Source organism: Micromonospora profundi (assembly GCF_011927785.1).
Classification (GTDB): domain Bacteria; phylum Actinomycetota; class Actinomycetes; order Mycobacteriales; family Micromonosporaceae; genus Micromonospora; species Micromonospora profundi.
The window spans coordinates 4,362,668-4,420,338 of record NZ_JAATJK010000001.1 but is presented as its reverse complement, the minus strand read 5'-3'; the positions used below and the strand labels follow the sequence as shown (position 1 = coordinate 4,420,338).

Here is a 57,671-nt window from a genome sequence, read left to right as displayed (position 1 = left end):
CGGCCAGCCAGCGGGGCTCGGTGAGTTCGACAGCGGCAGTCACCCCGCCGAGCGCGGCGGCGGCGTCCGGCAGCAGCCCGTTGTCCGGGCCGACAAGCAGCCCGCCCGGCGTGGCCAACGCGACGCCCCGCCGGGTGGTCCCCACCCCCGGGTCGACAACCGCCACGTGTACGCCCACAGGCAGGTACGGCACCGTCTGCGCCAGCACGGCGGCACCCCGCCGGACGTCGGCGGGCGGCACCAGGTGGGTCACGTCGATGACCCGGGCGGACGGCGCGATCCGGGCGATCACCCCGTGGCAGGCGGCCACGAAGCCGTCGGTGAGGCCGTAATCGGTGGTCAGCGAGATCCAGGGCGTGGCTGCCATCCCCGCAGGTTAACGCCCGGCACAGGTACGCGGCCCTGCGGTGCACCCGCCCGCGCGGACGACCGACGATTGCCGGAAATGGGACAGAGTGCAGTGACCGACCGGCCCTCCCGTCGGCGGGCACCGACCCGGCAGACTGCCCTGGTGACACATCGGAGCCTGCCCGCCGTCGGTGTTCTTCTGCTCGCCGTCGCTCTCACCGCCGGCTGCGGCAGTGACGACGCTGACCGACCGAACGCCGCGCCGCCCGCCTCCTCCCTTCCGAGCCAGGACGCCACCGGCCTGCCGAGCGCCCCGCCGCCCCCGTCCGGCCCCGGCGGCAGCGCCACCACCCCGGCCACACCGGCCCAGCCCGCGCCGGCCCAGCCCGCGCCGCCGCAGCAGGGGACGACCGAGCGTCGGCCAGCGAGCCCGCCGCCTGTGGTGCTGCCTCCGCGCCCGGCCGGCGCGCCCGCCGCCCAGCAGGTCGTCGACGCGTTCCGGGCCGCTGGCCTGAAGGTGCCCCGCCCGAAGGACCGGTCCGTCGACTGCGGCCCGGACGGCCTCGGCCTGGGTTGTTCCGAGATCGTCGCCACCGATGCCGTCACGATCTACGTGTTCCCCGACGAGGTCAGCGCCAGCGACATCGCCGAGACCTGGAGCGGCCAGTCGTACCAGCGTGGCGCCGTGGTGCTCAACTACCTCGAGGCGAAGACTCCGGCCGCCGACCGCCCGCGCTACGAGAAGGCACTCAACAACCTCCGCTGAGCCAGATCCAATGCTGGCTGCTGGCTGCTGGCGTGGGCGTGGTGCGTGGTGCGTGGGCGTGGGCGTGGTGCGTGGCCGTGGTGCGCGGGCGTGGTGCGTGGGCGTGGGCTTCGAACTGGAGCGGCCGGTCGGCCACTCCCCCGCCACGTCCTGGCGCCGAGGTGCGGGCGTTGAGCTGTGGTTGGTGGCCTTGGCGACCAGGTAGCCCTTTGGAGCTTGATACCTGTGAGTCATCAATATGACTCACAGGTATCAAGCTCAATTGAGTGAGGTCGGTGGTGTGTTGCGGTGCTGTGCCATCCGCACCTCCCACTGGCTGCGACGGGTCGGGCGTCCGCGATCGGGGCCCACGGCGCGGGGCGCGTGAGTGGGGCCGACGGGTCAGGCGTCCGCGATCAGGGCCCACGGCGCGGGGTGCGTGCGTGCGGTCGCGGGTCGGGCAGGTGCGTGCGGTCGCGGGGGAGTGGAGGTCAGCCGCGCAGGCGTAGGCCGCGCGGGGTGACCCGGAAACCGGCAGCGGTAAGCGCGTCCCGCAGCGGTGCGGAGTGCACGGCCTCACCGTCGGCCCGCTCCACCGATATCGCGCCCAACGCTCCGGAGTGGACGGCGTCGGCGAGCGCCTTGCCGGCCGCGGCGAGGGTGTCGGCGTCGTCGGTGAACGACAGCAGTGTCCGGCCGCCGCGTTCCACGTACAGCACCAGGTCGCCGCCGACCGTCACCACCAACGCACCCGCCTTGCGGCCGGCCCGGTGCCCGGTCGTCGGAGCGGACCCGTCGCCTGCGTCGACAACGCGTTCCGGCCAGGGCAGCGCCGCACCGTACGGGTTGGCGGGGTCGGTGGCGGCGAGCACCATCGTCGGGCCGTTCCGACCCCGGGCACCGTCGGCGGGTTCCGCGAGCGCGCGCAGCCGGTCGACCGCGCCGGGTACGGCGAACTGTGCCGCCCCGAGACCTTCGACGAAGTAGCCTCGGCGGGCCACGCCGCGCTCCTCCAGCGCCGACAGCACCGGGTAGACAGCGGCGAACCCACCGACCACCTGCTCGGCAAGCACCGCGCCACGGGTGACCACCCCGTGTCGTTCCAGCAGCACGTCGGCGAGGGCTGCGGCCCGGCGGGTCGGGTCGAGATCCCGCTCCGGCAGCCGTGACCACCGACCCGCGACTGTGGGCGGGCCGCCCCGGGTGGGCAGCGCCACCCGGCCGGGTCGCCGGTAGCGGGTGCGTGGCGCGGACGGCCGGGATCGGTGCGCCCCACCCGCGCCCAGCACCGCGCGCAGCGGGGCGAGGGTGTCGTTGGTGAGGTGGCCCGCCCAGACCAGATCCCAGATCACCCCGGTCAGTACGGCGTCGTCGGTCGAACCGACCCGATCGGCCAGCGGGCGGAAGAACAGCGCCTGCCCGTCGGCGAGCGCGTCGAGCACCGCGTCATGCAGCGGTGTGCGGGTCAGCGCCTCGTCGGGGGGCGCAAGCAGCAGCGGGGCGGCGTCGGCGTACGCCAGGGTGACCCAGCCGTCGCCGCCGGAGATGGCCCCCGAACCCGCCCAGAGCACCTCCCCGCTGGCACACAGCTCGTCGAGGTGGGCGGGGGAGTAGTCCGCGACGCGGCCGGGCAGCACGAGCCGCTCCAACGCGGACGCCGGCACCGCCGCGCCCTGCAACTGCTCCACTGTCGCGGCGAGCGCCTCCACACCCCGGGCCGACGCGCCGACCTGCTGCCAGCGGGGTAGGAAGGTGGCCAGAGCCCGGGGCGGCACCGGCTCGATCTCCCGGCGCAGCGCCGCGAGTGAGCGGCGGCGCAGCATGCGCAGCACCTCGGCGTCGCACCACTGGGCGCCTGCCGAATCCGGGGTGAACTCGCCGGAGACGACCCGACCGGTGGCGGCGAGCTGGCGTAGGACCTGCTCGACGACGAACACCCCGAGCCCGAAGCGGGCCGCGCAGCTCGCAGCGGCGAACGGCCCGTGGGTGCGGGCGTAGCGGGCCACCAGATCGCCGAGCGGGTCGGCCACCGGTGTGAGGTACGCCTCGGCCACGCCGACCGGCAACGCCACGCCGAGCGCGTCGCGCAGACGCGCGGCGTCCTCGACGCCCACCCAGCGCTGCTCACCGGCGATCCGGACGCGCAGCACCCTGCGGGCGGCCTCCAACTCGGTCAGCCACGTCTCCGGTGCGCCGCGCTCGGTCAACTCGGCGTCACTCAGGTCGCCGAGCACCCGCAGCAGCTCGACCACGTCCTCCGCGTCTCGGGGGCGGCGCTGCTCGGTGAGCCAGCGCAGCTGCCTGTCGGTTTCGGCGAGCACGGCGGGGTCCAACAGCTCACGCAGGTCGACCCGGCCGAGCAACTCGCCGAGCAGCGTGGAGTCGAGGGCGAGCGCGGCGGCACGGCGCTCGGCCAGCGGCGCGTCACCCTCGTAGAGGAACGCGCCGACGTAGCCGAAGAGCAGCGACCGTGCGAACGGGGACGGAGCGCTGGTCTCCACCTCGACAAGCCGGACCTTGCGGGCGGCCAGGTCACGCATCAGCCCGGCCAGCGCCGGCTGGTCGAAGACGTCCTGGAGGCATTCCCGGGCAGCCTCCAGGGTGACCGGGAAGTCGGCGTACTCGCGGGCGACGTCGAGGAGCTGCGCGGAACGTTGCCGCTGCTGCCAGAGCGGCTGGCGGCGGCGTGGGTCGCGGCGCGGCAGCAGCAGTGACCGGGCGGCGCACTCCCGGAAACGGGCGGCGAAGAGCGCCGAGGTGCCCACCGACTCCTCGACCAGTTGGGTGATCTCGTCGGGCTCGAACACCACCACGTCGGCGCCGGGTGGCTCGTCGGCGGTGTCCGGCAGGCGCACCACGATGCCGTCGTCGGAGGGCATCACCTGGGCGTCCACGCCGTACCGCTCGGCGAGCCGCCGGCCCACGGCGAGGGCCCACGGCCCGTTGACCCGCGCGCCGAGGACGCTGTGCACGGCCAGCCGCCAATCGCCCAGCTCGTCGCGGAACCGCTCGACGACGATGGTGCGGTCGTCGGGCAGGGAACGGGTGGCGTCCCGCTGCTCGTGCAGGTACGCCATGAGGTTGCCGGCGGCCCACTCGTCCAGCCCACCGGCGCGCAGCGCGGCCAGTGCCGCCTCGTCGCTCTGCCGGAGCAAGGTGCGCACCCGGGCGCCGATGGCCCGACCCAGCTCCACCGGCCGGCCCAGCTGGTCGCCCTTCCAGAACGGCATCCGGGCGGCCTGACCGGGGGCCGGCGAGACCAGCACCCGGTCGGGGGTGATCTCCTCGATGCGCCAGGACGACGAGCCGAGCAGGAAGACGTCGCCGACGCGCGACTCGTAGACCATCTCCTCGTCGAGCTCACCGACCCGGGCGGCCCGCTCGGCGCCCGCCAGGAAGACCCCGAACAGACCACGGTCGGGGATGGTGCCCCCGCTGGTCACGGCGAGCCGCTGCGCGCCGGGACGGCCGGTGAGCAGGTCGGCGGCGCGATCCCAGACCAGGCGGGGGCGCAGCTCGGCGAACGCGGTCGACGGGTAGCGCCCGGAGAGCATGTCCAACACGGCGTGCAGCGCGGAGTCCGGCAGCTCGGCGAAGGGCGCGGCCCGGCGGACCAGCACGGCCAGGTCGCCGACCCGCCACGGCTCCAGTGCCACCATCGCGACGATCTGCTGGGCCAGCACGTCGAGGGGATTGCGCGGGTAGTGCAGCTCCTCGATCGCACCGTCGGTCATCCGCTCGGCGACGACCGCGCAGGAGAGCAGGTCGCCGCGGTGCTTGGGAAAGACCACCCCGCGCGAGACCGCGCCCACCTGGTGCCCGGCCCGACCGACCCGTTGCAGGCCGGCGGCCACGCTGGGCGGAGCCTCGATCTGCACCACCAGGTCGACGGCACCCATGTCGATGCCCAGCTCCAGGCTGGAGGTGGCCACGACCGCCGGCAGCTGGCCGGATTTGAGGGCCTCCTCGATGTGCTTGCGTTCCTCGCGCGAGACGCTGCCGTGGTGGGCGCGGGCGATCACCGGCGACGCGCCGGTGGCCGCGCCGGATTGTGCCATCACCTCGGCCGGCAGGCGGTGCCGCAACGGGCTGGCGGGACCGCCCGACGGGGTGGCCAGCTCTTCGGCGGCCAGCTCGTTGAGCCGTGCGCAGAGGCGCTCGGCGCTGCGTCGGGAGTTGGTGAACACGATTGTGGAGCGGTGCTGCCCGATCAGGGTGAAGACCCGCTCCTCGACGGCCGGCCAGATCGAGGCGCGTCGCGGGCCGGGACCGCCGAGGTCGTCCTCGGGTGGCTGCTCCTGCTCGTCGAGGCGGGTCATGTCCTCCACCGGGACCTGCACGCTGACCTCGATGGTCTTCGGTGTGGCGGGCTGCACGACGTCGACAGGTCGGGCGCCGCCGAGGAACCGGGCGCACGCGTCGATCGGCCGGACGGTGGCTGACAGGCCGATCCGCTGTGCCGGCGCGGGCAGCAGCTCGTCGAGACGTTCCAGCGACAGGGCCAGGTGAGCGCCGCGCTTGCTGCCGGCCACCGCGTGCACCTCGTCGACGATCACCGTCTGGATGCCGCGCAGCGAATCCCGAGCAGCGGAGGTGAGCAGCAGGAACAGCGACTCGGGGGTGGTGATGAGGATGTCGGGAGGGGTGCGGGCGAACGCGCGTCGTTCGTCGGCAGGGGTGTCGCCGGTGCGCATGCCGACGGTGATGTCGGGTGGGGTGACGCCGAGGCGGGTGGCCGCCTGCCGGATGCCTGCCAGCGGGGCGCGCAGGTTGCGTTCGACGTCGACGGCGAGGGCCTTGAGCGGGCTGACGTAGAGCACCCGGCACCGCTGTCGCGCCTCGGCCGGTGCGGGCTCGCGGGCCAGCCGGTCCAGTGACCAGAGGAACGCCGCGAGCGTCTTACCGGAGCCGGTGGGTGCCACGACGAGGGCGTTGCGGCCGGCGGCGACCGACCGCCAGGCGCCGGCCTGGGCGGCGGTGGGCGCGGCGAAGGCGGCGTCGAACCAGGCGCGGGTGGCGGGACCGAACCCGTCGAGCGCCCCGCCCGTATCCACATCTGCCCCGGTCACCGATCCATCGTGCCCCGCCGGTACGACATCCACGACCGGCCCCGACGGAACGCTCCTGAGTGAGCGGTAAAAGAACCTGTTGCGCAGTTAGTACGTTAAGTCTCACTTAACTGCTTGCTTCTGAGGAGCAACATAAAGTAACTTCACCCGCAACGCGAACGGGTGGAGGCGATGGGATGGCCGGCGAGCCGCGACACGTCGAACCCAGCACTGACGTACTGATCCGCAAGGTCGACAGTCACCTCGCCACGCTGCGCGGCGGTCTGCACGGGCCCGAGCTGGCGCTCGCCGAGCGACTCGCCCGGTGCCTGCGGGAGTTGGTCGTCTCGACTGCCCAGGCCAGCGCCGCCGATCGCGGCCAGGTCCGCGTCGCCGTCCACTATTTCGTGCTGCGCCGTGAAAGCCGGGGCCGGCTGCTCTCGATGCGGTCGCTGGCCGTCGCCGAGCGGGTGGTCGGCAAGGTCGCCCGACAGCTCGGCCGAGCCGACCTCGTGGCCGAACTGCGCCCAGGTGGCACCGACCTGGACGACGCGCAACCCATCAGTAACGCCCTGATAAACTGATCTCCGGCGGCCTGCTGGTCTGTCGGTCACCGAGGGCGTCCTGGCGCGCTTCGCTGGCTGCTGACTGCCGCCGTGAGCCCGCCCGATAGGGGACGAATTATGGCAAAGGCGCGCGGGCGTCGACGGATTGGCGTCTGATCGCTGCTAGGCGCCACAGATGTACGGCGTCGGCCACCACGATCGGGAGTGCGAGTGCTGTTACTGCTCATCCTCCACCTGGTGGCTGCCCTGGCCGCGCCGGCGCTCGTCAAGTGGTGGGGTCCACGCGCCTTCTATCCGCTGGCGCTGGCACCGGCCGCCGCGTTCTGCTGGGCACTGGCCCGTACGCCCGCCGTCGCCGACGGTGGCGCGGTCGTCGAGACGTACCCGTGGATCCGGGAGCTGAAGCTCGACATCGCGCTGCGGGTCACCACCCTGTCGTGGCTGATGACGCTGCTGATCGGCGGCGTCGGCGCGCTGGTGATGGTCTACTGTGCCCGCTACTTCAAACCCGGCTCGACCGGCCTGGCGCAGTTCGCCGGGGTCCTTGTCGCCTTCGCCGGCGCGATGCTCCTGCTTGTCTTCTCCGACGACCTGCTGCTGCTCTATGTCGGCTGGGAGCTGACCACGATCTTCTCGTACCTGATGATCGGGCACAGCACCGAACGGCGGTCGAGCCGGTGGGCGGCGGCGCAGGCGCTGATCGTGACCACGCTGGGCGGCCTGGCCATGCTGGTCGGGTTCATCATGCTGGGCGAGCACGCCGGCACCTACCGCTGGTCGGAGATCTCGGCTCAACCGCTGCCCGGCGGCGCGTACCTGATCACCGCGGTGTTGCTGATCCTTGCCGGCGCACTGTCCAAGTCGGCTGTGCTGCCGTTCAGTTCCTGGCTGCCGGCGGCGATGGCGGCACCCACTCCGGTCAGCGCGTACCTGCATGCCGCCGCCATGGTCAAGGCCGGCGTCTACCTTGTCGGGCTGCTCGCGCCGATCCTCGCCATTGTCGGCCCGTGGCGGCCCGTGGCGCAGGTCGCCGGCGTGGTCACAATGCTCGTCAGCGGGTGGGCGGCCCTGCGGCAGACCGACCTGAAGTTGCTGCTGGCGTACGGAACAGTCAGTCAGCTCGGCCTGCTCATCGCGGTGACCGGCGCGGGCACCCCGGCCGCCGCGCTGGCCGGCACAGCGATGCTGCTGGCGCATGCGCTGTTCAAGGCGACGCTGTTCCTGGTCGTCGGCATCATCGACCACGGCGCCGGCACCCGCGACCTGCGGCAGTTGTCCGGGCTGCGGCGCTGGTCCCGGCCGCTGTTCGTGGTGTCGGTGCTGGCGGCGGCGTCGATGGCCGGCGTACCGCCGCTCGTCGGCTTCGTGGCCAAGGAGGCGGTGTTCGCGGCGTTCATCGACCAGCCGCTGGTCCTCGCCGGCCTGGTCGTGGGGACGATTCTCACCGTCGCGTACAGCGCCCGGTTCCTGTGGGGCGCGTTCGCCGACCGGCCGGGTGTGGAACCGGTGTCGCCGGGCCCGATCGCCGCGGCGATGCTCGTCCCGCCGACTGTGCTCGCCGGTCTCGGGTTGCTCGCCGGCCCGGCCGCCGCCGTGCTGGACGGCCTGCTGAGCCCGTACGCCGAACTGCTCGGTGAGGTCGATGCGCACCTGGTGCTCTGGCCTGGACTGACCCCGGCGCTCGGCCTGTCCGTGCTGGCGCTCGTCGGCGGCGGCCTGCTCTTCGCGGTGCGGGGGCCGCTCGCCCCGGTACTGGCCCGGCTCCGTTCGCCGATCGGCGGCAACCAGGGGTACGAGTGGGTGGTGGGCCGCTTCGACAGGCTCGCCATCGAGGTGACGGGTGCGACCCAGCGGGGTTCCCTTCCGCAGTACCTGGGCATCATCCTGGTCACCCTCGTGGTGCTGCCTGGTGGCGCGATGCTCGCAGCCGGCCCGTGGCAGACCCGGATCCCCCTCTGGGGCAACCCGCTGCAACCGGTGGTCGTGCTGGTGATCGCGGTGGCCGCGCTGCTCGCGGTCGGCGCCCGCCGGCGGCTGACCGCGATGCTGCTGGTCGGGGTGACCGGCTACGGCGCCGCGATGCTCTTCATCCTGCACGGCGCTCCCGATCTGGCTCTCACGCAGTTCCTGGTGGAGACCGCGACCATCGCTGTCTTCGTGCTGGTGCTGCGTCGCCTGCCGCCACGGTTCTCGGCCCGTCCGCTGCGCCGCAGCCGCTGGGCCCGCCGGGTGATCGGCGTGGCAGTGGGCCTGGTGGCGGGTGGGCTCGCCCTCGTCGCGGCCGGCGCCCGCCGGGCGCCGGACATCGCCGTGGCCTTCCCGGATCTGGCAGTGGCCGAGGGGTACGGCCGCAACGTGGTGAACGTGACGCTTGTCGACATCCGGGCCTGGGACACGATGGGCGAGGTGTCGGTGCTTGTGGTGGCCGCGACCGGGGTGGCCAGCCTGATCTTCGAGAAGTCCCGGACCGGGCCGCGCCCGCGTCGGCCGGGTCCGCCGGGCCGGTCGGTCCTGCCCGGGCGGCCGGTGTGGCTGCGCGGCGGCCCCACCCTGTACGCGGAGCGGCGCTCCATCGTGATGGAGGTGGTCACCCGGCTGATCTTCCACACGGTGGTGTTGTTCTCCCTGTTCCTGCTCTTCTCCGGTCACAACGCGCCGGGCGGCGGCTTCGCCGGTGGCCTGGTGGCGGGCCTCGCGCTGGTGGTCCGCTATCTGGCCGGCGGACGGTACGAGTTGACCGAGGCGGCGCCGGTGGGCGCGGGCCTGATCCTTGGCGCCGGCCTGGCAGTGGTGGTGGGCAGCGGCGTGGTGTCGATGCTCGCCGGCGGGACGTTGCTGCAGAGCGCCAAGATCGACGCCTCGCTACCGCTGATCGGCGACATCCATCTGGTGACCACGCTGTTCTTCGACATCGGCGTGTACCTCATCGTGATCGGGCTGGTGTTGGACATCCTGCGCAGCCTCGGTGCCGAGGTGGACCGGCACATCGAGGCGACCGGTACGGAAGCGGGCGGACTGGCCGTCGACAAGGGAGACCGGCCGTGAGCGCGAGGAGTGAGCCGGGTTTGCGAGCCCCGCAGTCGCGAACATCTGGTGGGTCCGTGAGCGCGAGGAGTGAGCCGGGTTTGCGAGCCCCGCAGTCGCGATCTGAGGGCGTGTCATGACGGCCGGTCAGCCTGGCCCGACGTTGGTGTTGGTGCTTGCTGTCGCGGTGCTGGTCGGCTGCGGTGTGGTCCTGCTGCTGGAGCGCAGCATGACCCGGATCCTGCTGGGCGTGATCCTGACCGGTAACGGAGTCAACCTGCTGATCCTGCTGGGCGGTCGGTCCGGTGGGGCGCCGGTGGTGGGCACGGGGCCGGTGGACGAGATGGCTGATCCACTGTCGCAGGCCATGGTGCTGACGGCGATCGTGATCACGTTCGGGCTGACGGCGTTCCTGCTCGCTGTGGCGTACCGAAGTTGGTATCTCACCGGCGACGACGAGGTGCCCGACGATCTGGAGGACCAGCAGATCATCCGCCAGGCCGAGCGCAACGAGGCGGGTGCCATCGATCACGGCGGGGAGGGTCCGGACGACGATCCGGAGCAGGTCGATCCAGAGCCGGCACGACGTCGGCTACGGCACGGGGACGAGGCGTGATGAGCAGGCTGTTGCCGCTGCCGGTGGTGGTGCCGTTGTTGGGTGCGGCGCTGACCCTCTTGCTGGCGACGCGACCCCGGATCCAGCGTGCGGTCAGTGTGCTCTGCCTGTCCGGCACGTTCCTCGTCGCGGTGGTGCTGCTGGTCGAGGCGTACCGGCACGGGCCGGTGGTGTTGGCGGTCGGCGGGTGGCCGGCGCCGGTCGGCATCGTGCTGGTCGCCGATCAGCTCGCCGCGCTGATGGTGGTGGTGTCGTCGGCGGTGACGCTGTGCGTGCTGCTGTACTCGATCGGTCAGGGCCGCAGCGAGACCGCCGAGACCACTCCCGTGGTGATCTTCCACCCGACGTACCTGGTCCTCACGGCGGGCGTGACGAACGCGTTCCTCGCCGGCGACCTGTTCAACCTGTTCGTCGGCTTCGAGATCCTGCTGGCGGCGAGCTTCGTGCTGATCACGCTGGGCGGCACCGAGACCCGGATCCGCACGGGGTCGACGTACGTTGTGGTGAGCATCCTCTCTTCGATGATCTTCCTGGCCGCTGTGGGTCTGGTCTACTCGGCCACCGGCACGCTCAACCTGGCGCAGCTCGCGCAGCGGCTCGACGATCTGCCCGACAACGTACGGCTGACGTTGCAGTTGATGTTGCTGCTCGCGTTCGCGATCAAGGCGGCGGTCTTTCCGTTGTCGGCCTGGCTGCCGGACAGCTATCCCACGGCGCCGGCTCCGGTGACAGCGGTGTTCGCGGGGTTGCTCACCAAGGTGGGCGTCTACGCGATCATCCGCACCGAGACGTTGCTCTTCCCGGACGGGCAGGTCGACAACCTGCTCATGATCGTCGCCGGGTTGACGATGGTGATCGGCATCCTGGGCGCGGTGGCGCAGTCCGACATGAAGCGGCTCCTGTCGTTCACACTGGTCAGCCACATCGGCTACATGATCTTCGGGGTGGCGTTGAGCACCACCGCCGCGCTCTCCGGTGCGATCTTCTACGTCGTGCACCACATCACGATCCAGACCACGCTGTTCCTTGTCGCCGGGCTGGTCGAGGAGCGGGCCGGCAGCACCGACCTGCGCCGGCTCGGCGGGCTGGCCCGGATGGCGCCCCTGCTCGGCGTGCTGTTCTTCGTACCGGCGATGAACCTGGCCGGTGTGCCACCATTCTCGGGCTTCCTGGGCAAACTCGGTCTGCTCCAGGCCGGGGCGGCGGCCGGTGGGGCGCTGCCCTGGACGCTTGTGGCGGCCGGGACGCTGACGAGCCTGCTCACCCTCTATGTCGCCTCGCGGGTGTGGAACATCGCGTTCTGGCGGGCGCCGCAGTTGGACACCACTGACCCTGTCGTCCGGCTGCCCACGCTGATGGTCGGTGCCACAGTCGGCCTGGTCGTGTTCGGCCTGGTGCTGACGGTGCTGGCCGGTCCGCTCTTCGACGTGACCGCCGCCTCGGCAGCCGATCTGCTCTCGCGCACTCCGTACGTGCGGGCTGTGTTCCCAGGAGGTGTGCCGTGACCGAACCGACCATGACGTCCTCGGGGTCCGCGGCGGCCGAGCCCCGGGGGCGGTTCGGGCGCTGGCGGGACCAGGCGGTGGCCCTGGGCTGGCTGGTGGTCGTCTGGTGTCTGCTGTGGGGCGAGATCAGCTGGGCCAACGTGGTCGGTGGCCTGCTGGTGGGCGGCGCGGTGCTCCTGTTCTTCCCGCTGCCGCCGGTCACCTTCGGCGGCCGGCTGCGGCCCTGGGCGTTGCTGGTGTTCGTGGGCAAGTTCGTCGTGGAGCTTGTCGTCGCGAGTATCCACGTCGCCCGGATCGCCATGCAGCCCGGCTACCGGCCTCGGGGGGCGATCATCGCCGTGCAGCTACGGGTGCCGACGGACCTCAACATCGCTCTCACCGCCGAGGCGGTCACCCTGGTGCCCGGCACTCTGGTCCTGGAGGTGGACCGGGCGGCCGCCACGCTGTACCTGCACGTGCTGGACACCCACGGCCCGGCGGACCTGGAACTCGCGCGGGAGCGCACCCTCGCTGTCGAGCAGCGGATCGTCCGGGCGGTGGGCAGCGCGGCCGAGCTGCGCCTCGTCGAGTCCGATCCCGCCGAGAAGGGAACGACCCAGTGATCCTGCTTCTGGCCGCCGTCCTCACCGCCCTGCTGTCGGTGACCGCGCTGCTCGCGCTGATCCGGCTCTACCGGGGCCCGACGTTGCTGGACCGGGTGATCGCCGCCGACATGCTGCTCGCCACAATGGTCGGCGCGGTGGGCGCGGAGGCGGCGGTCAACCGGCACGCCACCACGCTGCCCGTACTCGTGGTGCTGTCCCTGCTGGGCTTCGTCGGCTCGGTGGCGCTGGTCCGCTTCGCCGTCCGGGAGCGGGCGTGATCGGGGTGATCGCCGACTGGCTCGGCGCCGCCTGCCTGGTGGCCGGTGCGGTACTCGCGCTCGCCGCCGGGATCGGCGTGCTGCGCTTCCCGGACGCCCTGTCCCGGATGCACGCCGCCACCAAACCCCAGGTGCTCGGGGTGCTCCTGCTGCTACTCGGCATTGCGCTGCGGCTGCGGACCATGCCGGACCTCGGGATGGTCCTGCTGGTGGCGATCTTCCAGCTGGCCACCGCGCCTGTCGCGGCGCAGATGATCGGACGGGCCGCCTACCGGTCGGGGCGGCTCGACCGGAGCCTGCTCGACGCCGACGAGCTGGCTGAGCGCGGGCAGGGCGGCGGCCAGGTGGGGTGACGCCCGGCGAACCGGACGATCGGACGCCTTCGGCCCTCCCTCAGCGGAGTCCCAGCGAACGCCGATAAAATAGTCAGATGATCGACTCGTCTGCCCAGGAGGGCAGTAGTAGCCAGCCGGGTTGTGCCCGGCTTATCCCCGACCCGACGACCCCGGGAGCCCTGAGCGACCCGTGTTGATCGTCGTCGGTCTTCTTCTGATCATCGTGCTCACCGCCGCGACAGGCTATTTCGTAGCCCAGGAATTCGGCTACGTCGCCGTGGACCGCGGCAAGTTGCGCCAGCTCGCCGATGACGGCGACCAGGCTGCCGCCCGCGCTCTGACCGTCACCAGCCGGCTCTCCTTCATGCTCTCCGGCGCCCAGCTCGGCATCACCGTCACCGCCCTGCTCGTCGGTTACGTCGCCGAGCCGTACCTCGGCGGTGGCCTCGCCGAGCTGCTCGGCGTGGCCGGTGTCAGCAGGTCGGTGAGCCTGCCGCTGTCGGTGGCGCTGGCACTGGTCATCGCCACCGTCGTGCAGATGGTCCTCGGTGAGCTGGCCCCGAAGAACCTGGCCATCGCCCGGCCCGAGGTGCTGGCCCGGGCGCTGAGCCGGTCCACCCTCATCTACCTGGCCGTCGCCGGGCCGCTGATCCGGCTCTTCGACAGGGCTTCGATCCGTCTGCTCCGCAGGCTCGGCATCGAGCCGATCGAGGAGTTGCCCAGCGGCGCCACACCTGCCGATCTGGAACAGATCATCGCCGAGTCCCGGCAGGAGGGCAGCCTGGACGCCGAGATGTCCACGCTGCTCGACCGGGGGCTCGACTTCCGCGAGCTGACTGCGGGCGAGGCCATGGTGCCGCGGGTCGACGTGCACACCGTACGCGCGCACGAACCGGTGAGCCGTATCGTCGAGTTGCTGGACACCGGCCACTCCCGGTTCCCGGTGCGCGGCGCGGAGGGCGTCGACGACCTGATCGGTGTCGTCGGCATCGCCGACGTGCTCGGCGTACCCCCGGGGGAGCGGGCGACCACGCCGGTGAGCGCGGTCGCCGGTCCGCCGCTGCTGGTGCCCGAGACGTTGCCGCTGCCCACGGTGCTCGACCGGCTGCGGTCCGGGCACCGGCAGATGGCCTGTGTGGTCGACGAGTACGGCGGCTTCGCCGGCGTGATCACCTTGGAGGACATCGCCGAGGAGCTCGTCGGCCCGATCAGGGACGAGGACGACCCACCGGATCGGGCACCCGCCCGGCAGGACGACGGGTCCTGGGTGGTGCCGGCCCGCTGGCGGATCGACGAGGTCGCCGACAGCACCGGCATCGCGCTGCCCGAGGCACCGGAGTACGACACCCTGTCCGGGTTGGTGATGCGGGAGTTGGGCCGGGTGCCGGAGGTCGGTGACCGGCTGGAGATCAGCCTGGTGCCCGACGGCGCGGACGGCGAGGATCACGCCGGGGAGCCGCGGGCTCTGGTCGAGGTGCTGGCAGTGGACCGGCACGTTGCCGATTCGGTGCGGTTGCAGCTGACCGAGCCGGAGGTGACCGCGTGAGCCCCGGCATCGCGCTGCTCACCTCGGTGGTGCTGCTGGCGTTGAACGGGTTCTTCGTCGCCGCCGAGTTCGCCCTGGTGGCAAGCAAGCGGTACCGCCTGGAGCAGGCGGCGGCAAGCGGTGGCCGTGCGGCCCGAGCCGCGCTTGACGGTGTCCGCGAGTTGTCGCTGATGCTGGCCGGGGCGCAGCTGGGCATCACGCTGTGCACCCTGGGGCTTGGCGCGCTGGCCGAGCCGGCCATCGAGCACCTGGTCAGCCCGCTGCTGCACGCTGTGGGTCTGCCGGACGCCGCCAGTCACGTGATCGCCCTGGTCTTCGCGCTCGGGTTGGTCACCTTCCTGCACCTGGTGGTGGGGGAGATGGCGCCGAAGTCGTGGGCCATCACCGACGCGGAGCGTTCGGCGACGCTGCTCGCGTTGCCGTTCCGCGCGTTCGCCCGGGTGTCCCGGCCGGTGCTGTCGGTGCTGAACGCGATGGCCAACGCGATCCTGCGCCTGTTCGGGGTCGAGCAGCAGGATCAGCTTGCCCAGGTGCACGGCCCGGACGAGCTGCGGATCCTGCTGGAGCAGTCCCGCGAACACGGGCTGCTCGGCGCCGAGCAGCACGAGCTGCTCACGAGCATGCTGGAGTTGCAGGGCACGACCGTGGCGCAGGTGATGGAGTCGTTCTCGACAATGGTCACCGTCGGGCGGGAGGACCCGGCCGAGCGGATCGAGCAGGTCAGCCGCGACAGCGGCAGGTCCCGAATGGCGGTGGTGGACGCCGACGGCGACGTCTGCGGCCTGGTGCACGTCCGGGAGGCGGTGCGGGTGGTGACGAACGGCCGTGTCGCCACCGCAGGGGAGTTGATGACGCCCGCGTTCACCCTGCCCGCGACGTCCTCGGTCACCGAGGCGGTGGCTGCCATGCGCGCCCGGCAGTCCCAGCTCGCGCTGGTACGCAACGGTGGTGGGCCGTCCCGCCCGATCGGTTTCGTCGCACTTGAGGACCTGCTGGAGGAGGTCATCGGGGAGTTCGACGACGAGACCGACACGGTGCCGAGGGGACGCCGCCTGCGGTGAAACCGGAGGGGTGGTCCCTCTTCGCCGAAGTCGAGGTGACCACCCTCCGGGTCCGCGACCCTTGAGGTGACCTCGCCGTCGGCGGGGCGTACGGGGGCGTGGCCTGGTGGGGGCGCGGTGCGGCTGACGGGGGTGTCTCGGGAGTCCGGCTGGACCGGGCTGTCCGTGCAGACCACGCTGCCCAATCCGAGCACCCGTCCGGGGCTGCGCCTGCCCGGACGGGTGACACTCGCCGCCGGTCCTGACGACGTGCTGGTGCGGCACATCCGCCTCGGCCTTGTCGCCACGGTGGAGCCGAACGACCCGGAGGCCGCCCGGCGCCTGGTGCAGTTCCATCAGGCGCCGATCGCCGGGCGGTTCGTCGTACCGGCCGGCCGGCGTCGAGCTGTGGACTTCGCGTTGCCGCTGCCGTGGGAGACGCCGGTGACCACCTTCGGCGGGGTGCCGCTGCTGAGCCTGCGGATGGGGCTGCGGACCGAGGTGTCCGTCGACCCGGACCTCGACCAGGGCGCAATGGTGCCGGTGTTCGTGCATCCGGTGCCCACGCAGCAGCATGTGTTCGCGGCGATGGACACGCTTGGTTTCTCGATCCGCCAGGCCGGGTTGCAGGAGGGCGGGCTGCCCGGTGTGGAGTTCACACTGCCGCTGCACCAGCGGTGGGGTTTCTGGGTGGCTCCGCTCTACGCCGGCCCGATCACCGAGATGGAGGTGATCTTCGTGACCAACTCGGCGGGTCTGGAGGTGATCCTCTGGATGGACCGCCGGCTGGCCCTGGCGGGGATCACCCACCAGAGCATCAGCCGGTTCCGGATCTGGCACGCCGACGCCGGGCAGCGCGACTGGGTGGCGACAGTGGACGGCTGGCTGCGCCAGGCCCTCAACCGGCACGCCGCCGCGGCCGCCCACGCCGACTGGTCGGCCCGGATCGCCGGGTCACCGCATGTCAGCCGCCACCCCGACGAGCCGATCCGTCCCGGCTACGGCCTGGGCGGCACCGCCGGTGGCGCCGGCATCGGCGGCGGCGGTAGCGGTGGGGGCGACGGCACCTGACGACAGGTGCGCGGCGACGTCAGCCGGCGCTGGCGGTGGCCAGCTTGAGGCTGAAGGCGAGGAACAGCGTGGCGATCGCGGTGGTGCCGCCGGCGGCCAGTCGACGCCGCTGGCGGAACTGCGTGGCCAGGAAGGTGCCCGCGAAGATCAACGCGGTCAGGTAGAGCACGCTCGCCGCCTGGGCGATCAGCCCGAGCAGCAGGAACGACAGCGCCGGCCAGGCGTAGGTCGGGTCGACGAACTGGATGAAGAACGAGACGAAGAACAGGATCGCCTTCGGGTTCAGCAGGCTGATCACCAGCGCCTTGCGGAACGGGCTGCGCATCGCCTCCGGCTCGGCGGCGTCGATGAGCCGCGGCGTGGTCGGGTCGTTGCGGTCGCGCCAGCGCCGCCAGGCGCCGCGCAGCATCGTCAACCCGACATAGGCGAGGTACGCGGCACCGGCGTACTTGATCACCAGGAACACCGGTGGGTACGCCTTGAGCAGCGACGCCACCCCGGCGGCGGCGAGGACCATCAGCACCGTGTCGCCGACGAACACCCCTGCCGCGGCCCGGTAACCGGTGCTGACGCCCCGCTTGGCGGCGGTGGACAGCACGAAGAGGGAGTTCGGCCCGGGCAGCAGAACGATTGCCACGGTGCCCAGTACGTACGTCCAGATGTCGGTGATCCCCAGCACGCCCGTCATCATCACGCCACCGGTGCTGTTCGGCGAAGTTTTTCTCGCAGGCTGGCCTGTGCGTTCGGCCACTCGTCGATTGTCATCGCGTACTGCACGGTGTCCCGCCAGGAGCCGTCCGCGCGCTGGCGGTGCATGCGCAGCACTCCCTCGCGGGTGGCGCCGAGCCGCTCGATGGCGGCCTGCGAGCGGACGTTGCGGATGTCGGTGTGCCACGCGACCCGCACCGCGCCCAACTCGTCGAAGGCCCGGCTCAGCAGCAACAGCTTCGCCTCCGTGTTGATCCCGGTACGCCACCACGGCCGGCCGAGGAACGTGTACCCGATCGCCACAGACCGCCGTTCCGGGTCGATCTCGTAGTACGACGTGGTGCCGACCACCGCCCCGGTCACGGCGCAGCGTTGCACCCAGGGCACCCGCTCGCCCCGCTGCTGGGCGAGCAGGGCGGCGGTGACCACCTCGGCCGTACCGGCCACCGAGGTGGGCCGGGCCACGCCGAGGTGCCGCCAGACGTCGTCGTCGGCGGTGGCGGTGTGCAGCTCCTCGGCGTGCGCCAGGTCCAGCGGCTCCAGTCGGACGTGCTCACCGTGCAGCGGCACCGGGTCGTGCCAGGGTGTGCGGGCCGTCCGCAGGTACGCCGGCAGCGGGGCCGTGACCCCGACGTCCGGCTCGGGCGGGCCGGCGGTCAGCCGCAGCGGCAGCACACCGGCCCAGTGCGGCAGGTGCAGGTCGGCCTCCTCGTCGCGGACCCCGCCGGTGCGGGCGCGTACGGAGACCTCCCGCAGCGGCAACGCCAGCACGGCGGTCTCGGCCAGCTCGCGGCGGCTCGGCGGCCGGCTGTCGTTGCTACGGCCCGTACCGACCTTCTCCACAAGGGCGGTGAGCATCGCGGTCTTCTCCTGCTCGTCGGTGACGAGCCGGGCGGTGCCGTGCGCCACGACGGAGCGGTAGTTGGCACTGTGGTGGAACTGGGAGCGGCCGTAGATCAGCCCGTCGAGCACTGTCACCGCGACGCAGACGGGCAGCCCGTCGCCCCGGGCGGCGAGCAGCGGCCGACTGCCGGTCGAGCCGTGCAGGTAGAGCGTGTCGCCGATGCGGACGTGCAGGGTGGGCAGCACGCGCGGCTGGCCGTCGACGGTGAACCCGAGCGCACAGTCGTACGCCTCGTCGAGCACGGCGTGCGCGGCCGCGCTGTCGTAGCTCATGCGGTCGCGCGCACGGCTGGCGGTGGTGCGGGGGGTGGGTGCGTACATGCTCGCCCCTTTGTTCTAGTACAATCTCTTATTTGTGTCAGCACGCTATCAGTTCACCGGGGCGACAGCCGTCGCGATTTCGGCCAGCATTGAGTCGGGCATCCGTACGGGAGCGCTGCCGCCGGGTGCCGCCCTGCCGCCGGTCCGGGTGCTCGCCGCCGAACTCGGTGTCAGCCCTGCCACCGTCGCCCGCGCCTACCAGGAGCTGCGGCAGCGCGGCGTGCTCGTCACCGCCGGGCGACACGGCACCCGGGTCCGCCCCCGCCCGCCGGTCGCCGCCAGCCGCTCCGCGCTGCGCCCTACGCCGCTGCCCGGCGCCCGTGACCTGTCCCGAGGTGAACCCGACCCCCGACTGCTGCCCACTCTCGGGCCGCACCTCGCGGCACTCGCCGCCGACGCCGGCCCGCCGGTCGGCTACTCCCACTCCGGAGTGCTCCCCGAGCTGGCCGAGGCCGCCCGCGCCCGGCTGAACGCCGACGGCGTGCCGGCCTCGGAGATCACCCTCACCGGTGGCGCGCTGGACGGCATCGAACGGCTGCTCGGCGCCCACCTGCGCCCCGGTGACGCGGTGGCGGTGGAGGATCCGGGCTGGGCCAACCTGCTCGACCTGATCGCCGCCCTGGGGATGCGTCCGATCGGCGTACCGGTCGACGACGAGGGGCCACTGGCGGCCGGGGTGGCAGCCGCGCTGGCCGCCGGTGCCCGGGCGCTCGTGGTGACCAGCCGGGCGCAGAACCCGACCGGCGCCGCAGTCTCCGCCGTCCGGGCAGCGGAGCTGCGGACGCTGCTCGCCGGTCGACGGGACCTGCTGCTCATCGAGGACGACCACGCCGCCGAGCTGGCGCGCGTACCCCTGCACTCTCTTGCGGGTGCGGCAGCGAGTTGGGCGTTCGTGCGCTCGGTGAGCAAGCCCTTCGGCCCGGACCTGCGGCTGGCGGTGCTTGCCGGTGACGCGACCACAGTGGCCCGGGTGGCCGGCCGGACGCGCGTCGGCGCCGGCTGGGTGTCCACAGTGCTGCAACGGCTGGTTCTGGCGCTCTGGCGGGACCCGGCGGTCACCGAGCTGGTGCACCGGGCGGCGCAGAGCTACGAGCTGCGGCGCGACGGGCTGGTGGCCGCACTGGCGGAGCACGGCCTGACCGCGTACGGCCGCAGCGGCATCAACGTCTGGCTGCCGGTGGCGGACGAGACAAGCGCGGTGACAGTGCTGCGCGACGCCGGCTGGGTGGTGGCCCCCGGGGCCCTCTACCGGATCGCCGCCTCACCAGCAGTACGCATAACGGTGAGCCCTCTGACGACAGACGACCTGATCCCCCTGGCCGAAGCCCTGACCCAAGCCACAAACCCCACCCCACCCCCGAACTTCCCCACCTGACCCTGGCCCCACCCCATCTCTCCCGCGATCTTGCCTTTGGGTCGCTGAGATGCCCTTTATGAGGGCTTCGCCCGGGCAGGAAGTGCAAGATCGCGGGGGTTCGAGGTGGGCGGCGTGGGTATGCGGGCGCCGGAGGTGGGGGTCTTGGCTTCGAATGGGGCGCGTAAGGGAGTCTGGATCGCGGTGGCGGTGGTGGTCGTCATCATCGTCATCGTGCTGATCGCGATGGCCTCGGGTGGGGATGGCGGTGGCGGCGGGTACTGACGCGGGAGGCACGGCCAGGGCGTACCCGGCAGTCGGCGTCCAAGGGGTATATAACAGTCGCCATGGCCGAGCAGACCGGGAGCGCTCCGGGCGCCCAGCGGTTCATCCCGACCGGCGCCGACACCATCGACGAGCTGCGCACCGCTGCCGGCGGCTGTCAGGGCTGTGAGCTGTACCGGGACGCCTCGCAGACGGTCTTCGGCCGAGGTGACGAGAGCGCCCGGGTGGTGCTTGTCGGCGAGCAACCCGGCGACATGGAAGATCAGAAGGGTCTGCCCTTCGTCGGCCCCGCAGGCCGGCTGCTGCGACGCGCGGTGGACGACGCCGCGCTCGATCCCAAGCAGCTCTACCTCACCAATGCCGTGAAGCACTTCCGGTTCCAGCTGCGCGGCAAGCGGCGGATCCACCAGACGCCCGACCAGGTGCACATCACCGCCTGCCGGCCCTGGTTGGTCGCCGAGTTCGCCCGGCTGCGTCCGGAGATCGTGGTGGTGCTCGGCGCGACCGCCGCCAAGGCGCTGCTCGGGCCGTCCTTCCGGGTCACCCGGCAGCGGGGCGAACTGCTGCCCTGGCCCGAATCGGCCCAGCGCCCGGAGGACTTCCAGCGCGTGCCGGTGGACAACGCTGGAAAGCGGGCCGACGCGCCCTCGGCCCGGCTGCTGGCCACCATCCACCCGTCGGCGGTGTTGCGGGCCGACGACCAGGACAAGGCGTACGAAGGGCTTGTCGCCGACCTGACCGTCGCAGCCCGCGCCCTGCGCGGCTGACGAGGGCCGTACGGTCGGCGAAGCGACAGTGTGCTGTGGGCCAACGCCGTTGGTGAGAAGGGGACCGCGTAGCCGACCCGGCATCCGCCGGCGGATGCCGGTCGGTGTGGCCCGATACGACGAGCACCGGATCGGTCGCCGGCGAAACCGGTTTCCGCCGGTCGGCGCGGGTGCGCGAGGATGGGTCACCCGTCCCGAGGAGCGTCGATGGCCACCGACCTGACCGCGCCGCGTACCGCCCGGCCTGACGTCGCGTCGATCCAGCGGCGGACCCTGCGCCTGCTCTTCGGCACCCAGATCATCGGCGGGGTCGGGGTGACCATCGGCATCGCCGTCGGCGCGCTGCTCGCCGCCCGGATCGCCGGCACCGCCGTGGCCGGCATCGCGCAGAGCGCCGGCGTGGTCGGTGCGGCGCTGCTCGCCATCCCGGTCACCCGGATCATGGCCCGGCACGGCCGCCGACCGGGTCTGGTCGTGGCGTACGCGGTCGGTGCCGTCGGCGGTGTGCTCGTGGTGCTGGCGGCGGCCACCCGCTGGGTGCCGCTGCTGTTTCTCGGCATGCTGCTCTTCGGTGGTGGCACCGCCGCGAACCTGCAGGCCCGCTACACGGCGGTGGACCTCGCCGAGCCGACCCGGCGGGGCCGGCAGCTGTCGGTGATCATCTGGGCCACCACGATCGGCGCGGTAGCCGCCCCGAACTTCGCCGCGCTTGCCGACCGGGTCACCACAGGCTGGGGGCTGCCGCCGCTGGCCGGCCCGTTCGCGTTCAGCGCGGCGGCGTTCGTGTTGGCTGGCGGCGTACTCCTCGTGTTGCTCCGGCCCGACCCGCTGCTCACCGCGCGCCGAATCGCGGCGACCGCCGCACCGGCCGTCGCTGCGCCGACCACCACCGTGCCGACCACCGACGCACCGGCCGCCGCCGTGGTGGCGGAGGCACCGGCTGTGGGCGGCCAGGTGGGCGGTGATGCGACGCCGGCCGCCGCGCCGGTCGGGGCGCGCGTGCCGCGCGGCGCCGGGATGCGGGCGGCCTGGTCGGTGGTACGCGGGCAGCCCGCCGCCCGGCTCGGCATCGCCGCCGTGGCGGTCGGTCACCTGGTGATGGTGGCGGTGATGGCGATGACCCCGGTCCGGCTCGGTGAGTCGCACGCCGACGCGGACGTGCTGCGACTGGTCGGCATCGTGCTGAGCCTGCACATCGCGGGCATGTACGCGTTCTCGCCGATTGTGGGCTGGCTCACCGACCGGCTCGGACGGCGGGCGGTGATCCTCGGCGGGGTGGGGTTGCTGCTGGCCGCCTGCGCGGTCGCCGGAACCGCCGGGCACCACACGCCCCGGCTCTCGGTCGGGCTGGTCCTGCTCGGGCTGGGCTGGTCGGGAACGATGGTGGCCGGCTCGACGTTGCTGTCCGAGTCGGTGCCGGCCGGCGTGCGGCCGAGCGTGCAGGGGCTGTCCGACCTGACCATGGGGCTTGCCGGTGCGGGTGCGGCAGTGGCCGCCGGGTTTGTGATGCAGGTGGCCGGCTATCCGGTGCTGACCCTGCTCGCGGCGGTCGCGACAGTGCCCCTTGTGGCGCTAGCGTTGCGCCCGGTGCCGACCGGGGCATCGGACGAGGAGGGTTGATCACGTGCGGCTGACCGACTTCTGGACGCGCTTGGAAGAGGCGTTCGGGCCCGGCTACGCGGCGAGCATCGCCCGCGACCAGGTGCTGACGCAGCTCGATGGAAGGACCATCGAGCAGGCGTTGGCGTCGGGGGAACAAACGCATGTGGTGTGGCGGGCGGTCTGCGCCGCGTACCCCGACAGAGTGCCCGCGCGACTACGCTGAGCAGCCTTTTCTTCGCTTCCGCGTGTCGCTTGTCGAGTCGTACACCTGTTCGGCTATTGTCCACAGCGGGGTGCTCGTCCACAGCTCGCGGCCCGTCGGCTGGTTTTCTGTCGGACCTAGCGCCTAGCGTGTCCGCGTGACGCGAAGCTCAGCAAAGACGCCGGCGAAGGCAGGGGTGGCAACCATGGCAGCAGGGCCTGACCGGGAGAAGGCACTCGACCTTGCTCTCGCTCAGATTGACAAGCAATTCGGCAAGGGCTCGGTGATGCGGCTGGGTGACCGGCCGGTCGTCCAGACCGCAATCATTCCGACCGGCTCCATCGCGCTCGACGTTGCCCTCGGCATCGGCGGCCTGCCCCGGGGCCGGGTGGTCGAGATCTATGGTCCTGAGTCCAGCGGTAAGACCACGGTGGCGCTGCACTCGGTGGCCAGCGCGCAGCGGCTCGGCGGCATCGCCGCCTTCATCGACGCCGAGCACGCGCTCGACCCGGAGTACGCGAAGGCCCTCGGGGTCGACACCGACGCGATGCTCGTCTCCCAGCCGGACACCGGTGAGCAGGCGTTGGAAATCGCGGACATGCTGATCCGCTCCGGCGCGATCGACATCATCGTGATCGACTCGGTGGCGGCCCTGGTGCCGCGCGCCGAGATCGAGGGCGAGATGGGCGACAGCCACGTGGGCCTCCAGGCCCGGCTGATGAGCCAGGCACTGCGCAAGATCACCGGTGTGCTCAGCAACACCGGCACCACGGCGATCTTCATCAACCAGCTGCGGGAAAAGATCGGCGTCATGTTCGGCAGCCCGGAGACCACCACCGGTGGTCGGGCGCTGAAGTTCTACGCCTCGGTCCGGCTCGACGTGCGACGCATCGAGAGCCTCAAGGACGGCACCGACGTGGTCGGCAACCGTACCCGGGTCAAGGTCGTCAAGAACAAGGTGGCGGCCCCGTTCAAGCAGGCCGAGTTCGACATCATGTACGGCAAGGGCATCTCGCGCGAGGGCTCGCTGATCGACGTCGGCGTGGAGCAGGCGATCATCCGCAAGTCCGGTGCGTGGTACACGTACGACGGTGACCAGCTCGGCCAGGGCAAGGAGAAGGCCCGGGAGTTCCTGAAGGAAAACCCGGACGTCGCGGCCGAGATCGAGAAGAAGATCCTGGAGAAGCTCGGCGTCGGTGTCGGCGCGGGTGACGCCGCCGGTGGCCCGGAGCTGCCGCCGGTCGACTTCTGACCGGTCGCTGACCCATGGCAGGACGACGCGCCCGTACGGGGCGGGGCTGGGATGCCAGTCCACCCCGTACGGGCGACGCCGCCGATTCGCCGCGCCCCCGCCGGGGGCGCCGGGCGGCCGAACAGCAGGCGGACGAGCCTGCGCCCACACCGCGCGACGAGTCCGAGGTGGCCCGGGAGATTTGCCTGCGCCAGCTCGCCGTCCGGCCCCGCACCCGTGCCGAGCTGGCCGGGGCACTGGCCAAGGGGGGCATCTCCGAGCAGGTGTCGGCCGAGGTGCTCGACCGGTACGACGAGGTCGGCATCATCGACGACGCCGCCTTCGCCCGTGCCTGGGTGTCGAGCCGACACACCGGGCGTGGCCTGGCCCGGCGGGCGCTCGCCAACGAGCTGCGCCAGAAGGGCGTGGACGGCGAGGTGGCCACCGAAGCGTTGGGTGAGCTGGACGAGGAGACCGAGGCGGCGACCGCCCGCGCCCTGGTGGACCGCAAGCTGCGTACCGCCCGTGGTGAGCCCGACGCGGTCTTCCGCCGGCTGGTGGGAATGTTGGCCCGCAAGGGCTACCCGCCCGGTGTGGCGATCCGCGCGGTGAAGGACGCGCTTGCCGCGCAGAGCGCCGAGGCTGCCGAGTTCGCCGAGCAGATAGACGCCGACGCGCTCGCCGACGCCGAAGGTGAACTGGACCGCGACAACCGACCGGTCGAGTGAGCGACGCGAGATGGTGCCGAAAGGTGTGGCACGGATGTTGAAGGCGTGTCTGAACGGCGGGCGCAGCCGGGACGACCACCCGGCCGTGCCGGTCACCCCGGCGGAGCTGGCGGCCGACGCGGCCCGCTGCGCGGCGCTCGGCGTCGCGGCCGTGCACGTCCATCCCCGTGACGCCTCCGGCGCCGAGTCGCTGCGTCCCGCGGTGATCGCCGATGCGCTCACCGCGATCCGCGCCGCCCAGCCGGGGTTGCCTGTGGGGGTGAGCACCGGCGCCTGGATCGAACCCGATCCGGCCGACCGGGTGGCCGCTGTCCGGGCCTGGTCGGTGCTGCCCGACTTCGCCTCGGTCAACGCCCACGAGCCGGGTGCCGAGGCGGTCGCAGCCGCCCTGCACGAGCGTGGCGTGCTCGTCGAGGTGGGGCTCTGGACGCTGGACGCGGTGACGGCCTACCAGGGCTGGCGGGTGCCGGTCGGGCGGATCCTCGTCGAGTGCATGGCCGAGGAGGTGCCGGTGGCGCTGGCCGACGCCGGGCGGATCCTCGCCGCGACGGCCGTCGGAGAGGCGACCTCCGCTGCCGGCCCTCCTGTGCTTCTGCACGCCGAGGGGCCGGCCACCTGGGCGGTGCTCGCCGAGGCGGTCAGCCGCGGCCTGCACACAAGGATCGGGATGGAGGACACGTTCCTGTTGCCCGACGGTGCCCGGGCGTCGGGCAACGCCGCGCTCGTCACGGCCGCGCTGGGTCACGTCCGCGCTGGTGGTGTAGGAGACGGCCATCGCGGGATCCGGTTTGATGTTAGGCGGCGATTGGGCTGGGATCGGTCTGGTCGGTGTCGTGTTGGTCTGGCTCGACGATGACGAGGCGGGCTTTGGCGAGGAGTTCCAGGCCCATGTAGCGGCGTCCTTCGGTCCATTCGTCGGTTTGTTCGGCGAGGACGGCGCCGACGAGGCGGATGATCGCCGCCCGGTTTGGGAAGATCCCGACGACGTCGGTGCGCCGGCGGATCTCCTTGTTCAGCCGTTCCTGCGGATTGTTCGACCAGATTTGGCGCCAGATCTCGCGAGGGAAGCCGGTGAACGCGAGGAGGTCGTCGCGGGCGTGGTCGAGGTGTTCGGCGGCGGCGGGGAACTTCGCCTCGATCGTGGCGACGACCCGGTCGAACTGGGCTCGGACAGCGTCGGCGTCGGGCTGGTCGAAGATCGTCCGAACAAGGGTGGCGATCCATGGCTGGGCCGACTTCGGAACCTTCGTGAGCAGGTTGCGCAGGTAGTGGGTGCGGCAGCGTTGCCAGGCGGCGCCGGGCAGGGCGGCGCCGATCGCGCCAACAAGACCGCGGTGGGCGTCGGAGATGACCAGCTGAACGCCGGACAGGCCGCGGGCGGTCAACGACCGTAGGAACGCCAACCAGCCGGCGCCGTCCTCATCCGAGGCGACATCCACGCCGAGGACTTCGCGTTGACCGTCGGCGTTGACTCCGACCGCGACAAGCGCGTGGACGTTGACCGTCCGTCCGTGTTCGCGGACCTTCATCGTCAACGCGTCCATCCACACGAACGGGTAATGCGCGGCGTCCAGCGGCCGGTTACGAAACGCCTCGACCTGGGCGTCGAGGTGCGTGGCCATCTCCGACACCTGCGACTTCGACAACTGTTTGACGCCGAGTTGCTCCACCAGCTTCTCCACCCGGCGGGTCGACACCCCGAGCAGGTAACTCGTGGCCACCACGGAGACCAACGCCTGTTCGGCCCGACGGCGGTGCGTCAGCAACCAGTCCGGAAAGTAGCTGCCTTGCCGCAGCTTCGGGATGGCCAGGTCGATCGTGCCGGCCCTGGTGTCCCACTCTCTCGGCCGATAACCGTTGCGGGAGTTGACCCGCTCGTCGCTGCGCTGCCCATAGCCGGCGCCGCAGATCGCGTCCGCTTCCGCGGACATCACCGCCTGCACGAACGTCTTGATCATCGCCTGCAACACGTCCGGCGACGCGCCCTCGATCTGCTCGCGCAGCAGGTCAACAGGGTTCACACTCTCAGATGCGGCCATCGCGTTCTCTCTTCCTTCTCTGACTTGGTCGTCTTGAAGGATCGACGCGATGGCCGTCTCTCATCTACGCAACACGCCCATCACGGGCAAGTCGTACACCACTTCCCTGGACGCAACCCCGCGCTGGCGGCCGGCGCACGCTGACCACCGGACTCCCGGCCAGTTCCGCGCTCAGGGGCGGCGGCAGTGTCGCAAAGTCGGCTCAACGCACGGCGTCGCCCTCGCTGAACAGGCACGACACGTCGATCGGAGCCGTCGGCTCGCCGAGTTTGTCCCGGCGTATCCGACACCACATCAGCTTTGGGTGACGCCGCAACTTCTCTCCGTTTGGGGGGTTTGATCATGAGTCCTTGACCGGAGTGCCCCCGGAGACCTAGCCTCGCCATACAGGCTCACATTGCCCGACCAGCGCAGGCTAAGCGCACAACATAGATCGCGTAACAGAACAGCATCACTTTGGCCGCCTCCGCGGCCTTTGGCGGCAGTACCGGACTGGCCGGTCCGGCACGCCGCGACAACTGCACCCGGTCGCCGACGATGCCCGAGGGCACCGCCGGCGGAGAGAGCTACCCACGGCCAGCCGCTCCGGTCGGGCGTCCACAGCCGCAGGAGTGTGCCTTTGGCACAGTCGCTGCGGTCTTGACGTTCAGGGGAGGCGGCCATGACGGGGCGGCGGCACAGGTTCACCGGTAGACCCAGCGGGGTCCCGGCATGAACGCCCTCGACGTCGTGCTCCTCGCGGCCGTCCTGATCCTCGCCGTGGTGGTGGTCGCGGCGGTGCTGTTCGGCGTCCGGGCGCTGCGCCGGATGAGCGCGGCGCCGGCCCCCGAGGATCCCGCGTTCATCGCCGAGAAGGACCGTCAGGAGCAGTCCCTGGCCGCTCTGCGCAATGCTGCGGACCAGGCGAACAGCACGATCGACGTGGCGAAGTCGGCGGCTGCCGCCGCGCGTACCGAGGCGGCGGCGGCGAATGCCGAGGCGAAGGCGGCACGGGCCGAGGCCCGGCGGATGCTCGACGACGCCCGCGCCGAGGCCGACACGGTGCTGGAACGGGCGCACAAGCAGGCCGAGATCGACGCCGAACAGCTGCGGACAGCAGCCCGCCGCAGCGGCGAACGGGAGGTAGCGGTTCTCGCCGCCACGACCCGGGAGCAGGCCGCGGAGGTGGAGCGCCGGGCAGCCCGCATGGACGAGCGGGAGCGGCTGCACACCGAGGAGGTGGAGCGGTTCGCCGAGCGGGAACGGCAGCTCACCGCGGCGAGCGCTGCGCTCGCGGCCCGGGAGTCGGCTCTCACCCAGCGCGAGGCCGAGCTGGCCGAGTCGGAGGAGCGGCGCCGACGGGAGCTGGAGCGGGTGGCCGGCCTCACCGCCGACGCGGCCCGTCTGGAGCTGGTCGAGGCGATCGAGACGTCCGCCAAGCGGGAGGCGGCGCTGCTGGTGCGCGACATCGAGGCCGACGCCCGCAACACCGCCGAGCAGCGGGCCCGGCACATCGTCGTGGACGCGATCCAGCGGGTGGCCAGCGAACAGACCGCCGAGAGCGTGGTCAGTGTCCTGCACCTGCCGGGCGACGAGATGAAGGGCCGGATCATCGGCCGGGAGGGCCGCAACATCCGCGCCTTCGAGTCGGTGACCGGGGTCAACCTGATCATCGACGACACTCCGGAGGCGGTGCTGCTGTCCTGCTTCGACCCGGTACGCCGGGAGGTCGGCCGGCTCACCCTGGAGAAGCTGGTGCTGGACGGGCGGATCCACCCGCACCGGATCGAGGAGGTCTACGACCTGGCACGCCAGGAGGTCGAGGCGCTCTGTCTCCGGGCCGCCGAGGACGCGCTGGTCGAGGTCGGCATCACCGAGATCCACCCGGAGCTGGTGACCCTGCTGGGCCGGTTGCGCTACCGCACGTCGTACGGGCAGAACGTACTCAAGCACCTGGTCGAGACGGCGCACATCGCCGGCATCATGGCGGCCGAGCTGCGCCTGGACGTGCCCACCATCAAGCGGTCGGCGTTCCTGCACGACATCGGCAAGGCGCTCACGCACGAGGTGGAGGGCAGCCACGCCATCATCGGCGCGGACCTGGCCCGCAAGTACGGCGAGCACGAGGACGTGGTGCACGCCATCGAGGCGCATCACAACGAGGTGCCGCCGCAGACCATCGAGGCCGTGCTCACCCAGGCGTCCGACGCCTGCTCGGGTGGGCGGCCGGGCGCTCGGCGGGAGAGCCTGGAGGCGTACGTCAAGCGGCTGGAGCGGATCGAGGAGATCGCTGCCGGCAAGCTCGGCGTGGACAAGGTCTTCGCCATGCAGGCGGGTCGGGAGATCCGGGTCATGGTCAAGCCGGACGACGTGGACGACATCGGGGCGGCCGTGCTGGCCCGCGATGTGGCCAAGCAGATCGAGGAGGAGCTGACCTATCCGGGTCAGATCCGGGTGACGGTGGTCCGCGAGTCCCGGGTCACCGAGATCGCCCGCTGATCCGGGTCCTCGACACCTGTCGAGCCGAAGCGAAAGGGCCAGCCCGGATGCCGGGCTGGCCCTTCTGCTTTGTGTGCGGGGGTGGTCAGACGCCGCCGGCGCCCTCGGCCTGGGACATCAGGGCCGCGGGCGGCGGGGCCTGCGCCGGGGTGTTCGCGGTCTTGCGTCCCCGGGCGAGCCGGCGCTGGACGTACTGCGCGAGCTTCGACAGCGAGTAGTTGACAGCGATGAAGAGGACGGCGATCACGACGTACACCTGGATGGGGTTCTCCAGGGCGCCGATGATCTGCTTGCCGATGTTCAGGGTCTCCTCGTAGCTGATGATGAAGCCGAGCGAGGTGTCCTTGAGTACTACCACGAGCTGGCTGATCAGCGCCGGCAGCATGATCCGGAACGCCTGGGGCAGGAGGATCATCCGGGTCGACTGGAACGGCGAGAGACCGATCGCGGATGCGGCCTCGGCCTGCCCGCCGGGCAGGCCCTCCATGCCGGAGCGCAGGATCTCGCCGATCACCACCGAGTTGTAGATCGTGAGGCCGATGACCAGATACCACAGGTTGTCGAAGGTGACGCCGAACTCGGGAAAGCCGCGGGCCACGAAGAAGATGGTGATGACGACAGGCAGGCCGCGGAACACTTCGACGCAGACCCGGGTGATCGCCGACAGCAGGCGGCTCAGACCGCGCAGCAGGTACGACAGTGGCGTGGCGAACCCGGTGAACTTGCGGCTGGTCAGGCTCTTGAGCTGGATCCGCAGCAGCGCCAACAGCGTGCCGACGACAAGCGAGGCCACGATGGCCAGCGCCGCCGCGATCAGGGTGTTCTTGAAGCCGATGCCGATCCGCTCCCACACGAGGGTGAAGTTCTCGTTGGAGGGGTCGATCAGCGGACCCCACAGCTCCATCGAGAACTGCCCCTTCTCGTCTAGGGGCCGGTAGATCAGGAAGTACGCACCGACGAGGAGGGCCAGCCCGGCGATGACGCTGCTGATGAGTGTGACCCGCCGCTGCCGGGGCCCGGGAACGTCGTAGAGGACGCTTGTCTGCTGACTCATCGGGCCACCGCCTGTCGCTTCTCGATCCGGTCCAGCAGGGTGCCGAGCGGCACGGTCATGATCAGGTAGCCGACCGAGATGCCGATGGCCACCGGGATGAAGGCGTAGCCTTCGGCGCCGGTGAGCTGGTCGGCTGTCGCCGACAGATCGCCGACCACACCGAAGAAGCCGGCAAGCGCCGAGTTCTTGATCATCGCGATGATCACGGAGCCGAGTGGCACCACCGAGGCCTGCCAGGACTGCGGCAGCACCACGTAGCGCAGGTTCTGCCCGAAGGTCAGGCCCAGCGACCGCGCGGCTTCCGCCTGGCCGGCGGGCACCGCGTTGACCCCGGACCGCAGCGCCTCGCAGACGAACGCGGCGGTGTAGAGCACCAGGGCGATCAGCGCGAACCGGAAGTACGGCAGGTCGGTGCCGAGCCGGGTGAACAGCGAGTCGATCACCGGGATGCGGAGGAAGTCCGCGTTGGAGCCGAGCGCCGGCAGACCGAAGGCGGCGAAGAACATCACCACTGTCAGCGGCAGATTACGGAAGACGTTCACGTAGGTGGTGCCGACCGCGCGCAACGGCGGCACCGGAGAGATGCGGAGCACCGCCACGATGGCGCCCAGGATGAGGGCGCCGATCGCGGCGAGTAAGCAGATCTGGAGGGTGAGCCAGAAACCACCCGCAAAGACGTCGAACTTGTCGATGAGCACGTTCACGGGTCGGTGTTCCTCCCCACCCTCCAGATCGAAGGATCAGTAGCGGTTGATGGTGGGCGCGGAGCCCAGCTCGGCGCCGAACTTGCCGGCGGTGTCGTCCCAGGCCTTCTTCCAGCTACCGTCGGCGACAGCCTTGTCCAGCGTGTCGTTGATGAAGCTGCGGAAGTCGTTGTCTTCCTTCTTCACACCGATGCCGTACGGCTCCTTGGTGAAGTTGGGGCCGGCCAGCTTGAAGGACGCCTCGTCCTTGGCGATGTAGCCGAGCAGGATGACGTTGTCAGTGGTCACGGCGTCGACCTGGCCGCCCTTGAGGGCGTCGCGGCACTTGTCGTAGGTGTCGAAGAGCACCAGCTGCGAGCCGACGTCCTTGACGTACTTCTTGATCTCCTCGGCCGGGGTGGAGCCGGTGACCGAGCAGACCTTCTTGGTGCCGTCCTTGAAGGAGTCCGGCCCGGTGATCGCGGCGTCGTCCTTCTTGACCATGATGTTCTGGCCGGCCTCGTAGTACGGGCCTGCGAAGGCGATGCGCTCCTTGCGCTTGTCGTTGATCGTGTAGGTCGCGGCGACCAGGTCGACGGTGCCGTTGACGATCACGTCCTCGCGGACCTTCGACGGGGCTTCCACCCACTCGATCTTGTCGTCGGAGATGCCGAGCTCCTTGGCGATGATCTTGGCGATCTCGACGTCGAAGCCCTCCGGCTTGCCCGACAGGCCCTTCTGGCCGAAGCCGGGCTGGTCGAACTTGGTGCCGATCTTGATCTTCTGGGCCTTGTTCAGCTTCTCCATGGTGCTGCCGGCCGCGAAGGACTTGCTGCCGGAGCCGGTGCCCTCCGCGTCGTCGTCGCCACCGCAAGCGGTGAGGCCGAGCGCCAGAGCGGCGACAGCGGCGATTGCCGCAACGCGCTTGATACGCATATTTTTCTCCTTCATCAACGGAGCCCACCGGGGGGCGGCGCGCTCCAACTACGGACGCCTAGTGCGTGAGGATCTTGGAGAGGAAGTCCTTGGCCCGCTCGCTGCGCGGGTTGGCGAAGAACTCCGCTGGCGGGGCGTCCTCGACCAGCTGCCCGTCGGCCATGAAGATGACCCGGTTCGCGGCGTGCCGGGCGAAGCCCATCTCGTGGGTGACCACGACCATCGTCATGCCGTCGCTTGCCAGTGAGGTCATGACGTCGAGCACCTCACCGACCATCTCCGGGTCCAGGGCGCTTGTCGGCTCGTCGAAGAGCATCGCCTTGGGCTGCATGGCCAGTGCCCGGGCGATTGCCACCCGCTGCTGCTGGCCACCGGAGAGCTGGGCCGGGAACTTGTCCGCCTGGTTGGCGATGCCGACCCGGTCGAGCAGAGCCAGGCCGCGCTCGCGGGCGGCCGCCGGCTTCTCCTTGCGGACCTTGACCGGGCCGAGCGTGACGTTTTCGAGGATCGTCTTGTGGGCGAAGAGGTTGAAGGACTGGAAGACCATGCCCACTTCGCTGCGGAGCTTCGCAAGCGGCTTGCCCTCGGCCGGCAACGGCTGGCCGTCGAAGGTGATGGTGCCGGAGTTGATCGGTTCCAGTCGGTTGATGGTGCGGCACAGCGTCGACTTGCCGGAGCCGGACGGGCCGATCACCACGACCACCTCGCCCCGACCCACCGACAGTGAGACGTCGTCCAGCACGTGCAGCGGTCCGAACCACTTGTTGACCGCGTCCAGCACGATGAGCGGTTCGCCCGTGGTCACGTCGTCCACCGTCCCTGTCGTCTCCCAAAGCGGGGGCCGGATGGCCCCTGGTTGGGGCAACTGTAGGCGGCGTGACGTGGCGAAATGCAACTCGGTTGGTCACGGAGCGGTAACACCGCTGCCGCTCGCTGCCCGGCGTCCAATTTCGGTCAGCGGCAGCGGCGGTGGTGGTGGCAGCAAAGAGTAGCCGAGATCATAGGAAGATGAGCGAATCGGTGAGGCTGACCCGCTATGCCCGCGGCGGGGGATGCGCCTGCAAGATCCCCCCGGGCGAACTGGAGATCATGGTGGCGGGTCTCGGCCCGGCCACCGGCACCGCCGAGCTGCTGGTCGGCCTCGACCACGGCGACGACGCGGCGGTGGTCCGCCTGGACGAGCGGACCGGCCTTGTCAGCACCGCCGACTTCTTCACCCCGGTCGTCGACGACGCCTACGACTGGGGGCGCATCGCCGCCGCCAACGCCCTCTCCGATGTGTACGCGATGGGCGGCGTCCCGCTTGTCGCGCTCAACCTGCTCTGCTGGCCGCGCGACGTACTGCCGCTGGAGTTGGCCCGGGAGGTGCTGCGCGGTGGTCAGGATGTGGCCCGGGAGGCCGGCTGTCACCTGGCCGGCGGGCACAGCGTGGACGACGACGGCCCGAAGTACGGCCTCGCGGTCACCGGAACTGTCCGCCCTGAGGAGTTGATCACACTCGACGCTGGGCGGGCCGGGGTGCCGCTGTCGCTGACCAAGCCGCTCGGCGTGGGTGTGCTCAACACCAGGCACAAGGCCACCGGCGAGAGCTTCCCGGAGGCGGTGGCCACGATGAGCGCGCTCAACCGGGACGCCGCTCGGGCCGCGGTCGCCGCAGGCATCCGCTGCGGCACCGACGTGACCGGGTTCGGTCTGCTCGGGCACGCCTCGAAGATGGCCCGCGCCAGCCGACTCACTGTGGCCATCGACACGGCTCGGGTGCCATATCTGGCCGGAGCGCGGGAGGCGCTGCGCGACGGGTACGTCAGCGGCGGCACCCGCCGTAACCTGGACTGGGTCACCCCGTGGACCGATTTCGGCGCGGCCGGCGAGGACGAGCGGCTGTTGCTCGCCGACGCCCAGACCTCCGGTGGTCTGCTGGTCGCCGGTGAGCTGCCGGGCGCCCCGGTGGTGGGGGAGCTGCTGCCCCGTGGCGAGCACATGGTCGTCCTGCGCTGACCGTTGCCGGGCTTCCCACCCGGCCGGCGGCAGGCCGTCGACACGCTGCTCCGGTGGTGCCGGCGACGCACCATACCCGATAAACTGTCATCTTCTGGCTACTCCGAGCAATGCCGCTCAGGGAAATTTTGCCCGGAATGGTCACAGACCGGTAACTTGCCCCCGGCTGAGGTCATATGCCCCCCACCATCGTCAGTAAGGCCCGATCCGGAGGCCGGTGGGACGAACGCAGCGAGGAGGCGGAATGACCGAGCTGTGGAACTGGAGAATCGACCGGGCACGACCCGTGGAGGTCTACCCGGCACTGGCCGAGGCACTCGGTCGGGTAGTGATGCCGCTGGCCGTGGCCGACCCGGCCCGGCTGCCGGCGTACGCGGTGGTGTGCGACGTCTGGCAGGCGCCGGGCGAGTTCGCCACGGTGGTGGATTGCTACGGGGTGCCCGAGCAACTCGCCGAGCACCCCAGCATCGCCGCACTCGCTCGAATACTGGGGCGCAACTGCCTGCTACGCGACGACACGCTCGACGCGGGGCGACACCTGCTCGTCACCCCGGACGGCACGGTCCGCCCGGTGCACTTCGACGTGCGGGACACCGACGACGGCGAGGTACTCAGCCGGCAGCGGCTGTGCACCCTCGCTGACCCCGGCTGCCGGGGCTGGTCGCAGTGCCACCGTTCACGCTGGGCGCCCGACACGGTCGCGCCGGCGCTCGCCGCGGCCTGACCTTACGCGCGTCAGGCCCGGCCGGCCGGGCCGCGCTGGGGTGTGCAACCGCGCCGGCGATCAGTTGGAGACGGCGGCCGGCTGGTCGGCGGCGGCCGGTGCGGCACCACGGACCACCAATTGGTCGAGCAAGGTGCGGGTGGCCTCGGTGACGGCGGCCACCGCGGCGTCGAACGCGGCGGCGTTGTGCGCGGCGGGCGCCCGGAAGCCTGAGATCTTCCGGACGTACTGCAACGCCGCCGCCTCGATGTCCGCGTCGGTCACCTGCGGGGTGAACGGCTCACGCAGGGTCTTGATGCTCCGGCACATGTCGGTTGCTCCTCGGTTCGGGGCGATCCGGTCGACCCGGATACGCTGTCCTGGTCATGACTACCGCAGCGGCGGGCAGCCCGCGCACCTATCAGGTGCGCACCTACGGCTGCCAGATGAACGTGCACGACTCCGAGCGCATCTCCGGCCTGCTCGAACAGGCCGGCTACGTGCGTGCGCCCCAGGCCGACGACACGCCAGACGTCGTCGTCTTCAACACCTGCGCGGTGCGGGAGAACGCCGACAACCGCCTCTACGGCAACCTCGGTCATCTGCGCCCCGTGAAGGACAAGCACCCCGGCATGCAGATCGCCGTCGGTGGCTGCCTGGCCCAGAAGGACCGGGGCGAGATCGTCCGCAAGGCGCCCTGGGTGGACGTCGTGTTCGGCACCCACAACATCGGTTCTTTGCCGGTGCTGCTGGAGCGGGCCCGGCACAACGCCGCCGCCGAGGTGGAGATCCTGGAATCCCTCGACGTCTTCCCCTCCACGCTGCCCACCCGCCGCGAGTCGACGTACGCCGGCTGGGTTTCGATCTCGGTGGGCTGCAACAACACCTGCACGTTCTGCATCGTGCCTTCTCTGCGGGGCAAGGAGAAGGACCGCCGCCCCGGCGACATCCTCTCCGAGGTGCGCGCGCTCGTCGACGAGGGCGTGCTGGAGGTGACACTGCTCGGGCAGAACGTCAACTCCTACGGCGTCGAGTTCGGCGACCGGTACGCGTTCGGCAAGCTGCTGCGCGCCTGCGGCGACATCGACGGGCTGGAGCGGGTCCGGTTCACCAGCCCGCACCCGAAGGACTTCACCGACGACGTGATCGCGGCCATGACCGAGACGCCGAACGTCTGCCACTCGCTGCACATGCCGTTGCAGTCGGGCTCCGACGACGTGCTGCGCGCGATGCGCCGGTCGTACCGCTCGGAGCGCTACCTGGGGATCATCGAGAAGGTCCGGGCGGCGATGCCGGACGCGGCGATCACCACCGACATCATCGTCGGGTTCCCTGGCGAGACCGAGGCGGACTTCCAGCGCACCCTGGACGTGGTGCGCGAGGCCCGGTTCTCGTCGGCATTCACCTTCCAGTATTCGAAGCGCCCCGGCACCCCCGCCGCCACAATGGACGGCCAACTGCCCAAGCAGGTGGTGCAGGAGCGTTACGAGCGGCTGATCGCCACAGTGGAGGAGATCACCTGGGCGGAGAACAAGCGCCTGGTGGGGGAGACCGTCGAGGTGCTCGTCGCGGTCGGTGAGGGTCGCAAGGACGAGCGGACGGGCCGGATGTCCGGTCGGGCGCGCGACGGTCGGCTCGTGCACTTCGCGACCGAGGCTCCCGGCGGGGAGTCGCTCGCCGGCCAGATCCGGCCGGGGGACATCGTGCACACCACGATCACGTACGCCGCGCCGCACCACCTCAACGCCGACGGGGCGCCGGTGGCGCACCGCCGGACCCGGGCCGGCGACGCCGCCGAGGCGGGACGCTCCCCGCGTACCCCCGGGGTGTTGCTCGGTCTGCCGACGCTCGGCGCACCGCCGGTCGCGCCGGCGCCCGCCGCAGGCTGCGCCACCCACTAGTGCAAGGAAGGGCCCCCTGTTAAACGCCAGGCGTTAACAGGGGGCCCTTCCTTGCACATAGCTCAGACAGTGATCCGTCCGGCGCCGGCGCCGGCGGTCACGATGGACTTGACGTTGCTCGCCGTGTCCAGTTGGTAGGAGTACGGGATGCTGGCGACACTGCCGCCGGTCTGCCCGGTGGGTGAGTTGACGAAGTGGTTGTTGCGGGCGACGATGCGGCCCGGGCCGGAGTCCCCCTCACCGAGGTGGTACGTGTCTCGGACGTTCTCGAAGTAGTTGCCCTCGACGAGCACGCCGGCGTTCTCGGTGGAGGCCACGCCGTAGCCGCCGTTGGCCCGGTAGTAGTTGTTGAACACGTGCACGGGGTTGCCGAAGCGCACCCGGGGGTTGCGCTGGTTGCTGCCGTCGAACCAGTTGTGGTGGTAGCTGACCCTCAGGTGACCGATGTCCTGGCCGCCGTTGTCGTCGCTGTGGCCGAGCAGCATGGTCTTGTCGTGGTTGAAGACCCGGTTCCACGACACGGTGACGAAGTCGGAGCCGCGCTTGATGTCGACAGCGCCGTCGTACCCGTTGCTGAAGGTGTTGTGGTCGATCCAGATGTTTGTGGCCGACTCCTGCACGTTGATGGCGTCGTCGTTCCAGTCCCGGAATGTCAGGTTCCGGATGATGACGTTGCGGTCGCCGCTGATGTTGAGCCCGCAGCCGGCGATCGTCGCGCCGGAGTTGCCGAGGATGGTCTTGTTGGACCGGACCCGCAGCATGCCTGAGCAGGAGATCGTCCCGGACACCCGGATCACCGCGGAGCCGGTGGCGTTCAACGCGCTGGTGAGCGCCGAGGCGTTGGTGACTGTCGTCGTGGGCGCACCGCCGCCGCCGGTGGTGCCGCCGTTCTGGGTGGCCCAGCCGACCAGCCCGGTCTGCGGCGGAATGCTGGGCACCGGGTCGCTGGGCAGCGGGTTGCTCGGCGTCGGCGTGCTGGGCGACGGGTTGGCGGGTGTGGTCGGTGTGGTGCCGCCGGTGCAGGCCACGTTGTTGAGGGTGAAGCTGGTCGGCAGCGGGTTGCTTGCGTTGTTCCAACTCGCGTTGAAGCCGAACGAGGCGCTGCCGTTCGTGGCCAGGTTGCCGTTGTAGTCGACGTTCGTCGCGGAGACCTGACTGCCGCTCTGCGAGACGGTGGCCCCCCACGCCTGGCTGACCTGCTGCCCGGCCGCGTACGACCAGCCCAGCGTCCACCCCGAGACGGGATCGCCGAGGTTGGTGACGGTGACGTTGCCGGTGAACCCGCCCGGCCACTGGCTGGCGACGGAGTAGGCGACCTGGCAGCCGGCGGCGGCCTGTGCCGAGACGGCGGTCAGGAGGCCTGCGGTGAGCAGGGTGGCGGTGGCCGCGGCGGTGGTGGCGAGCAGCGTCATCCGACGCTGTGCTGTGCGCATGCTGCTTCCTTTCGGTACGGCGGACGGACCGTCGCGACGCCCATGCCCATGGGCGGCGAGGTGGCCCGGGCTCTGAGGTCCCGTGTACGCCGGTGCGGTTCGGTGCGGAGAGCGGCTCCCGCGCTCGCGCCCGCCCGCATCGAAAGGCAAACGCTTTCCCGATGGAAACATAGAAGGAACTGGATGTAAATGCTCCGTGCAGCCGGGGTGCGCCGCCCTGCGGAGGGGGCCCGGCCCCGGTGGTCGACCACGGGCCGTCGGCGCTCGAAGCGGACCCGAGGTGGCCGGTGCCCTCGGCGTGGGCGCCGGCCACCTCGTGGCTCAGCAGCTGACGCCGTTGAGCCTCACGGTCGCCGGGGCGCTGGCCGTACCGTTGGCGGTGAAGCCCACGGTGATCGATGCCCCCGCCGCCAGGGACGGCGCGTGGCTTGGCGCGGCGGCCGTGACCGTCGTACCGGCCTGCGTGACGGTGGCGTTCCATCCACTGCCCAAGGTCACGCCGGACGGCCAGCTCCAGGTGACCGACCACGGATTCACCGCCGCGGAGCCGGTGTTCTTCACGGTCAACTCGCCCTGGAAGCCGCCCTGCCAGGCGTTGACCTGCCGGTAGGTGGCCGTGCAGGCACCGGTCGGCGGGTTGGTGGGGCCGCCGGTAGGCGTGGCCGTGGGCGTAGCGGTCGGCGTCGGACTGGAACCGCCGCCGGACGACGCGATCAGGTACGGCTGGAGGATCGCCTGCTTTGCGGTGTTGATGTTCGTCCAGTCGTCCAACGCGATGCCGCCGGTGTCACCGGAGTTGGGGTTCCACGACCAGTAGGTGAAGGACATCCCGTTCACCCCCGTGCCGGTGTACGCCATCAGCTTCTCCAGCCACACCTTGTCCCGGGGGTCGGCCAGGGTGCTGCCGAACTCGCCCATCATGATCGGGGCGATGTTCTGCTTGTGCAGGTAACCCCAGTACTTGTCCCAGATGGCCGGCATGTTGGCCGGGTAGTCGGCGGCCTTGAACCACTCCTGCTCGTAGACGCTCGTGGCGTACTCGTGCGGTGAGTAGACCAACCGGTTCGCCACGTTCAGCCGTACCGGGAACTCGCCGGCCTTCGACAGGTTGCCACCCCACCAGCCGCAGTCCTCGTCGTTGCTCGGGTCGTTGTCCCACACGTTGGAGAGGCCACCGCTGGGGCAGCTCACCCCCTCCACGAAGATCAACCAGTTGGGCTGGACACCGAGGATGGCGTTGCCGGCCCGCTCAGCGGCCAGCCGCCAGTCCCGGGTGGTGTCGCCGCAGCCCCAGCACGCGCCGGTGGCCGCCGGGTTGGTGCCCTCGGCGTGCGGCTCGTTGTGGAGGTCAGCGCCGATCACCGTGGGGTTGCCCGCGTACCGCTGGGCCAGCATCTTCCAGTCGTTGATCCAGGTCGCCTCGGAGACCGTCGACGTGTACCACAGTGGCGACTGCCCGGCGGCCGTCGGACGGTGCCGGTCCAGGATGATCCGCATCCCCTTGCTGCCGGCGTAGTCGATCACCTTGTCCAGGATCTGCAACGGCGACAGCCCGATCAGGTCCGGGTTCACGAAGTCGTTGATCCCGCTGGCGGTCGCGCCCGGCTTCAGCGCGTCGTTCGAGTACGGCACCCGCAACGTGTTGTAGCCAAGGCTTGCCATCTTGTCGAGCTGTCCCCGCCACGGGTTGTTCGACCACAGCCCGTGGAAGGTCTTGTTGTCGGTCTCCATGCCGAACCAGTTGATGCCTGTCAACCGGACCGTGGTGCCGGTGCTGTCCACGATCTTGTTGCCGTTGGTGTGCAGATAGCCGGTACCCGTGCCAGCGGCGACGGCCGGGCTGGTGCTGACCGCGGCGGCGATGAAGACGCCGGCCGCGGCGGTGGCGAGCGCGGTCAGCGCACCGCCGAGAGCTTTGGGACGGAACATTCGAGCTCCACTTCGGAGGCCCGACGCTGGCCAGGGTGGCCGCGCGGGCGGGCGGCCATCGGCACGTCACGCTCCCTTTGGGTACGCGGACAGTGCGCGACGGTCCATGTCACGCGGACGGGGACACTCGCGACAACACACCGGCGACCCGTGACGGCGGTGTCCCGCCGTCGTTGCCCTCGTGCCGGTGGCCCAACCTGGCTCCGCCGCTCATTCTCATCAGCGCAGCTCAATGCGTCAACCGGGACGCCCACCTCCCACCTCCCACCTCCCGCTCCCGCCTCCCGCGCTCGCTCCCACCTCCCGCTCCCACCTCCCGCTCCCGCCTCCCGCTCCCGCCTCACGGCAAGATCCACACAACATCGTGGATATTGCTGCTTCCCGCGCGTCGGAGGCAGCAACTTCCCTGAAGTCGTGTTGATCTTGGCGCGGGGCGCGGGGCGCGGGGCGCGGGGCGCGGGGCGCGGGGCGCGGGGCGCGGGGCGCGGGGCGCGCAGGGCGCTGACATGCGAGAGCCCCCGACCCAGTCAAGGGTCGGGGGCTCCCGGAACGCTTCAGGTCAGCCGGCCTGCTCGGCGAGCTGGAGGAACTGCCGCTTGGACGCGAGGGCCTGCTCGGCCTCCTTGATCCGGCGGGTATCACCGGCGCTCTGCGCGCGGGCCAGCCGCTCCTCGGCCTCGGCCACCTGGGCACGCATCTGGGCGAGCAGCGGGTTGTCCTCCTTGGTGGTGCGGCGCCACGCCGAGTCCATCACCTCGCGGACCTTGTCGTCGATGGCGCGCAGCCGGCGCTCCAGCCCGGCGGCGGCTTCGCGGGGCACCCGACCGGCCTCGTGCCACTGTGCCTGGATCTCCCGCAGCTTGGCCTGGGCGCCCTTCGGGTCACCGTCGATGTCGAGTGCCTCGGCCTCGGCGAGCAGGGCCTGCTTCCGCTCCAGGTTGCCGCGCTGTTCGTTGTCCCGGGCGGAGAAGACCTCGCTGCGCCGGCTGAAGAAGGCGTCCTGCGCGGCCCGGAACCGTTCCCAGAGCTTCTGCTCGGACTCCTTCGAGGCGCGCGGCGCGGCCTTCCACTGCGTCATCAGTTCCTTGAGCTGGTTGGCCGTGGCCACCCACTCGGTGGAGTCCTTGAGCTTCTCGGCCTCGGCGACCAGATCTTCCTTGACGGTCTGCGCCTGCTTGCGCTGCGCGTCAAGGGTGGCGAAGTGTGCGCCCCGACGCCTGGTGAAACCGTCGCGGGCGGCGGCGAAGCGCTTCCACAGCTCGCCGTCGGCCTTCTTGTCGACCCCGCGGATGGTCTTCCACTCGTCGAGGATCTCCTTGAGCCGGTCCCCGGCGGTCTTCCAGCCGGTGGACTCGGCGGCCAGCTTCTCGGCCTCCTCGACCAGCGCGGTCTTGCGGGCCAGGGCCTCACCGCGAGCGGCGTCCCGGGCGGCACGGGCCTCGGCCGCCTTCTCCTCGGCGAGGGTGGCCAGCTTGTCCAGCCGCGCGGCGAGGGCGTCGATGTCGCCGACCACGTGGGCCTCGGGCAGCGTGGCGCGGATCCGCCGGATCGTGCTCAACGAGTGCCCGGCGTCCGCCGCGCCCGAGTTGAGCCGTGCCTCAGTCAGGTCCACTTCGGTGACAAGGTCGGCGAAGCGCCGTGCGAAGTGCGCCAGGCCCTCCTCCGGTGCTCCCGCCTGCCAGGAACCGACCACCCGCTCGCCCTCGGTGGTCTTGACGTAAACGGTGCCGTCCGCGTCCACCCGTCCGAAGGCAGTCCAGTCGCTCATGTGCCCATCCTCGTTCTCCCGGCGCCGGGAGAATCGTCCCCCGTCGCCGCCACGGCGCAGCCAAGTTACTTCCGGCATTGTCACAGGTCCGACCCGGTCCGCGTCGAGCGCCTATCGCCGACCGTGACCATACGGTGTCCTAGGGCCCGATTGACCGGATCGGCGCGGAGACGCACCGGTGATTCCCGCTACGGTGAACAGGTGCCACTGGTCGCCGCTGCCGTCTGCCCCCATCCGCCCCTGCTCGTGCCCGAGGTGGCCGGTGCCGCCGCGCCGGAGTTGGACGACCTGCGGGCGGCCTGCGAGACCGCCGTACGCCGACTGGTGGCCGCGAACCCGGACACTGTGGTGCTGCTCGGCGCCGGCCCGGCGTCGGGTCCGATCCGGCCTCCGGCCACCGGGTCGCTCCAGCCCTGGGGTGTCGATCTGGACGTGCCGCTGGTCCCCGGTCAGCCGGACCGGGGCGCGGTGCTGCCGCTGAGCCTGACCATCGGCGCGTGGCTACTGAACCAGCACGCCGCGTCACAGCCGAACCACCACGCCGCGTCACTGCCGGCCGGCGCACGAGTGACAGCGGTGCAGGTGACCGCCGACGCCGGTCCGGCCGAGCTGGCCGCGCTCGCCGAGGACGTCGCCGCCGCCGGTGACCGGGTCGCGCTGCTGGTGCTCGGCGACGGGTCGGCCTGCCGCGGCGAGAAATCCCCCGGGTACGACGATCCACGTGCCCTCGCGTACGACAAGCGGGTCGCGACGGCCCTGGCCGGGGCGGACCTGGACGGTCTGCGTGGCCTCGACCCGGGGTTGTCGGCGCAGCTCAAGGTCGCCGGCTGGGCGCCCTGGCAGGTGCTCGCCGGAGCCGCCCGGTTGGCGGGCGGGTGGCGGGGGGAGCTGCTGTACGAGGCGGCGCCCTACGGCGTGGCCTACTTCGTGGCGTCCTGGGAGCAGGTGTGAGCGGCGGCATGGCCGGCACGGTCGTGGCGGTGGTCGGGCCGACCGCGGCGGGCAAGTCGGCGCTCAGCATCGCGTTGGCGCACGCCCTGGGCGGTGAGGTGGTCAATGCGGACTCGATGCAGCTCTACCGGGGCATGGACATCGGCACCGCGAAGCTGACTCCCGCCGAGCGGGAAGGGGTGCCGCACCACCTGCTCGACATCTGGGAGGTCGCCGAGCCGGCCAGTGTCGCGGAATACCAGCGGTTGGCCCGCGCGGCGGTGGACGACATCCTGGCCCGGGGGCGGGTGCCGCTGCTGGTCGGCGGCTCAGGGCTGTACGTGCGGGCCGTGCTGGAGCGTTTCGAGTTCCCCGGCACCGACGCGGCGCTGCGCGAACGGCTGGAACGGGAGTTGGCCGAGGCTGGCCCGGCACCGCTGTACGCGCGGCTGCGCGCCGTCGACCCGGCCGCCGCCGAGGGGATCCTGCCCGGCAACGGTCGCCGGATCGTCAGGGCGCTGGAGGTGATCGAGTTGACGGGTGCGCCGTTTGCGGCGTCGCTGCCGGAGCCGACGCCGTACTACAGGTCGGTGCAGATCGGGGTCGACCTGGACACCGGTCTGCTGGACGAGCGGATCGCCACGCGGGTGGACCGGATGTGGGCAGATGGCCTGGTGGCCGAGACCCGGGAGTTGCTGGGTCGAGGGCTTGCCGAGGGGCGTACGGCCAGCCGGGCGCTCGGCTATCAGCAGGTGTTGCGGTTGTTCGCAGGTGAGCTGACCGAGGCGCAGGCGCACGACGAGACGGTGCGGGCCACCCGCCGCTTCGTCCGCCGTCAGCGTTCCTGGTTCCGGCGCGACCCGCGGGTCCAGTGGCTGGATTCCTCGAGGTCGGACGTGATCGAGGCCGCCCTGGGTGTGCTGCCCGCCGCTGCGCGATGATGGGTGTGTGCAGTTCACCAAGGGCCACGGCACCGGCAACGACTTCGTCCTCCTCCCCGACCCGGACGGTCAGCTCGACCTGACTCCAGGGCTGGTCGCGGCGCTCTGCGACCGGCGGCGGGGCATCGGCGCGGACGGGGTGCTGCGGGTGGTCCGGGCCGCCAAGCATCCGGACGGCGCCGGGCAGGCCGGCGAGGCCGAGTGGTTCATGGACTACTGGAACGCCGACGGCTCGTTCGCCGAGATGTGCGGCAATGGTTCGCGGGTGTTCGTCCGTTACCTGGTCGACAACGGGCTTGTGACTCCGACCGGCGAGGCGTTGCCGGTGGCCACCCGGGCCGGCGTGGTGCGCGCGCTGATCGAGGGGGACACGGTCGCCGTCGAGATGCGCCGCCCCCGGCTGTACGACGACTCCACCGCCACCCTCGGCGGCCGGACGCTGCCCGGCACGGCAGTGGACGTCGGCAACCCGCACCTGGTCTGCGTCCTGCCGGCCGACCTTGAGTTGGGCGCGCTGGACCTCACGACCGCGCCCGGTTTCGACCCGGCTGTCTTCCCGGCCGGGGTCAACGTGGAGTTCATCGTGGCCGGCGAGCCGGTCGACGGCGTCGACGAGCACACCCTCATGCGGGTGTACGAGCGCGGCAGCGCGGAGACGCTCTCCTGCGGCACCGGCGCGTGCGCGGTGGCCGCCGTGGCCCTGCGTGACGCGGGCCGGGGCGCCGGAGTGGTCGCCGTCGACGTCCCCGGTGGCCGGGTCACGGTCACCGTCACGGAGGATTCCTGCTGGCTGTCCGGTCCGGCGCTGCTGGTGGCCACGGGCGAGGTCGACCTGGGCGCGCTCCTGGCCGCTGCCTGACTCCGCGCTGGAGCGGACGGTCCGTCGGCCGCTGCCTGCTGTGGTCGGCCCGCTGCCTCGCTGCGGTCGGCCCGGCGCGCGTCGGCTTCCCCGGAGGGCCACCATGCCCCCTTTGCGCTGCTTCAACGGACGCAACGGCCGGCGTCCGATAGTCGGACACCGGCCGTTGCGGTGGTTGAAGCAGAGCAAAGGACGCGCGACGACCACCCGGCACGGTTGTCGTCGCCGCGCCGACCACAGGCGGCGCTACATCCACCGCTCAGGGGGTGGCGCTGGCGTTGGCCGCGATCTCCGGAAGGTCGGCGGGGCCGGGGTCCGCGGCGGGGAGCGGGCTGGGGTTGTTCGCGGCGGCACGAACGGCGGCGGCGACCGCCGGGGCGACCCGAGCGTCGAAGACGCTCGGCACGATCACCGTCGGGTTGATCTTCTCTTCACCGACCACGTCGGCGATGGCCTGGGCGGCGGCGATCGCCATCTCCTCGGTGAACTCCTCGGCGTGCGCGTCGAGCATGCCGCGGAACACGCCGGGGAAGGCGAGCACGTTGTTGATCTGGTTCGGCTGGTCGGAGCGGCCGGTGGCGACCACCGCGGCGTGCTTGCGTGCCTCCCGGGGGTCGACCTCCGGGTCCGGGTTGGCAAGCGCGAAGACGATCGAGTCCTTGGCCATCTGCGCGACGTCGTCGCCGGTGAGCAGGTTCGGCGCGCTGACCCCGATGAAGACGTCCGCGCCCCGGATCGCGCCGGGCAGGTCGCCTGCGTAGTTCTCCTTGTTGGTGTTGTCCGCCAGCCACTGCCAGGCCGGGTTGAGCCCGGTCAGCCCTCGGTGCAGAGCGCCGTCCCGGTCGTACGCGATGATGTCGCCGACGCCCTGGCGCAGCAGCAGCTTCATGATGGCGGTGCCGGCCGCGCCGGCCCCGGAGACCACGACCCGGACGTCCGCGAGATGCTTGCCCACGACGCGCAGGGCGTTGGTCAGCGCGGCCAGCACGCAGATCGCGGTGCCGTGCTGGTCGTCGTGGAAGACCGGAATGTCCAGCGCCTCGCGCAGCCGGGCCTCGATCTCGAAGCAGCGCGGCGCGGCGATGTCCTCCAGGTTGATCCCGCCGTACGCGGGCGCGATCGCCTTGACGATGGCCACGATCTCGTCGGTGTCCTGGGTGTCCAGCACCACCGGCCAGGCATCCACCCCGCCGAAGCGCTTGAACAGCGCGGCCTTGCCCTCCATCACCGGCAGCGACGCGGCCGGGCCGAGGTTGCCCAGGCCCAGCACCGCCGAACCGTCACTGACGACCGCGACGGTGTTGCGCTTGATCGTCAGCCGCCGTGCGTCCGCCGGGTTCTCGGCGATCGCCATGCAGACCCGGGCAACCCCAGGGGTGTACGCCCGGGACAGCTCGTCGCGGTTGCGCAGCGCGACCTTCGAGGTGACTTCGATCTTGCCGCCGAGGTGCAGCAGGAACGTCCGGTCGGACACCTTGCGCACGTCCACGCCGTCCAGCGTCCTGAGCGCGTCGACCACCTGGTCGGCGTGTTTGGCGTCGGCGGTGTCGCAGGTGAGGTCGACGATCACGTGGGTCGGGTCCGAGTCCACCACGTCCAGAGCCGTGACGATCGCCCCGGCCTCGCCGACCGAGGTGGTGAGCCGGCCGATCGAGGAGGCGTCCGCGGTCACGGCGATCCGGATGGTGATCGAAAATCCGGCGCTCGGCAGTCGGGTGATGGCCACGGGATCCCTCCGTCACGGCTGTACGGCCGGTCGACCGTCGCCCCGCATTTCTACCGGGTTGGCGGGGCACTCTGGCATTCGCCCCCACTTTTGGCGAGCTTCAGCACGGGCATATAGCAGGTGCATTGGGCGTTGTCTCATGTCAGGATTACGTTCTACTTATCAAATCGGACAGGAGAACCGCTTGCGAGACCAGGAGACCTTCGTCGGCGTCGAGGACGAGTTCGACGACGTCACCACCGGTGAGATGGAGCTGTCGGAGCGGCAGTCCCTCCGACGCGTCCCGGGCCTGTCTACCGAGCTCACCGACGTCACCGAGGTGGAATACCGGCAGCTGCGGCTGGAGCGGGTCGTCCTGGTGGGCGTCTGGACCGAGGGCACGGTGACCGATGCGGAAAATTCCCTGACCGAGCTGGCCGCGCTTGCCGAGACGGCGGGCTCGCAGGTGCTCGAGGGGCTGATCCAGCGCCGCTCACGGCCCGACCCGGCCACCTACATCGGTCGCGGCAAGGTCGACGATCTCGGCGCTGTGGTGCTCTCCACGGGCGCCGACACTGTCATCTGTGACGGTGAGTTGTCCCCGTCGCAGCTGCGCAACCTGGAGCAGCGCACCAAGGTCAAGGTTGTCGACCGGACGGCGCTGATCCTGGACATCTTCGCCCAGCACGCCAAGAGCAAGGAAGGTAAGGCGCAGGTCGAGCTGGCCCAGCTCCAATACCTGCTGCCCCGGCTGCGTGGTTGGGGTGAGACGTTGTCCCGGCAGACCGGTGGGTCCGGTCGCGGCGGCGGCGCCGGCGGCGGCGTGGGCGTGCGTGGTCCCGGTGAGACCAAGCTGGAAACCGACCGGCGACGCATCCGCCACCGCATCTCCCGGCTGCGCCGCGAGATCAAGAGCATGAAGACGGTACGCGTGACCAAGCGCTCCCGCCGTTCCCGCAACGCGATCCCCGCGGTGGCCATCGCCGGCTACACCAACGCCGGCAAGTCCAGCCTGCTCAACCGGCTCACCGGCGCGGGCGTTCTGGTGGAGAACGCCCTCTTCGCCACGCTGGACCCGACCACCCGTAAGGCCACCGCCTCCGACGGGCGGCTCTACACGCTCTCCGACACCGTCGGCTTCGTACGCCACCTGCCGCACCAGATCGTCGAGGCGTTCCGCTCGACGCTGGAGGAGGTCGCGGAAGCGGATCTGGTGGTGCACGTCGTCGACGGCACCCACCCGGATCCTGAGGAGCAGGTGCGGGCGGTCCACGAGGTGCTCGCCGAGGTAGGCGCGGACCGGCTCCCCGAGCTGCTGGTGGTCAACAAGACCGACGCGGCCGACGAGGACACGCTCCTGCGACTCAAGCGGCTCTGGCCGGACGCGATCTTCGTGTCGGCGTACTCCGGGCGGGGCATCGACGGCCTGCGTGAGGCCATCGAGGCGCGGTTGCCGCAGCCTGCCGTGGAGGTCCGGGCGATCCTGCCGTACGACAGGGGTGACCTGGTGTCACGGGTGCACCGGAGCGGTGAGGTGCTCAGCACCTCGCACCTGGCGGAGGGCACGTTGCTGCACGTACGGGTCAGCGCGGCGCTCGCCGCCGAGCTGGCGCCGTTCGACGTCGAGAGGCAGGGGCAGGCTGCCGTCAGCCTGCCCTGACCGATCCCGGCGTCATCCACCGGAAACGCTCGGCATGCGACACTGGCCGAATGCGCCGCGTCGTTTCCTCGGCCACGGTTGCCCTCGGCCTGCTCGGGGCAACCGTGGCGCTTGCCGGAGTGGCCGTTGCTGCTCCCGCACCCGGGCAGTCCGAGCCGCCCGCCGTCACTCCCGGTAAGAAGCGGTGCACGGTCACAGACGAGCGGCTGCGGGAGTTGTCCGGGCTGGTGGCGACCAAGTCCGGCTACATCGTCATCAACGACAGCACCGAGATCGCGGCGCGTAAGCGGGTCTTCTTCCTCGACAGCAAGTGCAAGATCGCGAAGGAGCCCGTCCAGTATTCCGGCGCTGGCCCCTTCGACACCGAGGACCTGGCGCTCTCCCCGGACGGTAAGACCCTCTGGATCGCCGACACCGGCGACAACATCACCGCGAAGGAACGCCGTAAGCGGGTGGCGCTCTGGTCGATGCCTGTCACCGGCGCCAAGCAGCCCGTGTTGCACCGACTCTCGTACCCGGAGGGCAAGCCGCACGACGCCGAGGCCCTCCTCATCGGCGACGACGGCAAACCGCTGATCATCACCAAGGTGACAAAGGGCAAAGCCGAGATCTACACCCCCGCGGCGGCCCTGAAGACCGGTGACACCGAGCCGGTGCCGATGCGCAAGGCCGGCGAGATCGCACTGCCCGCGACGGAGACCGACAACCCGCTCAACACGTTCGGCCGGGTCGCGATCACCGGCGCGGCCCGCTCCCCGGACGGCACCAAGGTCGTCCTGCGGACGTATGCCGATGCCTTCGAGTACGACGTGTCCGGCGGTGACATCGTCGGCGCGGTCACGACCGGAAAGCCGCGGGTGACTCCGCTGGCCGATCCGTTCGGCGAGGCGATCAGTTACTCCCCGGACGGCAAGAGCTTCCTTACCGTCTCCGACGGCGGTCAGTTCAGCGAGGACGACCCGGTCGACATTCTCGCCTACACGCCGTCCACCTCGACGGCTGCGCCGCTGGCGGCGGCCGGTGCCGCGAAGCCCGCGGCCTCGCAGTCCTGGTTCGACGGGCTGAGCCTCGACGAGATCACCTACCTGGTCGGCGCCGTCGGGCTTGTCGGCCTGCTGCTTGTCGGCGCGGGCATCTTCGGCATCGTGCGGGCCCGCCGCCGGCCGCTGGCCGCCGGGTCCGAAAAATCGGATCCGGACGGCGACCCCCTCGACCCGGTTCCGGGGCGTGGCGACGGCGACGGTCGTCCGGCAGGCGACGAGCGTCGGGGCGGCGTCTACGGCGGCGGCGCACCGGCGGGCGGCGCGGTCTACGGGGCCGGAGCGGCCCGTGGTGGGGCGGCGCCGGCGGCCGGAGCGGTGTACGGCGGTGGGCGTCCCGCAGCGGCCGACAACGGCGGCTACGGTGCTCCTCGACCGGGCGGCGGTGCCGCTGGCGGTGGTGCCGGTGGTGGCGGCGTCTACGGCGGCGGCGGTCGTCCTCCGGGTGGCGGCGGTCGGCCCGGCGGCGGTGTCTACGGCGCTGGCGGCGGCCAGCCCGGCGGTGGTCGGGGCGGCAGTCAACCCGGCGGTGGCCGAGGTGCTGGCCAGCCGGGCAGCGGTCGAGGTGGCGGTCAGCCCAGTGGCGGCAGGGGTGGTGGCCAGCCTGGCGGTGGCCGTGGTGGCAGTCAGCCCAGTGGCGGTCGGGGCGGTCAGCCCGGCGGTGGTCGTGCGGAGCCTCCGCGGCGTGGCGGGCAGGAGCAGCCGGACTATCGGGGTCAGCGGCCCGCCCGCAGGCGCGACGACGAGGCGCCCATCGACCCGTACGGGCAGCATCCGGGTGGCCGTCGCGGCCCCCACCGAGGCGACCGCTACTGACGGCTCGGAGCCTGCGCGACGCGCGAACGGTCGCAAGATGGTGCTCGGTCGAGGGGCAACGCGTGCGCTCGACCGTGACGCGACGCGCGAACCGTCGCGGGTGAGCGCCGTGGGGCACTCACCCGCGGGCCGGTCAGATCCGGCGTAGCACCGCCACGACCCGGCCCATGATGGTGGCATCGTCACCGGGGATCGGGTCGAAGGCTGGGTTCTGCGGCATCAGCCAGACGTGGCCGTCGCGCCGCCGGTAGGTCTTGACGGTCGCCTCGCCGTCGAGCATGGCGGCCACGATCTCGCCGGAGTCGGCGGTCGGCTGCTGCCGGACGACCACCCAGTCGCCGTCGCAGATCGCCGCGTCGAGCATCGAGTCGCCCTTGACCTGGAGCATGAAGACCTCGCCCTCACCCACCAACTCGCGGGGGAGGGGGAAGATGTCCTCCACGGCCTGTTCGGCGAGGATCGGCCCACCGGCGGCGATCCGTCCGAGCATCGGCACGTACGCCGGTGTCGGCCGTTGGGCGCGTGACAACTCGTCGTCGATGGCCTCGCTGGGGGCCCGGACGTCCACCGCGCGCGGCCGGTTGGGGTCGCGGCGCAGGAAGCCCTTCTTCTCCAGTTCCTTGAGCTGGTAGGCGACGCTGGACGGCGACACCAGGCCGACCGCCTCGCCGATCTCGCGAACGCTGGGCGGGTAGCCGTGGTGCTCCACCCAGGTGCGGATGAACTCCAGGATGCGACGCTGGCGGGCGGTCAGGTCGACCGTCGCGGGGTCGGGAAAGGCGCTGACCACCGGCGTGACCGGGCGCACGGCGGGCTGACCCGTCCGGCTGCGCGCGGCGCTGCGGCGTCGGGTGGCCGGCGGGCCCGCCTCGGTGATCTGCTGCGGGCTCTTCGGCCGGCTAGCCCGGTCCTCGGTCACGTCCGTCCTCCCTGGTCGGCGCTGGGTGCCTCGTCGGCTCGTGGTGCGTGCGGGGTGCTCTAACAGTGGTGCTCGAACGCTCGTGCTCGAATGGTGCCGTGCGCCGGGTGCTGAAGATCCAACGCGCCCGGCTGTTCCTGACCGTATAGGTGAGATCGGTCATTTTCAAACATCTGTACGACCTCTCACCGGCGTGTCGGGGTGAAAAACCACTCCGGTCGTACGGATGTTCTGATAAATGGTACGTCGGGTAGCACGGATGTTCGAACAGCGACCGTTTTCCGGGCGACTTCAGCCGGCTGGCCGGTAACCGGGTCGGGGTCGCGGCGTTGGGTCTTCCGGCGGGGGCGGTGGGTGCGGATGACCGGATGGTCCGTGACGCGCCGGACACGCCGGTCAACTTGACCCGAGTACGCCAGCGACATACGGTCGACCCCTAGATGTAGTAGTGACACGGGCGTAAGTTGCCCACAGGTTGGGTTCGACTACCGACCGCACTCCCGCAGCGCCGGCCACGGCGGGCGTCAGCTCCAGCTGGCACCGCCGGGTCGAGTCGTGCCCGGAAGTGCCCGCTACGCCGTGGTTGATCATGATTAGGAGGTAGGCGATGCGGTGTCCGTACTGCCGACACGCCGACTCCCGGGTGGTCGACTCGCGGGAGGCCGACGACGGCCAGCTCATCCGGCGGCGGCGGTCCTGCCCCGAGTGCGGCAAGCGGTTCACCACGGTCGAGGAGGCGGTCCTCGCTGTCGTCAAGCGCAGCGGGGTGACCGAGCCGTTCAGCCGGACGAAGATCATCGGCGGGGTGCGCAAGGCGTGCCAGGGCCGGCCGGTCGACGAGGACTCGATCGCGTTGCTGGCCCAGAAGGTCGAGGAGACCGTGCGGGCCAAGGGTGCGGCCGAGATCCCCAGCCACGATGTGGGGTTGGCCATCCTGGGCCCCCTGCGGGACCTGGACGAGGTGGCGTACCTGCGGTTCGCCAGCGTCTACCGGTCCTTCGACTCGCTTGCCGACTTCGAGCAGGAGATCGAGACATTGCGCGCCGCCGCCCGCGCCCGTGCGGGCGCGGCGGAGGCCGGGGCGGCGGGGACCGCCGGCCGTACCAACTGAGGTTTGTGTTCTGACAGGTGGACGCGCGGCGTGGCCGCGCGGACGAGGGGGCGGATGAGATGTCGGGGGATGGTGTGACGACAAGCAGGTCACGTAGCAAGGCCGGCGCGAGCGCGGGGCTGAAGATCGAGCGGGTGTGGACGACCGAGGGGGTCCACCCGTACGACGAGGTCGCCTGGGAGCGTCGCGACGTCGTGATGACGAACTGGCGGGACGGCTCGATCAACTTCGAGCAGCGCGGCGTGGAGTTCCCGGAGTCGTGGAGCGTCAACGCGGCGAACATCGTGACCACCAAGTACTTCCGGGGCGCGGTGGGGACCCCGGAGCGCGAGTGGTCGCTCAAGCAGCTGATCGACCGGGTGGTCACCACCTACCGCACCGCCGGTGAGGAGTACGGCTACTTCGCCAGCCCCGCCGACGCCGAGGTCTTCGCCCACGAGCTGACCTGGATGCTGCTGAACCAGGTGTTCAGCTTCAACTCGCCGGTCTGGTTCAACGTCGGTACGCCGTCGCCGCAGCAGGTCAGCGCGTGCTTCATCCTCGCCGTGGACGACTCGATGGATTCCATCCTCGACTGGTACAAGGAAGAGGGGTTGATCTTCAAGGGCGGCTCCGGTTCCGGCGTCAACCTGTCGCGGATCCGCTCGTCCCGTGAGCTGCTCTCCTCCGGTGGCACCGCCTCCGGCCCGGTCAGCTTCATGCGCGGCGCTGACGCGTCCGCAGGCACCATCAAGTCCGGCGGCGCGACCCGGCGGGCGGCCAAGATGGTCATCCTCGACGTGGACCACCCGGACATCGAGGAGTTCGTGATCACGAAGGCGCGCGAGGAGGACAAGATCCGCGCGCTGCGGGACGCCGGCTTCGACATGGACCTCGGCGGCTCCGACATCGTGAGCGTGCAGTACCAGAACGCCAACAACTCGGTGCGGGTCTCCGACGAGTTCATGACGGCCGTGCAGAACGGCGGCGGCTTCGACCTGCGCGGCCGGCTGGACGGCTCGGTGATCGACACCATCGACGCCAAGAAGCTGTTCCGCACCATCTCCCAGGCCGCGTGGGAGTGCGCCGACCCGGGCCTGCAGTACGACGACACGATCAACGACTGGCACACCTGCCCGGAGACCGGCCGGATCACCGCGTCGAACCCGTGCTCGGAGTACCTGCACCTGGACAACTCCTCGTGCAACCTCGCCTCGCTCAACCTGATGAAGTTCCTCCGCGCCGACGGTGGCTTCGAGGTGGAGAAGTTCGTCAAGTCCGTCGAGTTCGTCATCACCGCGATGGACATCTCGATCTGCTTCGCCGACTTCCCGACCGAGAAGATCGGCGAGACCTCCCGCGCCTACCGGCAGCTGGGCATCGGCTACGCCAACCTGGGCGCGCTGCTGATGGCCACCGGCCAGCCGTACGACTCGGACCAGGGTCGCTCGGTCGCCGCGGCGATCACCTCGCTGATGACCGGCACCGCGTACCGCCGCTCGGCCGAGCTGGCCGGCGTCGTCGGCCCGTACGACGGCTACGCCCGCAACGCCGAGCCGCACAAGCGGGTCATGCGCAAGCACGCCGCCGCGAACGACGAGATCAAGCCCACCAGCCCGGTGGCCACCGCTATCGTCCGCGAGGCGACCAAGCAGTGGACCCAGGGCAACAAGATCGGTGACCGCAACGGCTGGCGTAACTCGCAGGCCAGCGTCCTCGCGCCGACCGGCACCATCGGCTTCATGATGGACTGCGACACGACCGGTGTGGAGCCGGACCTGGCGCTCGTCAAGTTCAAGAAGCTTGTCGGCGGCGGCTCGATGCAGATCGTCAACCAGACGGTCCCGCGCGCGCTGCGCAGCCTCGGCTACCCCGAGGAGCAGGTCGAGGCGATCGTCGAGCACATCGCCGACAACGGCCACGTGGTGGACGCCCCCGGCCTCAAGCCGGAGCACTACGCGGTGTTCGACTGCGCGATGGGGGAGCGGTCCATCGCTCCGATGGGCCACGTGCGGATGATGGCGGCGATCCAGCCGTTCGTCTCCGGCGCCATCTCCAAGACGGTAAACATGCCGGAGGCGGCCACCGTCGAGGACGTCGAGAAGATCTACTTCGAGGGCTGGAAGCTCGGCCTCAAGGCGCTGGCGATCTACCGCGACAACTGCAAGGTCGGCCAGCCGCTCTCGGTGGCGAAGAACAACAAGGCCACCGAGCCGGCCGCCGTCGAGGCCGCACCGGCCGCTGTGGAGAAGGTCGTCGAGTACCGCCCGGTGCGCAAGCGCCTGCCCAAGAAGCGCCCGTCCGAGACGGTCAGCTTCTCCGTCGGTGGCGCCGAGGGTTACCTCACCGCGTCGTCCTACCCGGACGACGGCCTCGGCGAGGTCTTCCTCAAGATGTCCAAGCAGGGCTCGACCCTGGCCGGCGTGATGGACGCGTTCTCGGTGGCCATCAGCATCGGCCTCCAGTACGGCGTGCCGCTGGAGACGTTCGTCAGCAAGTTCACGAACATGCGCTTCGAGCCGGCCGGCATGACCGACGACCCGGACGTGCGCATGGCGGCGTCGGTGATGGACTACATCTTCCGTCGCCTCGCACTGGACTTCCTGCCGTACGAGCGCCGCGCCGAGCTGGGCATCTTCACCGCCAGCGAGCGGGCCGCCCAGCTGCGGGCCGAAGCCGACGCGGAATCCGCAGGGGTCACCGGGGCTGAGCTCACCGCGATGGCATCGTCCGCGCCGGTGGAGGCTCCGGCCAAGCCGGAGGCCGTCGCCCAGCCGGCCCAGGAGATGGCCGACGTGGCCGCCGCCAAGCCGGCGCCGAGCGTGGGTTCCAGCACCGAACTGCTGGAGGCCGTCATCGGCAAGGCCGCCGACGCACCGCTGTGCTTCACCTGCGGTACGAAGATGCGCCCCGCCGGTAGCTGCTACGTCTGCGAGGGCTGCGGCTCCACCAGCGGCTGCAGCTGACGTACGCGATCAGTGCTGCCCCGGCCTCCTGCGAGGTCGGGGCAGCGCCGTTTCCAGGCTCTTCCAGCCCTGGGAGCGTGCAGAGGTGGGCGCCCGGCCAGCGGCTATGAGCGTGCATTCTCACCGAGTCTCGCGTGTCGGTGCTTCGGCGTAGGTTCAGCGAGTGACCGTGTACGACATCGCTGCCAGGCTGCCCTCCATCGACGTGCTGCGGGACCGCTGCAAGGCACTCGCCGTGCTGGAGTGCATCGTCGACGAGGGCGAGCCCTACTACGCCTACACCCGATCTTGGGGTGACGACGAGGCGGCACTGATGAGCAACGGCAGCGGCGACGAGTGGACAGTGGTGTTCACCGCCGATGGCGCCTTCATCCGCGTGTTCGACCATGAGTCGGCGATGACGCCCTATCGCGATCCGGACCACGAGCTGTGGCCCGGACTGCTCGACGGTCTCCCGGCGGTGTTCCGTCCGCAGATCGAGGAACCAGCGTTCGGCGACGAGGAAGGCCAGTTCGTCGCCACCGCTGTCCTGTGGCGGCTCTCCGGTGACGACCGGTGGCACGCCGGCGAAGCCATCACGTTCCCCGCGCTTCGCGGACCGTACGACAGCAACGCCCCGGACGGCTCTGATCTGCTCGAGATCCTGCTCGACGACATCGTCGATCGGTACGTCACGTTCGCCGAGGACTACTACGAGATCGAGGTCGACCCGGCGGTGGTCGAGCACGTCGTCGCGCACCGTCCGCTTACTGACGCAGTCGTGCAAGCTTTGAACCCGAAGGCAACCGTTTTCGGGCTCCACACGGACATCGCCGCGATGAGATATCCGATCGGGGCGACGTGACACCAGGCGCAGACCCGGATCGCCTCGGCTGCATGCTGGTCGCTCACCGTATCCGGCCGGTCAGCCAGGTCACGCGGATCGCGGCATGAGCGGATGTTGCTCACCTTACCGACGGGTTTCATAGTGGAAGCTCGCTTCCGGCAGAGCGTTGAGGACCGTGACGATGGTGTCGCCTTCCTTAGGTGTCGGCTCTCCGGACCGGCGTGTTCGCCGTCGTCATTCCTCGGCGGCGAACTACCGTCCGCCTAGCTTGGCCACGACTGGAGCGAACGTGTCGGCGAAGTCGGCGCCGATGACGAAGTAAGAGAAGCCGATCTCTTCCCGTCGCCGCTGAATCTCCTCGGCGGCGGCCGCCGGATCCTCCGGAAGCGTGACCAACGAGTCCGCCGCGCGAGCGGCGGCAGTGTCGGTGTCGGGAGGCGCCATGTACGGCGCGACCCGGTCGCCGATGACCGACACGGCATTCGCGAGCTCGACGTCGCGGACGGCGCGCAGGTCGCGTGCCAGCCGCGTGACCTCGGCCCGGGACTCATCTGGCGCCTGCACGAAGGTGACCGTGTCGGCGACCTCGGCCGCCAGCGCCCGAGCCTTCGGACCGCGGACGGCCATCGCCACCGGCGTGTGCCGGTCGGGGCCGTCGAAATCTTGCAGCCTCCGGACGGTCTCGCGTATCCGGGCCAGCCGCTCGTGCGGCGGGACGGCCGGCATTCCCTTGTCGCGGAGCTCGTCATCGATTCCTGGCCGGCCGGTGCCGATGCCCAGCTCGAAGCGTCCGTCGGTGAGCTGCGACAGCGAATGCGCCTCCCACGCCGTCAGCCAGGCCGGGCGTAGCGGGGAGGCGTACACCCATGTGCCCACTCGCAAGTCGGTCAGGGCCGCGGCGGTGGCCAACGTGGGACCCGGCGCCGGTTGCAGCAGCGGGAAATCCGGCATCAGCAACGTCGAGTAGCCGCTGTCGTCGATGCGGCGCACCTGGGCCAGCCACGTCGGCAGGTCAGTACTGAGCGGGGCAACGACCCCGAAGCGAAGCGGTCTCGTCATGCCTGGAATCCCCTCTGTGGTCGGGCGAGATCATCTGCGCCCGCGGTCAAGGTATGGGCCGCGGATCCCCCCGGAAATCATCGGTGCAGCCGGGATCGTCGACACGCTCCTGCGAACGCTCCGAATCTTGCCAGCTTCGCGCGTTGCTCAGCTACGGCCAGACGCCATGTAAGCGGAGATTCCCTCACTCTCATCGGCAGAAGCGGATGTGCCCTACACCCGGTTCTGGCTGGCTGGTAACCGAACGTCACTGGCGGAACCAGTCCGGCGTGGCGTGCCGATAGGTGCCACCGGATCAGCCGTCTTCGTCGCCCTCGGTTGGGCGTGGTGGGCGATTGTGCTTAGCCCACTCGTCCACCTCGTCCGCGTCCCAGATAGTCGTTCCGATCAGGCGGGCCATCGGCTCAGGGAAGCCGGGTCGGCGGGTGATATGCAGTACCCGCTGCCTCGACACGTTGAACAGGCCAGCCAACTCGCCAGGCCCGTACAAGCGTGGTCGCTTCACAGCCTGATCGTAGGTGCGCGCTGGGCTGCCAGCCGCACTGGAACGGCGACAGCAACGAGGAGGACGGCCGTCGCCAGTCTCAGCTGGACGTTTCCAGGGCGGTGATCGAACCGCAGGGCTTGACCGGCGCGGCCCGTCGCTATGAATCCTTGTCAGGTCGGTGAACGCATCCGACCTCGACGTGGGCACCGTTGCCGCCACTGAAGGCTCTTGCGCCACCCCGAGTGCACGGCACGCCTCCTACTCCTGGCGCCTCGCGCATGTCCGTGAAGTCGGGCGGTGTCAGTCGAATTCGATCTCCACCAGAGGGCTTCCGGCGATCCAGCTTTCCAAGCTTCCGGCCCAGTCCAGGGTCGGGACGATCTCGCCGAGCACGAGTGCCCGCTCGTCCGGGTCGGTCACGGGACGCCCTCGCACCTGCACATCCAGGCCGGCCAGATGCAGCGTGAACTTGGGATGCGTGAGCACATTGGCGTACCAGTCACGTGCTCCCGGGCTCCCCGTGAGCCAGTAGCGGCCGCTGGCCTGATAGCGCCATATCTCCATCCTTCTCGGCTGACCGCTCCGCCGCCCGGTCGTGGTGATGTCCACAGTGCGCTGCCGCTCCAGAGCCTGTCGTGTCTCGT

General features: G+C 70.8%; 47 protein-coding genes (2 of these 47 running past the window's edge). 30 read left to right on the top strand and 17 right to left on the bottom strand.

The features are described from left to right. On the bottom strand, positions 1-367 hold the 5' portion of the coding sequence (locus tag F4558_RS19415) for an SAM hydrolase/SAM-dependent halogenase family protein (protein WP_053656359.1). 434 nt of this gene lie to the left of the window's left edge; 367 of the gene's 801 nt are visible here — the first part of the coding sequence; it begins with the start codon at positions 365-367; the stop codon falls past the left edge of the window. A gap of 144 nt (positions 368-511) precedes the next feature. Between F4558_RS19415 and F4558_RS19410 the strand changes: the two genes are divergently transcribed. Then, the gene (locus F4558_RS19410) at positions 512-1,114 is read left to right on the top strand and encodes a hypothetical protein (RefSeq protein WP_157552572.1); all 603 of its coding nucleotides are present in this window, start codon (positions 512-514) and stop codon (positions 1,112-1,114) included. A 470-nt stretch (positions 1,115-1,584) separates the two neighbouring features. Here the strand turns inward: F4558_RS19410 and F4558_RS19405 are convergent, their stop codons facing one another. Then, positions 1,585-6,162 carry an ATP-dependent helicase gene (locus tag F4558_RS19405; RefSeq protein ID WP_231640067.1) on the bottom strand — a complete coding sequence of 1,526 codons (4,578 nt, stop codon included), beginning with the start codon at positions 6,160-6,162 and terminating at the stop codon, positions 1,585-1,587. A 176-nt stretch (positions 6,163-6,338) separates the two neighbouring features. On the opposite strand from F4558_RS19405, the gene F4558_RS19400 reads away from it, so the two are divergent. The 10 genes from F4558_RS19400 (at position 6,339) to F4558_RS19355 (ending at position 16,706) form a co-directional block, all read left to right on the top strand. Beyond that, on the top strand, positions 6,339-6,725 hold the full coding sequence (locus F4558_RS19400) for a hypothetical protein (protein WP_053656353.1): 387 nt from the start codon (positions 6,339-6,341) through the stop codon (positions 6,723-6,725). A 192-nt stretch (positions 6,726-6,917) separates the two neighbouring features. Then, on the top strand, positions 6,918-9,752 hold the full coding sequence (locus F4558_RS19395) for a Na+/H+ antiporter subunit A (RefSeq protein ID WP_053656351.1): 2,835 nt from the start codon (positions 6,918-6,920) through the stop codon (positions 9,750-9,752). Between the two features lie 115 nt (positions 9,753-9,867). Continuing rightward, a complete protein-coding gene (locus F4558_RS19390) occupies positions 9,868-10,347 on the top strand; it encodes a Na(+)/H(+) antiporter subunit C (protein ID WP_053656349.1) in 480 nt (159 codons plus the stop codon). Beyond that, positions 10,347-11,852, top strand: coding sequence for a Na+/H+ antiporter subunit D (locus tag F4558_RS19385; RefSeq protein ID WP_053656348.1), 1,506 nt, complete (start codon positions 10,347-10,349; stop codon positions 11,850-11,852). Before F4558_RS19390 ends, F4558_RS19385 begins: the two co-directional genes overlap by 1 nt. Next, on the top strand, positions 11,849-12,454 hold the full coding sequence (locus F4558_RS19380) for a Na+/H+ antiporter subunit E (RefSeq protein WP_370469143.1): 606 nt from the start codon (positions 11,849-11,851) through the stop codon (positions 12,452-12,454). The genes F4558_RS19385 and F4558_RS19380 overlap by 4 nt, the downstream gene beginning before the upstream one ends. After that, positions 12,451-12,714 (top strand): MrpF/PhaF family protein, encoded by a 264-nt coding sequence (locus F4558_RS19375; RefSeq protein ID WP_053656346.1) that lies wholly within the window; start codon positions 12,451-12,453, stop codon positions 12,712-12,714. Before F4558_RS19380 ends, F4558_RS19375 begins: the two co-directional genes overlap by 4 nt. After that, the gene (mnhG, locus tag F4558_RS19370) at positions 12,714-13,067 is read left to right on the top strand and encodes a monovalent cation/H(+) antiporter subunit G (RefSeq protein WP_167947565.1); all 354 of its coding nucleotides are present in this window, start codon (positions 12,714-12,716) and stop codon (positions 13,065-13,067) included. The genes F4558_RS19375 and mnhG overlap by 1 nt, the downstream gene beginning before the upstream one ends. Before the next feature lie 172 nt (positions 13,068-13,239). Further along, a complete protein-coding gene (locus F4558_RS19365) occupies positions 13,240-14,595 on the top strand; it encodes a hemolysin family protein (RefSeq protein ID WP_053656343.1) in 1,356 nt (451 codons plus the stop codon). After that, complete coding sequence (locus F4558_RS19360) at positions 14,592-15,656, top strand: hemolysin family protein (RefSeq protein ID WP_053656342.1); 1,065 nt, start codon at positions 14,592-14,594, stop codon at positions 15,654-15,656. The genes F4558_RS19365 and F4558_RS19360 overlap by 4 nt, the downstream gene beginning before the upstream one ends. 117 nt (positions 15,657-15,773) lie before the next feature. Further along, positions 15,774-16,706, top strand: a complete 933-nt coding sequence (locus tag F4558_RS19355; RefSeq protein WP_053656340.1) for a sporulation protein — start codon at positions 15,774-15,776, stop codon at positions 16,704-16,706. A 19-nt stretch (positions 16,707-16,725) separates the two neighbouring features. On the opposite strand, the gene leuE is transcribed toward F4558_RS19355, so the two are convergent. Continuing rightward, positions 16,726-17,397, bottom strand: a complete 672-nt coding sequence (gene leuE / locus F4558_RS19350) for a leucine efflux protein LeuE (RefSeq protein WP_053656338.1) — start codon at positions 17,395-17,397, stop codon at positions 16,726-16,728. Then, positions 17,397-18,638, bottom strand: coding sequence for a bifunctional pyridoxamine 5'-phosphate oxidase family protein/GNAT family N-acetyltransferase (locus F4558_RS19345; RefSeq protein ID WP_053656336.1), 1,242 nt, complete (start codon positions 18,636-18,638; stop codon positions 17,397-17,399). Before F4558_RS19345 ends, leuE begins: the two co-directional genes overlap by 1 nt. 34 nt (positions 18,639-18,672) lie before the next feature. On the opposite strand from F4558_RS19345, the gene F4558_RS19340 reads away from it, so the two are divergent. The 7 genes from F4558_RS19340 to F4558_RS19310 all read left to right on the top strand — a co-directional run bounded on the left by F4558_RS19340 (position 18,673) and on the right by F4558_RS19310 (position 25,663). Further along, on the top strand, positions 18,673-20,013 hold the full coding sequence (locus tag F4558_RS19340) for an aminotransferase class I/II-fold pyridoxal phosphate-dependent enzyme (RefSeq protein WP_167945402.1): 1,341 nt from the start codon (positions 18,673-18,675) through the stop codon (positions 20,011-20,013). Between the two features lie 326 nt (positions 20,014-20,339). Next, positions 20,340-21,044 carry a UdgX family uracil-DNA binding protein gene (locus F4558_RS19335; protein WP_167945400.1) on the top strand — a complete coding sequence of 235 codons (705 nt, stop codon included), beginning with the start codon at positions 20,340-20,342 and terminating at the stop codon, positions 21,042-21,044. 207 nt (positions 21,045-21,251) lie between these two features. Continuing rightward, positions 21,252-22,664 carry an MFS transporter gene (locus tag F4558_RS19330; protein WP_209273331.1) on the top strand — a complete coding sequence of 471 codons (1,413 nt, stop codon included), beginning with the start codon at positions 21,252-21,254 and terminating at the stop codon, positions 22,662-22,664. Between the two features lie 4 nt (positions 22,665-22,668). Then, positions 22,669-22,869, top strand: a complete 201-nt coding sequence (locus F4558_RS19325; protein WP_053656329.1) for a DUF3046 domain-containing protein — start codon at positions 22,669-22,671, stop codon at positions 22,867-22,869. 184 nt (positions 22,870-23,053) lie between these two features. Then, entirely contained in the window at positions 23,054-24,100 is a 1,047-nt protein-coding gene (gene recA, locus F4558_RS19320; RefSeq protein WP_053656326.1) for a recombinase RecA, read from the top strand. Positions 24,101-24,114: 14 nt separating this feature from the next. Continuing rightward, the gene (locus tag F4558_RS19315; protein WP_053656324.1) at positions 24,115-24,807 is read left to right on the top strand and encodes a regulatory protein RecX; all 693 of its coding nucleotides are present in this window, start codon (positions 24,115-24,117) and stop codon (positions 24,805-24,807) included. Positions 24,808-24,841: 34 nt separating this feature from the next. Further along, positions 24,842-25,663, top strand: a complete 822-nt coding sequence (locus tag F4558_RS19310; RefSeq protein ID WP_167945398.1) for a 3-keto-5-aminohexanoate cleavage protein — start codon at positions 24,842-24,844, stop codon at positions 25,661-25,663. On the opposite strand, the gene F4558_RS19305 is transcribed toward F4558_RS19310, so the two are convergent. Further along, positions 25,602-26,846 (bottom strand): IS256 family transposase, encoded by a 1,245-nt coding sequence (locus tag F4558_RS19305; RefSeq protein ID WP_167945396.1) that lies wholly within the window; start codon positions 26,844-26,846, stop codon positions 25,602-25,604. The genes F4558_RS19310 and F4558_RS19305 overlap by 62 nt on opposite strands. Before the next feature lie 711 nt (positions 26,847-27,557). On the opposite strand from F4558_RS19305, the gene rny reads away from it, so the two are divergent. Beyond that, positions 27,558-29,324, top strand: a complete 1,767-nt coding sequence (gene rny, locus F4558_RS19300; protein ID WP_053656322.1) for a ribonuclease Y — start codon at positions 27,558-27,560, stop codon at positions 29,322-29,324. An 85-nt stretch (positions 29,325-29,409) separates the two neighbouring features. Here the strand turns inward: rny and F4558_RS19295 are convergent, their stop codons facing one another. The 4 genes from F4558_RS19295 to F4558_RS19280 are packed head-to-tail and all read right to left on the bottom strand — an operon-like array spanning position 29,410 to position 32,811. Then, positions 29,410-30,378: an amino acid ABC transporter permease gene (locus F4558_RS19295; protein ID WP_053656320.1), complete on the bottom strand. Its 969-nt coding sequence runs from the start codon at positions 30,376-30,378 to the stop codon at positions 29,410-29,412. Continuing rightward, complete coding sequence (locus F4558_RS19290) at positions 30,375-31,082, bottom strand: amino acid ABC transporter permease (RefSeq protein WP_053656317.1); 708 nt, start codon at positions 31,080-31,082, stop codon at positions 30,375-30,377. The genes F4558_RS19295 and F4558_RS19290 overlap by 4 nt, the downstream gene beginning before the upstream one ends. Before the next feature lie 36 nt (positions 31,083-31,118). Further along, complete coding sequence (locus F4558_RS19285) at positions 31,119-31,997, bottom strand: glutamate ABC transporter substrate-binding protein (RefSeq protein WP_167945395.1); 879 nt, start codon at positions 31,995-31,997, stop codon at positions 31,119-31,121. A gap of 58 nt (positions 31,998-32,055) precedes the next feature. Beyond that, positions 32,056-32,811: an amino acid ABC transporter ATP-binding protein gene (locus F4558_RS19280; protein ID WP_053656313.1), complete on the bottom strand. Its 756-nt coding sequence runs from the start codon at positions 32,809-32,811 to the stop codon at positions 32,056-32,058. A gap of 194 nt (positions 32,812-33,005) precedes the next feature. On the opposite strand from F4558_RS19280, the gene selD reads away from it, so the two are divergent. Together selD and F4558_RS19270 are read left to right on the top strand one after the other, a co-directional pair. Continuing rightward, on the top strand, positions 33,006-33,995 hold the full coding sequence (gene selD / locus F4558_RS19275) for a selenide, water dikinase SelD (RefSeq protein WP_167945394.1): 990 nt from the start codon (positions 33,006-33,008) through the stop codon (positions 33,993-33,995). A 244-nt stretch (positions 33,996-34,239) separates the two neighbouring features. Then, positions 34,240-34,719 carry a hypothetical protein gene (locus tag F4558_RS19270; RefSeq protein ID WP_053656309.1) on the top strand — a complete coding sequence of 160 codons (480 nt, stop codon included), beginning with the start codon at positions 34,240-34,242 and terminating at the stop codon, positions 34,717-34,719. A gap of 60 nt (positions 34,720-34,779) precedes the next feature. Here F4558_RS19270 and F4558_RS19265 read toward each other — a convergent pair whose 3' ends face one another. Continuing rightward, complete coding sequence (locus tag F4558_RS19265) at positions 34,780-35,028, bottom strand: DUF2277 family protein (protein ID WP_053656307.1); 249 nt, start codon at positions 35,026-35,028, stop codon at positions 34,780-34,782. Positions 35,029-35,084: 56 nt separating this feature from the next. Between F4558_RS19265 and miaB the strand changes: the two genes are divergently transcribed. Next, positions 35,085-36,599: a tRNA (N6-isopentenyl adenosine(37)-C2)-methylthiotransferase MiaB gene (gene miaB / locus F4558_RS19260; protein ID WP_167945393.1), complete on the top strand. Its 1,515-nt coding sequence runs from the start codon at positions 35,085-35,087 to the stop codon at positions 36,597-36,599. Between the two features lie 62 nt (positions 36,600-36,661). Here the strand turns inward: miaB and F4558_RS19255 are convergent, their stop codons facing one another. The 3 genes from F4558_RS19255 to F4558_RS19245 form a co-directional block, all read right to left on the bottom strand. Continuing rightward, on the bottom strand, positions 36,662-38,032 hold the full coding sequence (locus tag F4558_RS19255; RefSeq protein ID WP_053656303.1) for a pectate lyase family protein: 1,371 nt from the start codon (positions 38,030-38,032) through the stop codon (positions 36,662-36,664). A 321-nt stretch (positions 38,033-38,353) separates the two neighbouring features. Beyond that, the gene (locus tag F4558_RS19250; protein ID WP_167945392.1) at positions 38,354-39,961 is read right to left on the bottom strand and encodes a cellulase family glycosylhydrolase; all 1,608 of its coding nucleotides are present in this window, start codon (positions 39,959-39,961) and stop codon (positions 38,354-38,356) included. Positions 39,962-40,520: 559 nt separating this feature from the next. Beyond that, complete coding sequence (locus tag F4558_RS19245) at positions 40,521-41,729, bottom strand: DUF349 domain-containing protein (protein ID WP_167945391.1); 1,209 nt, start codon at positions 41,727-41,729, stop codon at positions 40,521-40,523. Between the two features lie 201 nt (positions 41,730-41,930). On the opposite strand from F4558_RS19245, the gene F4558_RS19240 reads away from it, so the two are divergent. Genes F4558_RS19240 through dapF form a run of 3 tightly spaced genes read left to right on the top strand, consistent with a single transcriptional unit; the run spans position 41,931 to position 44,459 of the window. Then, positions 41,931-42,680 carry a class III extradiol dioxygenase subunit B-like domain-containing protein gene (locus F4558_RS19240; RefSeq protein WP_167945389.1) on the top strand — a complete coding sequence of 250 codons (750 nt, stop codon included), beginning with the start codon at positions 41,931-41,933 and terminating at the stop codon, positions 42,678-42,680. Between the two features lie 8 nt (positions 42,681-42,688). Beyond that, on the top strand, positions 42,689-43,600 hold the full coding sequence (miaA, locus tag F4558_RS19235) for a tRNA (adenosine(37)-N6)-dimethylallyltransferase MiaA (RefSeq protein WP_209274414.1): 912 nt from the start codon (positions 42,689-42,691) through the stop codon (positions 43,598-43,600). A 7-nt stretch (positions 43,601-43,607) separates the two neighbouring features. After that, positions 43,608-44,459 (top strand): diaminopimelate epimerase, encoded by an 852-nt coding sequence (gene dapF / locus F4558_RS19230; RefSeq protein WP_167945386.1) that lies wholly within the window; start codon positions 43,608-43,610, stop codon positions 44,457-44,459. Between the two features lie 259 nt (positions 44,460-44,718). Here dapF and F4558_RS19225 read toward each other — a convergent pair whose 3' ends face one another. Next, on the bottom strand, positions 44,719-46,185 hold the full coding sequence (locus tag F4558_RS19225; protein WP_167945384.1) for an NAD-dependent malic enzyme: 1,467 nt from the start codon (positions 46,183-46,185) through the stop codon (positions 44,719-44,721). 184 nt (positions 46,186-46,369) lie between these two features. On the opposite strand from F4558_RS19225, the gene hflX reads away from it, so the two are divergent. Both hflX and F4558_RS19215 read left to right on the top strand, forming a co-directional pair. Beyond that, positions 46,370-47,824: a GTPase HflX gene (hflX, locus tag F4558_RS19220; protein ID WP_167945382.1), complete on the top strand. Its 1,455-nt coding sequence runs from the start codon at positions 46,370-46,372 to the stop codon at positions 47,822-47,824. 50 nt (positions 47,825-47,874) lie between these two features. Then, positions 47,875-49,680 (top strand): hypothetical protein, encoded by a 1,806-nt coding sequence (locus tag F4558_RS19215; RefSeq protein ID WP_167945380.1) that lies wholly within the window; start codon positions 47,875-47,877, stop codon positions 49,678-49,680. Positions 49,681-49,813: 133 nt separating this feature from the next. Here the strand turns inward: F4558_RS19215 and lexA are convergent, their stop codons facing one another. After that, positions 49,814-50,599 carry a transcriptional repressor LexA gene (gene lexA, locus F4558_RS19210; RefSeq protein WP_167945379.1) on the bottom strand — a complete coding sequence of 262 codons (786 nt, stop codon included), beginning with the start codon at positions 50,597-50,599 and terminating at the stop codon, positions 49,814-49,816. Between the two features lie 607 nt (positions 50,600-51,206). Here lexA and nrdR point away from each other — a divergent pair. From nrdR to F4558_RS19195, 3 genes are all read left to right on the top strand, one after another. Beyond that, complete coding sequence (gene nrdR / locus F4558_RS19205; RefSeq protein ID WP_053657503.1) at positions 51,207-51,710, top strand: transcriptional regulator NrdR; 504 nt, start codon at positions 51,207-51,209, stop codon at positions 51,708-51,710. Positions 51,711-51,769: 59 nt separating this feature from the next. Next, positions 51,770-54,655, top strand: a complete 2,886-nt coding sequence (locus F4558_RS19200) for a vitamin B12-dependent ribonucleotide reductase (protein WP_053657533.1) — start codon at positions 51,770-51,772, stop codon at positions 54,653-54,655. A 163-nt stretch (positions 54,656-54,818) separates the two neighbouring features. Then, complete coding sequence (locus tag F4558_RS19195) at positions 54,819-55,499, top strand: hypothetical protein (protein WP_053657501.1); 681 nt, start codon at positions 54,819-54,821, stop codon at positions 55,497-55,499. A gap of 234 nt (positions 55,500-55,733) precedes the next feature. Here F4558_RS19195 and F4558_RS19190 read toward each other — a convergent pair whose 3' ends face one another. Both F4558_RS19190 and F4558_RS19185 read right to left on the bottom strand, forming a co-directional pair. After that, complete coding sequence (locus F4558_RS19190; protein WP_053657499.1) at positions 55,734-56,540, bottom strand: LLM class flavin-dependent oxidoreductase; 807 nt, start codon at positions 56,538-56,540, stop codon at positions 55,734-55,736. Positions 56,541-57,327: 787 nt separating this feature from the next. After that, a protein-coding gene (locus tag F4558_RS19185; RefSeq protein WP_053657496.1) for a nitroreductase/quinone reductase family protein crosses the window boundary here: on the bottom strand, positions 57,328-57,671 show its 3' portion. 13 nt of this gene lie beyond the right edge of the window; only the last 344 of its 357 coding nucleotides appear in the window; the start codon falls outside the window, past its right edge; its stop codon occupies positions 57,328-57,330.

Coding starts and splice junctions, on each gene's coding strand:
- F4558_RS19400 (WP_053656353.1), top strand. CDS start 6,339: ATGGCCGGCGAGCCGCGACACGTCGAACCCAGCACTGACGTACTGATC.
- F4558_RS19390 (WP_053656349.1), top strand. CDS start 9,868: ATGACGGCCGGTCAGCCTGGCCCGACGTTGGTGTTGGTGCTTGCTGTC.
- F4558_RS19385 (WP_053656348.1), top strand. CDS start 10,347: ATGAGCAGGCTGTTGCCGCTGCCGGTGGTGGTGCCGTTGTTGGGTGCG.
- leuE (WP_053656338.1), bottom strand. CDS start 17,397: ATGATGACGGGCGTGCTGGGGATCACCGACATCTGGACGTACGTACTG.
- F4558_RS19345 (WP_053656336.1), bottom strand. CDS start 18,638: ATGTACGCACCCACCCCCCGCACCACCGCCAGCCGTGCGCGCGACCGC.
- F4558_RS19335 (WP_167945400.1), top strand. CDS start 20,340: ATGGCCGAGCAGACCGGGAGCGCTCCGGGCGCCCAGCGGTTCATCCCG.
- F4558_RS19330 (WP_209273331.1), top strand. CDS start 21,252: ATGGCCACCGACCTGACCGCGCCGCGTACCGCCCGGCCTGACGTCGCG.
- recA (WP_053656326.1), top strand. CDS start 23,054: ATGGCAGCAGGGCCTGACCGGGAGAAGGCACTCGACCTTGCTCTCGCT.
- F4558_RS19315 (WP_053656324.1), top strand. CDS start 24,115: ATGGCAGGACGACGCGCCCGTACGGGGCGGGGCTGGGATGCCAGTCCA.
- F4558_RS19310 (WP_167945398.1), top strand. CDS start 24,842: ATGTTGAAGGCGTGTCTGAACGGCGGGCGCAGCCGGGACGACCACCCG.
- F4558_RS19305 (WP_167945396.1), bottom strand. CDS start 26,846: ATGGCCGCATCTGAGAGTGTGAACCCTGTTGACCTGCTGCGCGAGCAG.
- rny (WP_053656322.1), top strand. CDS start 27,558: ATGAACGCCCTCGACGTCGTGCTCCTCGCGGCCGTCCTGATCCTCGCC.
- F4558_RS19295 (WP_053656320.1), bottom strand. CDS start 30,378: ATGAGTCAGCAGACAAGCGTCCTCTACGACGTTCCCGGGCCCCGGCAG.
- F4558_RS19285 (WP_167945395.1), bottom strand. CDS start 31,997: ATGCGTATCAAGCGCGTTGCGGCAATCGCCGCTGTCGCCGCTCTGGCG.
- selD (WP_167945394.1), top strand. CDS start 33,006: ATGAGCGAATCGGTGAGGCTGACCCGCTATGCCCGCGGCGGGGGATGC.
- F4558_RS19270 (WP_053656309.1), top strand. CDS start 34,240: ATGACCGAGCTGTGGAACTGGAGAATCGACCGGGCACGACCCGTGGAG.
- F4558_RS19265 (WP_053656307.1), bottom strand. CDS start 35,028: ATGTGCCGGAGCATCAAGACCCTGCGTGAGCCGTTCACCCCGCAGGTG.
- miaB (WP_167945393.1), top strand. CDS start 35,085: ATGACTACCGCAGCGGCGGGCAGCCCGCGCACCTATCAGGTGCGCACC.
- F4558_RS19255 (WP_053656303.1), bottom strand. CDS start 38,032: ATGCGCACAGCACAGCGTCGGATGACGCTGCTCGCCACCACCGCCGCG.
- F4558_RS19250 (WP_167945392.1), bottom strand. CDS start 39,961: ATGTTCCGTCCCAAAGCTCTCGGCGGTGCGCTGACCGCGCTCGCCACC.
- F4558_RS19245 (WP_167945391.1), bottom strand. CDS start 41,729: ATGAGCGACTGGACTGCCTTCGGACGGGTGGACGCGGACGGCACCGTT.
- miaA (WP_209274414.1), top strand. CDS start 42,689: ATGGCCGGCACGGTCGTGGCGGTGGTCGGGCCGACCGCGGCGGGCAAG.
- F4558_RS19215 (WP_167945380.1), top strand. CDS start 47,875: ATGCGCCGCGTCGTTTCCTCGGCCACGGTTGCCCTCGGCCTGCTCGGG.
- nrdR (WP_053657503.1), top strand. CDS start 51,207: ATGCGGTGTCCGTACTGCCGACACGCCGACTCCCGGGTGGTCGACTCG.
- F4558_RS19200 (WP_053657533.1), top strand. CDS start 51,770: ATGTCGGGGGATGGTGTGACGACAAGCAGGTCACGTAGCAAGGCCGGC.
- F4558_RS19190 (WP_053657499.1), bottom strand. CDS start 56,540: ATGACGAGACCGCTTCGCTTCGGGGTCGTTGCCCCGCTCAGTACTGAC.